Origin of the sequence: Paracoccus marcusii (genome assembly GCF_028621715.1) — a bacterium.
Lineage (GTDB): Bacteria > Pseudomonadota > Alphaproteobacteria > Rhodobacterales > Rhodobacteraceae > Paracoccus > Paracoccus marcusii.
In genome coordinates this window covers 225,749-281,678 of record NZ_CP117466.1, presented here as the reverse complement: position 1 = coordinate 281,678, position 55,930 = coordinate 225,749, and the positions used below count along the sequence as shown (strand labels likewise).

Sequence of the window (55,930 nt, the reverse complement as noted above, 5' to 3'; positions counted from 1 at the left end):
ACGCGCCCGGCACATGGTCCAACCAATAGCGGATCACCGCGGGCACCGTGCCGGCGGCGCCGTTCGTGGGTGCGGTGACGACCTGACCGCCGGCGGCGTTCTCCTCGTTCACGGCCATCGCATAGGCCGACATCCAGTCGTTGATGACATGGGGCGCGGTCATGTTCAGGCCGCGTTCCTCGACCAGCTTGGCGTGGATCGCGCGCGCGCGCCGACGCACGTGCAGCCCGCCGGGCAGGACGCCGTCCGTCGACAGGCCGCGATCCATGCAGTCGCGCATCGCGGTCCAGATGCGGTCCAGCCCCGCCAGCATGTCGGGACGGGACCGAAAGCACAGCTCGTTGGCCTCCTTCATGCGGGCGATGGACTTGCCCGAGGCCTGGGCCATCTCCAGCATCTCGGCCGCGCTGGCAAAGGGATAGGGCACGCTGGACGTGGCATCGCTGCGCACCGCGCCCGCCTTGTCGGCCAGCTCCTGGTCGGTCATCACGAAGCCGCCGCCGATCGAGTAGTAGATCTGGTGATAGATCACGTCGCCCTGCGCGTCGGTCGCCGACAGGGTCATGCCGTTGGCATGGCCGGGCAGGGTGTGGTCGTAATCGAACCGCAGGTCGCGTTCGGGGTCGAAGACCAGCGGGCCCAGCCCCTGCGGTTCCAGCAGGCGGGTCTCTCGGTTGCGGGCCAGCGCGGCCTCGGCCGCGTCCATGTCCATGCTGGCGGGGGTGAAGCCCGCAAGACCCAGGATCGTCGCGCGGTCGGTTGCGTGTCCCTTGCCGGTGAAGGCCAGGCTGCCATGCAGGCTGGCGCGCAGCCCATGCGCGCGGAACGGCTGCACCCGCAGGGAGTCGAGGAACCGCTGGCCGGCCACCATCGGCCCCATCGTGTGCGAGGAGGAGGGCCCCACCCCCAGCTTGAACAGATCGAACACCGACAGAAACATGGCACCCCCTTGCATTTCCGCGCCCATCCAAGCACGACGCAGGCCCCGCCGCCACCACCGTCCACGTCGCTTCCGGTTCCGGTTGCGACATCGGCCCGCTTGCAGCCTTGGCGCGCGGTCTGCTTAAGATGATTGCAACATGCCCGGTTTGCAGGCAACCGGGACGCGCCTGCGATTTGGGCAGGCCAGCCGCCCCCTGCCGTTCTTGCGGGCGGTCTGCCCCGGGGTGAAGGAACAGAACATGCGATTGCCCGACCCGATCATGCTTGGTGACACACCTCTTGGCCCGCCGGTCTTCCTGGCGCCGATGGCCGGGATCACCGATGTCCCCTGCCGCCGCGCGGTCGCGCGGTTCGGCGCGGGCCTGATGGTGTCCGAGATGGTCGCCTCGACCGAGATGGTGACGCCGCGCCCGTCGACCCGTGCCGCCGTGCGCGCCAAGGCGCTGACCGAAGGGGCGCTGCCCGTCAGCGTCCAGATCGCGGGCCGCGAAGCCGCACCGATGGCCGAGACCGCGCGCATCGTGGCCGGCATGGGGGCGCGTGTCATCGACATCAACATGGGCTGCCCCGCCAAGAAGGTCACCGGCGGGCTGTCCGGCGCGGCGCTGATGCGCGACCTGGATCACGCGATGACGCTGGTCGATGCGGTCGTGGGGGCGGTCGACGTGCCCGTCACGCTGAAGATGCGGCTGGGCTGGGACGACGACTGCCTGAACGCGGCCGATCTGGCGGCGCGGGCGCGCGATGCGGGGGTCGCGATGCTGACCGTGCATGGACGCACGCGGGCGCAGTTCTACAAGGGGCAGGCCGACTGGTCCGCGATCCGCGCCGTGGCCGACCTGCCGGCGCGCCCGCCGCTGGTGGCCAATGGCGACGTCGTCGATGCCGCCAGCGCCCGTGCGGCCCTGGCGGCGTCGGGGGCGGATGCGGTGATGGTCGGTCGCGGCGCCCAGGGGCGGCCCTGGATCCTGGCGCAGATCGCGCATGATCTGTGGGGCACGCCCGCGCCCGACGTGCCGCAGGGCGCGGCGCTGGCCGATCTGGTGGCCGAGCATTACGAGGACATCCTGGACTTCTATGGCACCGATCTGGGCCTGCGCGTCGCGCGCAAGCATCTGGGCTGGTATGCCGATGCGAACGGCGCCCCGCTGCGCGACCAGATGATGCGGGCCGACACGCCCCGCGCGACCCTGGACCTGATCGCCCGCGCCTTCGGCGATGCCGCGGGGGTGGCTGCATGACGCCTCGGCCGCGCGATTTCCGTGAGGCGGCCCCCGGACCGGGCTGGGCGGCGCTGCCGCTGCCCGCGCTGATCCTGGACGCCGACGGACGCGTGGCCGCGATGAACGACGCCGCCGAGATCTGGCTGAACCTGTCGCGCAACTCGACCCTGGGCCGCGCACTGGACGGGGACGAGATGTCGATGCGCCTGCGCCTACAGCCCGGCCTGGGGCCGCTGCTGGCCCGCGTGCGCGCCAGCGAGGAGGCGCTGTACCAGACCAGCGTCCAGTTCGAGATCGGCGACCGGACCGGCAACCACCAGGCGCGGCGGGCGGCCGTGCATGCGGGGCCCGCGGACGGGGCCGGCGGGTCGGTGTCGCTGCTGATCGTGCCGCAGGACGATGATGGCGCGCACCAGGCCCGCCATGTCCGCAGCGCCGCCCGCAGCGCCATCGGCATGGCCGAGATGCTGGCCCACGAGATCAAGAACCCCCTGGCGGGCATCCGTGGCGCGGCCCAGCTGATGGCCATGAACGCCACCCCCGAGGACCGCGAGATGGCCGAGATGATCGTCGCGGAATCGCGCCGTATCGTGGCGCTTCTGGACCAGGTCGAACGGTTCGGCGACACCTCGGCCCCGCGCCTGTCGGCGCTGAACGTGCACGACGTGCTGGAACAGGTGCGCCGGTCGGCCAAGGCGGGCTTTGCGCGCGACGTGCAGATCGTGACCGATTACGACCCCTCGCTGCCTGCGGCGCTGGCGGATGCGGACCAGCTGGTGCAGGTCTGCCTGAACCTGGTCAAGAACGCGTCCGAGGCGCTGGACGGCAAGGCCGGCGGCGCGATCCGCCTGCGCACCCATTACGACCACACGCTGCGCCGTCCCCCCGACGAGACCGATCCCACGGGCCGCCCGCTGCCCCTGCAGATCGAGATCGAGGACAACGGCCCCGGTTTCCCCCCGGCCATCGCCGACCAGGTGTTCGAGCCCTTTGTCTCGGGCCGCGAGAACGGCACCGGGCTGGGCCTGGCGCTGGTCAGCAAGATCATCACCGACCACGGCGCGCTGATCCGGGTGGACAGCCGCCCCGGTCGCACCGTGTTCCGCATCTCCCTGCCCAAGGCATAAGGACCTGAACCCATGGACGGCACCGTTCTGATTGCTGACGACGATCGCACCATCCGCACGGTGCTGACGCAGGCGCTGACCCGCGCTGGATGCCGCGTCCACGCCACGGGCAGCCTGGCACAGCTGCTGAAATGGGTCGAGGAGGGGCGCGGCGACCTGGTCATCACCGACGTGATGATGCCCGACGGCAACGGCATCGACCGCATCCCCGCCATCCGCGAGGCGCGGCCAGACCTGCCGGTGATCGTGATCTCGGCCCAGAACACCATCGTCACCGCGATCCGCGCGACCGAGGCCGAGGCGTTCGAATACCTGCCCAAGCCCTTCGATCTTCCGGACCTGATGTCCAAGGCGAACCAGGCCCTGTCGCGCCGCCCGCGCAAGTCCGACCCGATCCCCGAACCGCTGCCCGCCCCGCGCGAGGCGGCGGACCCGGCCATGCCGCTGATCGGCCATGCGCCGTCGATGCAGGCGCTGTTCCGCATGGTCGCGCGGGTGCTGAACGCCGACCTGCCGGTGATCATCGCCGGAGAGGCGGGGGTGGGCAAGACCACCATCGCGCGCAGCTTTCACGAGCTGTCGGACCGGCGCGATCGGGGGCTTGCGGTCCTGACCTCGTCCGACGCGACCGAGGAGGCGATCGCGCGCGCCGCCGACAAGGCCCGCGGCGGCACGATCATCATTGAGAGCCCGGCGGGGTTCGACACAGGCGCGCAGGCCCGCCTGATCGGCCTGATCGAGACGATGGAGGCCGGCCCCGACCGCGCCCATGCGCCCCGCATCGTGGCGACCACCGGGTCCGATCCGCAGGCTGACGTGGCGGCGGGCCGGTTGCGGTCGGACCTGTATTACCGCCTGGCGGGCGTCACCGTCAGCGTGCCGCCCCTGCGCGCGCGGGTGGACGACATCCTGCCGCTGGCGGCGCATCTGCTGGCCCGTGCCGCCGCGCAGGGCCTGCCGGAGCGGATGCTGTCGGACGATGCGGCCGCCATGCTGCGCGCCCATCCGTTCCCGGGCAACGTCCGCGAGCTGGAGAACATGATGCGCCGCCTGGCCCTGACCGCCAGCGGCCCCGCGATCAGCACCGCCGAGATGCGCGAGGCGCTGTCCCAGCAGTCGGGCCACCGCACCCCCGCGGCGGCGCCGGTATCGGCGCTGGCCCCCGCGCCCGAACCCGCGGGCGTCGTCAGCCTGCCCCAGGTCGGATCGCGCCTGTCGGATTCGGTCGAGGCGCATCTGCAGCGCTATTTCGACCTGCATGGCGACGCGCTGCCGCCGCCGGGCCTCTATGACCGCATCCTGCGCGAGGTGGAACGCCCGCTGCTGCAGGTGGCGCTGGATGCGACCGGGGGAAACCAGCTGCGTTGTGCCGATCTGCTGGGGATCAACCGCAATACGTTGCGCAAGAAACTGACCGAGCTGAATATCGAGGTGACACGGAGGCGCAAACTGATGTAAAACCGCCACAGGGACCAGCGCGAAGGACACGCGCGCCCGCAACAAAAGCCGCGAAAGACGGCAAGTGGGGGATATGGCAGGTTTGGCATCGGGGCTCAGCTGGGACAGGCTGGCCCGTATCCGATTGCCCCGACCGTGGCGCGGGGCGCTGACCTGGGGCATCGTGCTGTCGGGCGTGGCGCTGGCCGTGGCGACGCTGGCGGTGATGGGGCCGTTCGGGCGGGGCATGCAGGGCGCGACCCTGCGGGTGGTCCTGCTGGCGGACCTGGCCTTTCTGATCGTGCTGATCGGGTTCATCGTCGCGCGCATGGCGCGGCTGATCTCGGCCCGGCGCAGCACGGCGCCCGCATCGCGCCTGCATGCGCGGCTGGTCGCGATCTTTGGCGGGCTGGCGCTGGTGCCCACAGTGCTGGTCGCGCTGTTCGCGGGATTTCTGGTCAACATCGGGCTGGAGGGCTGGTTCTCCGACCGCGTGCAGCAGGTCGTGACCACGTCCCAGGCCGCGGCCGAGGCCTATCACGCGGAACATCGCGGCGATCTGACCGAGGATGCGCGCGCGCTGGCCAGCATCCTGACCCGTGCAGGGCGCGCCAATCCCCTGATCGAGGACGGAGAGATGCGCGAGCTGCTGGTGCAGGGCCAGGGCCTGATCCAGCGTGGCCTGCGCGAAGCCTATATCATCAATGGCGCCGGAGAGATCCGCGCCCGGGGCGAGCGGAGCTATCTGTTCTGGTACGAGGCGCCGGGTGCCGACCAGCTGGACCGCGCGCAGGCCGACGGCATCGCCCTGATCGAGGATTGGGCGAATGACGAGTTCCGGGCGCTTGTCGCGCTGCCGCCGCTGGCCGACCGATACCTGTACGTGACACGCGACGTGGATGGCGACCTGTTGGGGCTGGTGGACGACACGCGGGCGACCGCGGGCGATTACCGCCAGCTGGAGGCGATGCGCAGCCAGGTCCTGTTGGAGTTTTCGCTGGTCTATCTGGGCTTTGCGCTGCTGCTGGTGGCGGCGGCGATCTGGCTGGGGCTGTGGTTCGCTTCGCGCCTGTCGCGGCCCATCGGCCTTCTGGCGCAGGCGACCGACCGCGTGGGGCGCGGCGATCTGGACGTGCAGGTCCCCGAGGTCCGCACCGGAGACGAGATCCAGACCTTGGGTCAGGCCTTCAACCGCATGACCCGTCAGCTGAAGACGCAGCGCGAGGAGCTGGTCGAGAGCTATCGCCTGTCCGATGACCAGCGGCGGCTGTTCGACAACGTGCTGACCTCGGTCACCTCGGGGGTCATCGGGCTGGACGCGGCCGGAGAGATCGACTTCGTCAACCGCTCGGCCAGCCGGCTTCTGGGGCTGGATGCGAAACGCGACATCGACGCCCTGCTGTCCGAGGTGGTGCCGGAATTCGCGCCGCTGTTCGCGCGCCTGTCCGCCTCGGTCGCCGAGACGATCCAGGACGAGGTCCGCCTGATGCGCGAGGGCCGGGTGGAGAGCCTCTTGGTCCGCATGGCCGTGCGCCGCGGCGCGGACGGCGCGCTGGAGGGATACGTGGTGGCCTTCGACGACGTGACCGAGCTGGTCAGCGCGCAGCGGATGGCCGCCTGGGGAGACGTCGCCCGCCGCGTGGCCCACGAGATCAAGAACCCGCTGACGCCCATCCAGCTGTCCGCCGAACGCCTGCGCCGCAAGTTCGGCCCGCTGGCGGCCGAGGGCGACCGCGCCGCGCTGGACCAATACACCGAGGTGATCATCCGCCAGACGAACGACCTGCGCCGGATCGTGGACGAGTTCAGCCGCTTTGCCCGGATGCCCGAACCCGACCGGGCCGAGACCGACCTGGCCGCGCTGCTGCGCCAGGTGCTGCTGTTGCAGCAGGATGCCCTGCACGCCACCATCGTCCGCGACATCCCGGAGGAGCCGGTGATCGTCGACTGCGACGCGGGGATGATGCGCCAGGCGCTGACCAACCTGCTGAAGAACGCCGGAGAGGCCATCGACGAACAGGCCGCGCAGGCGATCCCCGGCTGGACGCCGAAGATCGCCGTCGCGCTGGAGGTGCAGCCCGAATCCGTCTGCATCCGCATCACCGATACCGGGCCGGGCCTGCCCGCCGACCGGTCGCGGCTGTTCGAACCCTATGTGACGCTGAAAAGCCACGGCACCGGGCTGGGCCTGCCCATCGTCAAGAAGATCGTCGAGGAACATGGCGGCAGCCTGTCCCTGACCGATGCGCCCGATCCGCCGGGCGCCATGGCCGAGATCCGGCTGCCCCGCGAACGCCATCCCGTGCGGGGGCCCAAGACCAAGAGCAGACAAGAAAAAGACGAGGCGACACCATGAACGACATCCTGATCGTCGATGATGAACGCGACATCCGCGAACTGATCGCCGACATCCTGCGCGACGAGGGCTTTGACACCCGCATGGCCGCGAATTCGGACGAGGCCGTGGCGGCCCTGAACGACCGCGAGCCATCGCTGATGATCCTGGACATCTGGCTGAAGGACAGCCGCATGGACGGGATCGACATCCTGAAACAGGTCAAGCGCAACAATCCCGACGTGCCGGTCATCATCATCTCGGGGCATGGCAACATCGAGATCGCGGTCGCCGCGATCAAGCAGGGGGCGTACGATTTCATCGAGAAGCCCTTCAACATCGACCAGCTGATGGTCGTCATCAACCGCGCGATGGAGACCGCCCGCCTGCGCCGCGAAAACAGCAGCCTGCGGCGCGGCGGCGACCGCGTGGCCGACATGCTGGGCCAGTCCGCGGCCTTCAAGCGGCTGCGCGACGCGCTGGACAAGGTGGCGCGGTCCAACGGCCGGGTGATGCTGGCGGGCGAACCCGGCACCGGCAAGGAGAGCGCCGCGCGCTATATCCACGCGCACAGCCCGCGCGCGTCGGCGCCCTTCGTCACCGTCCCCTGTGCCACGATCGAGCCCGAGCGCATGGAGGAGGTGCTGTTCGGCCGCGAATCCCCCGAACGCGGGATCGAGCCGGGCCTGTTGGAGCAGGCGCATGGCGGCATCATCTATTTCGACGAGGTGGGCGACATGCCCATGGGCACCCAGCCCAAGATCCTGCGCGTGCTGACCGAACAGCAGTTCGTGCGCGCGGGCGGCGCGGACAAGGTACGGGTCGACCTGCGGGTGCTGTCGTCGACGAACCGCGACCTGGTGGCGGAAATCGCCGCCGGCCGGTTCCGGCAGGAGCTGTTCGACCGGCTGAACGTGGTGCCCATCGCGGTGCCGTCCCTGGCCGACCGGCGCGACGACATCGCGGCCCTGGCGCGCCATTTCATCGAGCAGTTCCACAAGAACCAGGGCCTGACGCCGCGCGATCTGCCCGAGGAGACCGTGGCCGCGCTGCAATCGATGCGCTGGCCCGGCAACATCCGCCAGCTGCGCAACGTGATCGAACGCGTGCTGATCCTGGCGGAAAGCCACGGGCCGATCCTGCCGTCCGAGCTGGAGCCGCAGGGGGCCACCCCGGACAACAGCGACACGCTGAGCCTGGGGCCGTCGGTCACCGCGATGGCGCTGCGCGAGGCGCGCGAGCTGTTCGAGCGCGAATACCTGGTCGCCCAGATCAATCGGTTCGGCGGCAACATCAGCCGCACCGCGCAGTTCGTCGGCATGGAGCGCAGCGCGCTGCACCGCAAGCTGAAGTCGCTTGGGGTCGTCGGCGGGATGCGCGGCGAGGACGAGTTGATGATGGGCAAATAGCCTGCCGCTTGCGCGGACCGCGCGCCCGGCTTAGGCAAGGGGGCGCGGGACAGGAAGGGTGACGCATGAAGATCATCATCTGCGGGGCAGGGCAGGTCGGCTGGCAGATCGCACGCCACCTGTCGGGCGAGCGCAACGATGTCACCGTCATCGACAACAATCCCGACCTGGTGCGCCGGGCCACGGAATCGCTGGACGTGCAGGGGGTGACGGGTTTTGCCAGCCATCCCGACATCCTGGACAGCGCCGGCGCGCGCGACGCCGACCTGATCATCGCCGCGACCCATTCGGACGAGGTGAACATGGTCACCTGCCAGGTCGCGCATTCGATCTTCCAGGTGCCGCGCAAGATCGCCCGCCTGCGGTCGGGCGCCTATCTGGACGCGATCTATTCCGATCTGTACCGCACCGAGCACTTGCCCATCGACGTGGTCATCAGTCCCGAACGCGAGGTCGCGCTGGCTGCCCTGCAGCGCTTGTCGGCCCCGTCGACCTTCGACGTCGAGACCTTCATGGACGGCAAGATCCAGCTGCTGGGGATCGACCTGGAACCGGACTGCCCGGCGCTGAACACGCCGTTGCGCCAGCTGACCGAGCTGTTCTCCAGCCTGCGTGCCATCGTGGCGGGGGTGCGCCGCAAGGGGCGGCTGTTCGCGCCAGAACCGGGCGATCAGCTGTTCGCCGAAGACCAGATCTATGTCTTCTGCCACATCGACGACGTGGCGCGCACGCTGGACATCTTTGGCAAGCCCGCCCGCAAGCAGGAGCGTGTGACCATCATCGGGGCAGGGAACGTGGGCCTGGCCGTGGCGCAGGCGCTGGAGGCGCGGCCGGACCGCATCCGCGCCAAGCTGATCGAGCGCGACCGGGGGCGTGCCGAATTCGCGGCCGACCGTCTGGAACGGACCATCGTGCTGAACGGCGACGGCCTGTCGGCCGAGATCCTGGACGAGGCCGCCGTCCCCCAGGCCGACGCCGTCCTGGCGGTCACCGACGACGACAAGACCAACATCCTGGCCTCGGTGCGCGCCAAGCAGGCGGGGGCGAAAATGGCCATCGCACTGATCAACGACCCCACGCTGGTGCCGCTGATGGGGGCGCTGGACATCGACGCCTATATCAACCCGCGATCGACGACCGTGTCCACGATCCTGCGCCACATCCGCCACGGGCGCGTACGCGACATCTATTCCGTCGGCGATGCCGAGGCCGAGGTGATGGAGGCGCAGGTTTTGTCCACCAGCCCCATGGCGGGCCGCGCGATCCGCGACATCGACTTCCCCGAAGGCGCGCTGCTGGGTGCGGTCCGCAAGGGCGATCGGGTGGTCAAGCCGCTGGCCGACACCCGCATCGACGAGGGCGACATCGTGCTGATCTTTGCCCTGACCAAGGACGTCCCCGAAGTCGAGCGCCTGTTGCAGGTCTCGATCGACTTCTTCTGAGGGTCGGGGGATGACGGGCTTTCTTCTGCGGATGCCGCTGCTGGTGCTGCTGGTCGGGCTGGCGGCGGTGCTGATGCTGGCGCCCGCGGGTTTTGCCTCGGTCACGGGATACGCCGCAATCGCGCGCAACTTCTTCTATGCGGCGCTGCTGACGCTGACCTTCTGCGGGCTGATCGGGCTTGCGGCGCAGGCCAACCCCCGCGGCCAGACCGCGCGAGAGATGCTGCTGCTGATGCTGGGGGTCTATGGGCTGCTGCCGCTGCTGCTGGCCGTGCCCTTTGCGGAAAGTCAGCCCGACACGGGGTTCTTCAACGCCTGGTGGGAGATGGTGTCGTCGCTGACCACCACCGGGGCGTCGCTCTATTCGGCCGACCTGCTGCCGCTGCCGCTGCATCTGTGGCGGTCGATGGTGGGCTGGATGGGGGGCTTTTTCGTGCTGGTGGCGGCGGTCGCGATCCTGGCGCCGCTGCGCGTCGGCGGGTTCGAGATCATGTCGAACCCCTATGGCCGCGAGGAATACCGCGAGCACCTGCCGCCGTCGGACCAGCCGCGCCGCCCGGTCCTGCACCTGTCCGATCCCAGCTTCGACACGCAGCTGGCCGATCCTGCCAGCCGGCTGGGCCGCGCCGCGCTGCAGGTGGGCCCGCTCTATCTGGGCTTCACCCTGGTGTTGTGGGTGGGGCTGCTGATGCTGGGCGATCCGTCCTTCGTGGCGCTGACGCGGGCGATGGGGACGCTGTCGACGTCGGGCATCTCTCCGGTGATCGGGCCGTCGGGCGAGGCTTCGGGCATTCCCGGAGAAATGCTGGTCTTTATCTTCCTGATCCCCGCCCTGTCACGGCGCTTCTGGCCCGGGGGCGCGGAACTGCGCGCGACCGAGCGGCTGATCGAGGACCCCGAACTGCGCATGGCGCTGGGCTTGGTCCTGGGGGTGGGCGTCATGCTGTTCCTGCGCCATTTCCTGGGCGCGATCGAGGTCGACCGCGCGGCGCCCCCCGATCCGACCGGCATGGCCGAGGTCGGGCGCGCCCTGTCGGCCATGTGGGGCAGCATGTTCAGCGCGCTGAGCTATCTGACCACGACCGGCTGGACCTCTGTCGCCTGGGCGGGGGCGCGGTCCTGGTCGGGGCTGGACGCGCCGGGGTTGGTCCTGGCGGGGCTGGCACTGATGGGGGGCGGGATCGCCACGACCGCGGGGGGCGTCAAGCTGCTGCGCGTCTATGCGCTGGCCACCCACGGCCAGCGCGAGATGGAGCGGATCATCCACCCCCATTCCGTGTCAGGCGGCGGGCGAATCGCCCGCAGGTTGCGACGCGAAGGCGCCTATCTGGCCTTCATCTTCTTCATGCTGTTCGCGATTTCGATCGCGCTGGTGGTCAGTTTGGTGTCCATCCACGCCATCGAGTTCGAGACCGCGACCATCCTGTCCATCGCCGCGCTGACCAATGCCGGCCCGCTGGCCAGCGCCATTCCCCTGACGCCCGCCTTTGAAGGTACTGCCGGCATCGCCTCCGCGCCGTGGGAGGGTTGGTCGGGCCTGCCCGATTTCACCAAGGCGGTGCTGGCCTGCGCGATGGTGCTGGGCCGGATCGAGACGCTGGCGGTGCTGGCGCTGTTCTCTCCGGAGTTCTGGCGCCGCTAGGTGTGGCCCAAATGTTGCCTTCGCGTTTTCGCGAAATCCGCCATGCTTGCATGGGGTGGGGCATCGGCTTAGATGTTGAACGGACAGGGACAGTGAAAAACGGACGATAAACAAATGGCTGGCGACAAGCAGAACCTGCAGGATGCGTTCCTGAACCATGTCCGCAAGGCCAAGGTGCCCGTCACCATCTTTTTGATCAACGGTGTCAAGCTGCAAGGCGTCATCACCTGGTTCGACAACTTCTGCGTCCTGCTGCGCCGCGACGGACAGTCGCAACTGGTCTATAAGCATGCGATCAGCACGATCATGCCGGGCCAACCCATCACCCTGTACGAAGGCGAGGATTGATTGGCCGAACTGACGGAAACCGCAGCCAAGCCGACACGCGCCTATGTGATCCACCCCGATCTGGGCCGCGCCCGTACTCAACGGCGCGAGCCCGAGCATGCGTTGGCCGAGGCCGTGTCGCTGGCCCTGGCCCTGCCGGGCATCGAGATGGTCGGATCCGAGGTCGCCAACCTGCGTGAGCCCAATGCCGGCAAGCTGTTCGGCAAGGGCAAGCTGGCCGAGATCAAGGAGCGCCTTGGCGCGTTGGAGGTCGAACTGGTGCTGATCGACGGGCCGGTGACCCCGGTCCAGCAGCGCAACCTGGAAAAGGACTGGGGCGTCAAGCTTCTGGACCGGACCGGGCTGATCCTGGAGATCTTTGCCGACCGTGCCCGCACCCGCGAGGGCGTCCTGCAGGTCGAGCTGGCGGCGCTGTCCTATCAGCGCACGCGGCTGGTTCGTGCCTGGACCCACCTGGAGCGTCAGCGCGGCGGGTTGGGCTTCGTGGGCGGTCCCGGCGAGACGCAGATCGAGGCCGACCGTCGCGCCATCGACGACCAGATGACGCGCCTGCGCCGGCAGCTGGACCGCGTGGTCAAGACCCGCAGCCTGCACCGCGCATCGCGTGCGAAGGTGCCCTATCCGATCGTCGCGCTGGTGGGATACACCAACGCCGGGAAATCGACGCTGTTCAACCGGCTGACCGGGGCAGACGTCTTCGTCAAGGACATGCTGTTCGCGACGCTGGACCCCACCATGCGGGCGATCCGCCTGCCTGACGCGCAGGGCGCGAATTCGGGGCGCAAGGTGATCCTGTCGGACACGGTGGGCTTCATCAGCGATCTTCCGACCGAACTGGTCGCGGCCTTCCGCGCCACGCTGGAGGAAGTGCTGGAGGCCGACCTGATCCTGCATGTGCGCGACATCAGCCACCCCGAGACCGAGGAGCAGGCCCACGACGTGGCCGCGATCCTGGACAGCCTGGGCGTGGACGAGGACGTGGCCGCGATCGAGGTCTGGAACAAGATCGACGCCCTGGGCGACGACACCCGCGCGGCCCTGCGCCGCACCGATGCCCGCACCGAGGGCGTGCAGGCGGTCAGTGCCCTGTCGGGCGAGGGGCTGGACGACCTGATCGCCGCCATCGACCGTCAGCTGGGCGAGGTTCTGGACGAGCCGCGCGTGGAGGGGCAGGTGGTGCTGGATTTTGCCGATGGGCGCAGCCGTGCCTGGCTGCACGAGGCCGGCGTGGTCGAGCGCGAGGAGGCAGGCGAGGACGGGCTGCATCTGGATCTGCGCTGGACCGCACGGCAGAAGGGCGCGTTCGAGGCGTTCACCGGCACGGCCACCGAGGCCGACGAGGATGACGAACCCGAAGAGCCGCGCAGCGGCGGGTGGCACCCGGCGGACTGAGCCCCTTGCGTCCCGCGACGGAAGGGCGGGGGGCCAGCCCCCCGCCCCCCCCCGCCGGGATGGGGCTGCGCCCCTCCCGGACCCTCCCCCAGATCAGGCAGGCATTTCATGTGACCAGGGCGGGTTTGCGCCGGGGCGCGAGACGGTGACGGCGGCAGCCTGCGCGCCGAGCGTCAGCGCCGCGTGGATCTGGGCGGGGGTGATCGCCGCGATGGCGTCCTTGGTCAGCAGGCCCTGACGGTCCAGCGAGGCCAGCACGCCCGCGTTGAACGTGTCGCCCGCGCCGATCGTGTCGGCCACGGTGGCGCGCACGGCGGGGGCGTGGACTGTCTCTCCGGCCCAGATCGCCTTGGCGCCGGCCTCTCCTCCGGTCTGCAGGACCAGCTTGGGGCCGGTGGCCAGCACCGCGCGGGCGGCGTCTTCGGGCGACAGGTCGGGGTGCAGCCATTCCAGGTCGTCGGCCGACAGCTTGACGATATCGGCCATGGGCAACAGCCGGGCCAGCCGCGCACGATAGGCTCCCGCATCGGTGATGAAGAACGGCCGGATGTTGGGATCGATCATCACGGGCAGGCGGTCGTGATGCTGCGCGATCAACGCCTCGATGGTGCCGCCGCAGGGGTCGGGCACCAGGCTGATGCCGCCGGCGAAGAGCGCGGTCACGGTATCAGGCAGCGGCCCGATATCCTCGGGCAGCAGCATCCGCCCGGCGGAGCCCTCGTCGTAGAAGGAGTAGCGCGCCTCGCCGTTCGTCAGCGTCACCAGCGCCAGCGTGGTCAGCCGGTCGGTGCGGGGGCACAGGTCGGTGTTCACCCCGGCCTCGGCCAGCGGCCGCAGGATCTGGTCGCCGAAGGGGTCGCGGCTGATCGGCCACAGATAGCCCGTGTCCTGGCCAAGCCGCCCAAGCGCGATGGCGGTATTGTAGACTGCGCCGCCGGCCAGCGGGCGGAAGGTGCCGTCGGACGGCACCATGTCGATCAGCGATTCGCCTGCGCACAGGATCATGGTCGGTCCCCCTTGGTTCGGCCCTATTGGGTCAGATACAGGATGGCTGCTAACGCTACCAGTGCCACGGCGACGGCCCCGGCGATTTTCCATGCCGAATACGGGCGTTCGCCCATGACCTTGCCGGTCTGGCCATTGACCACGAAGCGGTAGCTTGCGCCGTTGTAGCGATAGGCCGCCGCCCAGATCGGCAGCAGCACGTGCTTGAAGGTCTCGTTCACGAAGCGGCTGTCGACGCGATCGACGCGCTGTTCCGCGCCGCCGATGCTGCGGCGGGCGTCCTGGTGGATGACCTGCGCCATTTGCTGGCGCGCGGCCCCGTGCCCGTCCGCCAGGGGGACGGTGTACCCCTCGGCCTCGAACCCCGACAGGAAGCGAGGGTCGTATTCCGCCACGGCCGACAGATCCCAGGGCTTCATCGCCTCGGAGAAGCGCGGCGGCAGCGCGGTCGATGCGGGGATCAGCACGTCGTTGAACTGGCGCGCGACCTGACCCGACACCGGGGTCCAGCGGATGCGGCGTTCCTGGCGGCTGACCGTCTGCGTCCGGCCGTTCACGGTCTGGGTTCCTTGAACCATGACGTAATATGCATCGCCCCGCTGGCCGCGATAGCGCGACGTCGTGTCGGCGTCGAAGGTCCAGAAGGGGGAATAGATCCCGCTCAGCCGCCGATCCTTGCGCGCATAGGCCGTCAGGCCGGACGGGGCGAACCACAGGCTGCCCAGCCACGCCTTCATCGCGGCGCGGGCCTGCGCCTCGGTCAGGGTAAAGGGCATCACCCCCTGCGGTTTGATGCGGCGGGTGGGGCCGGTGTCGGTGACGACCGGCGTTGCACAGAAGGGGCAGGCGCTGGCGTGATGGTCGGCGTCCAGATCGACCTGTGCCCCGCAGTTCGGACAGGACAGGGTGCGGACGGTCTGCACGATGTCCGCGGCACCCTGAGACAGATCCAGCCCCTCGGCCAGGGGGATCTCGCGAAGCGCGGGGCCCGGCGCGCGCGGGCCCTCGGACCATTGCAGGGCGGGGTCGGCGCTGCTGTCATCGGCCTTGCGCCCGGGCGCGCGGGCGGGGCCGGGGCCGATGGTTTGCCGGTGGCCGCACCAGTCGCAGACAAGCTCCTGCTGGCCGGGGCGAAAGGTCAGGCTGGCCCCGCATTGTCCGCAGGGAAAGCGGTGTTCGGCCGGGATCATCCGGTCCTCAGCGCGGCAGGGGCGGCGGCGTCGCACCAAGGATGGCGGCCAAGGCCGGAACCTGACCGGCCTCCAGCCAGCCATCCTGCCCTTCGGTCCAGACCAGCGTAGCAGGGGTCAGGCGCCCCTCGGCCACAAGCCGCGGCAGATCGGATTGCGCAAAGGGCCCCGAGGCCGCGCCGTCGATGGCCACATGCCAGCGTGGTGCCCTGCCGCCGGGCAGGGGCGGCGGGGACGCAGGCGGCGCTGCGGGCTGCGGGGCGGCCGAGGGCATGGCGCCCCAGGGTCCGCGCATCGTGGCGCCCATGGCGGCCCCCATTGCGGCGCCCAGGCCGGCACCGGCGCCCCCCTCGTTCCGCGCGGCCGCCAGCATGGCCTCGGAAGCGGCATACTGGCCGAAACGATCCAGATCGCCGATGATCCCCATGCTGGTGCGCTTGTCCAGCATCGCCTCGACCTCGGCGGGCAGGCTGATGTTCTCGATGTAGAATTCCGGCAGGACCAGGCCATAGGCCTCGATCACCGGGGCGATGGCCTTGGCGACCAGCGCACCCAGCTGGTCGGTGTTTGCGGCCATGTCCAGAACGGGAATGTTCGACGCGGCGATGGCGCGGGAAAACTCCTGCACGATCACGTTGCGGATCTGGAAGGTGATCTCGTCGCGGGTGAAGTCGCCATCCGTGCCGACGATCTCGGACATGAACCGGGCGGGGTCGCCCACGCGCATCGCATAGGTGCCGAAGGCCCGCAGGCGGACCGGGCCGAATTCGGGGTCGCGTGCGATGATGGGGTTGCGGGTGCCCCATTTCAGATCGTTGAAGCGGGTCGTGCTGACGAAATAGACCTCGGACTTGAAGGGGCTGCGAAAGCCGTGGTCCCAGTGCTGCAGGCGCGTCAGCACCGGCAGGTTGTTCGTCTCCAGCAGGTACAGACCGGGGCCGAACACGTCGGCCAGCTGGCCCTCATGGACGAAGACGGCGGCCTGACCCTCGCGGACGGTCAGCTTGGCGCCATACTTGATCGCGCGCCCGACGGTGTCGAAGCGCCAGACCATCGTGTCGCGGTCGTCGGCCGTCCATTCGATGATCTCGATGAATTCGCCGCCCAGGATGTCGAAGATGGACATAGGTGCCTCCCGCTGACCTCGCCCCTTTCTAGGGGCGGGCCGGGGACGGGATCAAGCGTTCTCGCCCAGCAGCTCGGTCGCGATGCGGCGGACGATGGGCGCGGCCTCCGCCTCGGACATGCCGGGACGCAGGCGGGGATCATAGAGGATCCGCAGCAGCAGTTCGTCATGGCGCGTCAGCAGCGCGAACTCCTCGTCGTCGTTGAAGATCGACGGACGCGCGCCGGGGCTGTCATTGGCCAGCCCCATTCCCTGCGCCAGCTCCTCGTGGATGCAGGACGTGCGCAGCAGCGGCGGCAGTTCGGCCCGGATCACCGCCACGGCGCGGGCATAGTCGGCGGCCGCCCCCTGCGAATAGGCGAAGACCGCGCAGCTGATCGCGGCGGGCAGGTCGGTCATGATCGACACGTCCTGCGCCGGGATGCCCGGCACAAGCTGGGCCAGGCGCGGGCCGATGGCCCGGCGCTCATCCTCGGTCAGGACCAGGATGGTAAAGTTGCCGCCCTCGGCCGTCAGCGATACGGGATGGCGCGTGGCGTCCGACAGGCGGCCCGCGAAATCCGCGACCTCCGACCGCCAGGCGGGGCGGGCGGCCATGTCGGTCGAGGCGCCGAACTCCAGCTGCATCCGCACCGGACCCTGCCAGCGGCGCAGGGGTGCTGCGCGGGACTGCGACACCAGCCCGCCGTCGGTCTGGCTGTATTCGTCGCGCAACGCGATGTCGATGAAGTTGCGGGTCAGGATCTCGGCGTCGATCGGTGCGTCCAGCGGGGTCCGGTCGCGGCGCAGGCGACCCTGCGCCACCAGCCGCCGTTCCGCCGCGGCATAATAGTCGCGCTGCGACTGGCTGGCTTGGCTGGGCGAGGCAGAGGCCTGGCGCGCGACGGCATTCGCGGCGCGGTTGCGCTCGGCCCGCGCGCGGCGCAACTCGGCTTGGCTTTGCGCGGCCGAGGCGGCCTCGGGGCGTGCCTGCGGGCGCGGAGAGCCGGGCGTGTCCGTGAACGGGTCTGGGGCGCAGCCGCCCAGCAGCAGCGCCAATCCCAGGGCGGGGGCAGCCAGGCGCCGCATCAGCGCCGCCCGCCGGGGCCGGTGACGGCCGCAGGCGGCCGCGAGGATGCCGCCGCCAGCGCATCGCGCAGTTCGGCCTCCATGCGCACCAGTTCGGTCTCGGCCGAGGCGCGCCGCGAGCGACCTTCGTCGGCGATGCGCAGGCTGTCCTCGATCGTGGCGATCAGTTGGGCATTGGCGGTCTGAACCGCCTTGATGTCAAAGACGCCGCGTTCCGTCTCGGCCCGGATCTGGGCGTTCGCCTGACGCAGGTTGTCGGCGTTGCGCGTCAGCAGCTCGTTGGTCAGGTCGTTGGCCTCCTTGACCGCGCGGGCGGCCTCGGCGCTGCGCTGGATGGTGACGGCCTGGGCCAGCTGCGTCTCCCACAGGGGCACCGTGTTCACCAGGGTCGAGTTGATCTTGGTGACCAGCGACTTGTCGTTCTCCTGCACCAGCCGGATCGAGGGCAGCGACTGCATCGTCACCTGGCGCGTCAGCTTCAGGTCGTGGACGCGGCGTTCCAGGTCGTCGCGCAGGGTGCGCAGGTCGCGCAGCTCCTGCGCCTCGATCACCTGGTCGGGCTGCGCCTTTGCGGCCAGCTCGGCCTCCTTGGCGGGGATCGTCTCGCGGTCCAGCTCGGCCAGCTTTTCGGTGCCGGCGGCGATGTACAGGGCCAGCTCGTCATAGAAGGTCAACGTGCGGTCATATAGGATGTCCAGCGACTTGATGTCCTTGAGCAGCTTCTGCTCGTGCCCCTCCAGCTCGGCCGTGATGCGGTCGATCTGGGTCTGGACCTGTTCGTAATTCGCCACGAACTTGGCAAAGGGCGCCGACCGGCCCAAAAGCTTTTCCCACCAACTGCGGCTGCGGCGCATGTCCAGCTCGCTGGTCGAGAATCCGCGGATCGTGGTCACGACCTCGCGCAGGCTGTCGCCGGCCGGGCCGACCTCTTTGGCCTTGACATCGGCCAGCATGGACTGGCTGATCTGCTGCAGATCGGCCTGCGCACGGGTACCGAAGCGGAGGATGGAATTGCTGTCCTTCAGGTCGATCTCGGCCATGCGGGCGCGGATCTGGGCCTGAACGGCGGGGTCGGCATCGGACAGGGACTGCGCCGCAGGAGCAGGCTCGGGCAGCGGGGCCGAGGCGATCGCCTCGATCTGGGCCTGAGCAGCTTCGGCGCGGCGTTTCGTCTCGTCACTCATCGGCATGTCCCCTTGTCGGCCATCCGCCCGTCGGGCGGTTCCGTTGTCGCAGCATATGACTAATTTCCGCGGCTTCAACGACGGCCAGACCGGAAAGTTTCGTCACATGGCAGGGCGGACACAGCGGGTGGTGCGGATGGGCCACAAGCGCGGCCCATCCGGGGGTGTCAGGCCGCGGCCTTGCGCCCATAGAAGCTGTCGCCCTTGGCGGCCATGTCGCGCAGCATCTGCGGCGCCTTGAAGCGGGCACCGTGCGCGGCCTCCAGCCGGTCGCAGATCTCGACCGCCTTCTGCGCGCCCAGAATGTCCAGCCAGCCGAAGGGACCGCCCGACCAGGGCGCAAAGCCCCAGCCCAGGATGGCGCCCACATCGCCTTCGCGGATGTCCTCCAGCACGCCGTCCTCCAGCGCGCGAACGGCCTCCAGGCTTTGGGCGAACATCAGGCGGTGCTGGATCTCGTGCAGGTCGGGCTGGTCGGGGCTGCGCGGGTACTGCGCGTCCAGACCCTCCCACAGGCCCTGCCGCTTGCCGTCCTCATAGGCATAGAAGCCCGCGCCGCCCTTGCGGCCCATCCGCCCCTGGTCGGCCATCCAGAACAGCACGTCGTCGACCGCGCCGTCGGGATAGGCGTCGCCCATCGCGGCCTTGGTCGCCTTGGCGATCTTGACGCCCAGGTCGATCGAGGTCTCGTCGACCAGCTGCAGCGGACCCAGGGGCATGCCCATCATCTTGGCGGCGTTTTCCACCAGGGTGGGGTTCACGCCCTCGGCCACCATGCGGATGCCTTCGTTGATATAGGGGATGATGCAGCGGTTGGCATAGAAGAACCGTTCATCGTTCACGACGATGGGGGTCTTGCGGATCTGGCGCACGAAATCCAGCGCCTTGGCGACCGCCACGGGACCGGTTTCCTTGCCCTTGATGATCTCGACCAGCAGCATCTTGTCGACCGGGCTGAAGAAGTGGATGCCGATGAACTGCTGGGGGCGCGCGCTGGCCTTCGCCAGATCGCTGATCGGCAGGGTCGAGGTGTTGGTGGCGAAGATCGCGTCCTGCGGGATCACGGCCTCGGCCTTCTTTGTCACCTCGGCCTTGACCGACGGGTCCTCGAAGACCGCCTCGACGATCAGGTCGCAGCCCTGCAGGGCGGCGTAATCCGTGGTGGCGGTGATGCGGTCCAGCACCTGGGCCTTCTTCTCCTCGGTCGCCTTCTTGCGGCTGATGGCCTTGTCCAGAAGGCCCGTGGAATAGGCCTTGCCGCGGTCGGCGCTGTCCTGCGCCGCGTCGATCAGCACGACCTCGATCCCCGCCATGGCGCTGACATAGGCGATGCCCGCGCCCATCATGCCTGCGCCCAGGATGCCGACCTTGCGCACGGTCTGGTCCGGTGCGTCGGGACGGTTCGCGCCCTTTTCCAGCGCTTCCTTGTTGATGAACAGGCTGCGGATCATCGCCGTGCTGCTGGGGTTCATCAGCACATTGGTGAACCAGCGCGCCTCGATCTTCAACGCCTGATCAAAGGGCACCATCGACCCCTCATAGACCGCCGACAGCAGCGCCTTGGCCGCCGGATAGACGCCCATCGTCTTGCCGTGCACCATCGCCGAGGCGCCGACGAAGGTCATGAAGCCCGCCGGATGGAACGGCTCTCCTCCAGGCATCTTGTAGCCCTTGGCGTCCCACGGCTTGACGATGTCGGCATCCGTCGCCGACAGCACCCAGGCCCTGGCGGCGGCCAGCGGGTCCTCAACGACCTCGTCGATCAGGCCGGCGGCCTTGGCCTTCTTCGGGTCCGACAGCTTGCCCTCCAGCAGGAAGGGCGCGGCCATCATGGCCCCCAGCTTGCGGGCCAGACGGGTCGTGCCGCCCGCGCCGGGGAAGATTCCGACCATGATCTCGGGCAGGCCGATCTTGGCCTTGGGATTGTCCGCGGCAAAGATGCGGTGCGTCGCCAGCGGCAGCTCCAGCCCGATGCCGAGCGCGGTGCCGGGCAGGGCGCTGGCGATCGGCTTGCCGCCCTTCTTGGTCTTGGGGTCCATCCCCGCCAGCTCGATCCTGCGCAGCAGGTGATGCAGTGTCATCACGCCGTCGAACACGCCCTGCGCGCCATTCGCGTCCTTCATGCCCGCGATGACCTTCAGGTCCATCCCGGCGGCAAAGTCCTTCTTGCCGCTGGTGATGACGATGCCCTTGACGGCATCGTCGGCCAGCGCGTCGTCGATCAGCCCGCCCAGGGCGGCGGCGCCGTCCATCGACAGCACGTTCATCGACTTGCCCGGCACGTCCCAGGTGATGATCGCGACGCCGTCGGCGCCCTTCTCCATCGTGAAATCGGTCATGTCCGGGCTCCTCACACGCGTTCGATGATGGTGGCCGCGCCCATGCCGGACGCGATGCACAGGGTCGCCAGACCCATGGTCTTGTCCTGCCGCTCAAGCTCGTCCAGCAGGGTGCCGATGATGATCGCGCCGGTCGCGCCCAGGGGGTGGCCCATGGCGATGGCGCCACCGTTCACGTTGACCCTGGAATGGTCGACGTCGAAGGCCTGCATGAAGCGCAGCACCACGGATGCGAAGGCCTCGTTTACCTCGAACAGGTCGATGTCGCCGATGGAAAGGCCGCTGTCCTGCAGGATCTTCTCGGTCACGGGAACCGGGCCGGTCAGCATGATCGTGGGGTCGGTGCCGATCTTGGCGGTGGCGCGGATGCGCGCGCGGGGCTTCAGGCCATGCGCCTGCCCGAATTCCGCGTTGCCGATCAGCACGGCCGCGGCGCCGTCGACGATGCCGCTGCTGTTGCCGGCATGGTGGATGTGATCGACATGGGTCAGGTGCGGGTATTTCAGCATCGCGACCTTGTCAAAGCCGGGCATCATCTCGCCCATCTCCTTGAAGGCCGGGCGCAGCTTGGCCAGATCGTCCGCCGTGGTGCCGGGGCGCATGTATTCGTCGCGGTCCAGGATGGTCAGGCCGTTCTGGTCCAGCACGGGGACGATGGATTTGGCAAAGCGGTTGTCGGCCCAGGCCTGCGCCGCGCGGCGCTGGCTTTCCAGCGCCAGCGCATCGGCATCCGCGCGGCTGAAGCCGTATTCGGTGGCGATGATGTCGGCGCTGATCCCCTGCGGTACGAAGTACGACCGCATGGCCAGTCCCGGATCGACCGCGATGGCCGCCCCGTCGCTGCCCATGGCAACGCGGCCCATCATCTCTACCCCGCCGGCGATATAGGCCTGGCCCGCGCCGCCCTTGATCTGGTTGGCGGCCAGGTTCACGGCCTCCATGCCAGACGCGCAGAAGCGGTTGATCGACAGGCCGGGAATGCTCTGGTCCAGGTCCGATGCCAGCACGGCGCTGCGCGCCAGGCAGCCGCCCTGTTCCTTGACCTGGGTCACATTGCCCCAAATGACATCCTCGACCGCGTGGCCTTCCAGCCCGTTGCGGTCCTTGACGGCGTTCAGCAGGCGCGCCGACAGCGCCAGCGAGGTGACCTCGTGCAGGCTGCCATCGGGGCGGCCCTTGCCGCGCGGCGTGCGGGCGGCGTCATAGATGAATGCGTTGGTCATGTGTCCTCCTTGGGCGCCCGGTCGGATGGGTTGCCGGGCATCAGATCATAGGGGTGTTTCCAGCCGGGCAGGGCGGCGATGCCGTCCAGCCAGCGATCGATATGGGGCCAATCCTTGCGGTCAAAGCCGAAGGGCTCGGGATAGTACAGGTAACCGCACAGCGCGAAATCGGCGATGGTCGGGCCGCCGGGTGCGACCCAGTCGCGGTCAGCCAGATGCGCTTCCAGCACCTGATAGGCCCCTTTCAGCCGTCCCTGCAGGTATTCCGCGGCCCCTGCCGGCCGCTTGTCCGCGGGCAGGAAGTTCAACAGGAACCGCGCCGGCCCCGCCTGGCCCGAGACCTTGTGGTTGTCGAACATCAGCCAGCGCAGCGTCTCGTTGCGGTCGCTGCCCAGGAACCGGCCGGTGCGTTCCGCGACGTGCAGCTGGATGACGGCCGATTGGGTCAGGGTTACATCGCCCTCACGGAACACCGGGACCTCGCCCATCGGGTTCAGCGCCCTAAATGCGGGGCTGCGCCCCTCTCCGTTAAAGAAATCGACATAGACGGGCTGCCAGTCATAACCCGCCACTTGCATCGTCAGGGCCGGTTTGTAGGCGTTCCCGGATTCGCCAAAGCACCAGAGTTGCGCGGTCATCTTTCCTCCTCGACGCCGGGGGGCTGCGCGCCCCCCGGACCCCCCCCGCGGGGTATTTGGACAAAGAAGAAGCGGCGTTAACCGCGTCTTCACCTGAGCGGCATTAGTCTGGTCCTGCGGTACAGGCTGGGGAGCCGATGACCGCCAAAGGAGAAGTCGCCCCGGCCTGTGGGCCGACAACGCCTGACCCGACAACAATCGGGAGAGGTCGGGGCGCATCCTGCTTCTTCTTTGCAAAAATACCCAATGCGACCTCTCCGCCCTTGATGTCGGATCAGAAGGCTTCTGCCTCCAGCTCCATCACCGTGGCGGCTCCGGATTGGATGCGGGCCAGATGCGTGGCGGTCATCGGCAGCTGCCGCTTCATGTAGTAGCGGCCGGTTGCCAGCTTGGTCTTGTGGAACGCCGGGTCCGCGGTGCCCGCATCCAGCGCCGCCTGTGCGGCGACCGCCATCCGGGCCCACATGTACCCAAGGGTCACGTGACCAAACAGGTGCATGAAGTCGTAGCTGCCCGACAGCGCATCGTTCGGGTTCTTCATGCCGCGTTCCATGAAGAACATGGACGCCGCCTGCAGGTCCTTGGACGCGGCCTTCAGCGGTTCGATGAAGTCGGCCGCCAGTGCCTGATTGCCGGACTGTTCCTTGCAGAACGATTTGACCATGTCGAAGAAGGCCATCACATGCTTGCCGCCATCCTGGGCCAGCTTGCGGCCGACCAGGTCCAGCGCCTGCACGCCATTCGCACCTTCGTAGATCATGGTGATGCGGGCATCGCGGACGAACTGGCTCATGCCCCATTCCTCGACATAGCCGTGGCCACCGAAGACCTGCTGGGCCAGCACTGTCGCCTCGAAGCCCTTGTCGGTCAGGAAGCCCTTGATGACCGGGGTCATCAGCGACACCAGCCCCTCGGCGTCCTTGTCGCCGGCCAGGTGGCCGCGGTCGATCAGATGCGCGCCCCACAGCGCCAGCGCGCGAGCACCCTCGATAAAGCTCTTCTGGTCCAGCAGGCTGCGGCGGATGTCGGGGTGCACGATCAGCGGATCGGCGGCGCCCTGCGGATTCTGCGCGCCGGTCACCGCACGGCCCTGCAGGCGGTCCTTGGCATAGGCCAGAGCGTTCTGATAGGCGGGTACCGCCGCGGCATAGCCCTGCAGGCCCACGCCCAGACGAGCCTCGTTCATCATGGTGAACATGGCGCGCATGCCCTTGTGCAGATCGCCCAGCAGCCAGCCTTTCGCGCCGTCATAGTTCATCACGCAGGTCGCGTTGCCGTGGATGCCCATCTTGTGCTCCAGCGCGCCCACCGACACGCCGTTGCGATCGCCCAGAGAGCCGTCCGCGTTCACCAGGAACTTCGGCACGATGAACAGGCTGATGCCCTTGGTGCCCTCGCCGCCGCCGGGCGCCTTGGCCAGGACCAGGTGGACGACGTTCTCGGCCATGTCGTGATCACCGGCCGAAATGAAGATCTTCTGGCCCGTGATCAGATAGCTGCCGTCATCCTGCGGTTCCGCCTTGGTGCGCAGCAGGCCCAGATCGGTGCCGCAATGCGGTTCCGTCAGGTTCATCGTGCCGGTCCAGTCACAGCTGACCATCTTGGGCAGATAGGTCTGCTTCTGGTCGTCGGTGCCGTGGGCATGGATCGCGGAATAGGCGCCGTGGGTCAGGCCCTGGTACATGTTGAAGGCCATGTTGGCCGACACGAACATCTCTCCGGTGGCCACGCCCATGGTGTAGGGCATGCCCTGGCCACCGTATTCGGGGTCGCAGTCCAGCGCGGTCCAGCCGCCCTCCTTGACCTGCTCGAACGCCTCGCGGAAGCCCTTGGGCGTGCGGACGACGCCATTCTCCAGAACGCAGCCCTCCTGGTCGCCGGACAGGTTCAGGGGCGCCAGCACCTCGGCGGACAGCTTGCCGGCGGCTTCCAGCACGGCCTCGGTAAAGTCGGGGGCCAGTTCGTCATGGCCGGGCAGGTCGGATTGCGACAGCTTCAGAACGTCGTGCAGGACGAACTGCAGGTCGCGGATCGGGGGCGTGTACGAAGGCATGTCGGGATCCTTTACGGCTGTTCTGTGGGGGCTGCGGAAAGCCGGCCCTCGGCATCCGAGATCTGCTGGCGAAGGTCGGCGATCGCCTCGCTCAGTTCGGCATATTGCCGTTCCATGTCCGCCAGGCGGTCGCGGCCGACATCGATCGTGGCCGCGATCTGCGCGCGGTTCGTGCCGCCGGGTTCGTACAGCTGCAGCAGCTGGCGGATCTGTTCCAGGCTGAACCCGAAGCGCTTGCCGCGCAGGATCAGGATCAGCCGGGCCCGGTCGCGCCGGTCATACAACCGGTGCTGGCCACGGCGCTGGGGAAAGATCAGCTCTCGTGCCTCGTAGAACCGCAGCGTGCGCGGGGTCACGTCAAAGGCGTCGCACATCTGGCGGATGGTCATCAGATCTTCGGACATGGGTGCGGCTCCTCCTCAAACCGGCTTTCCGTCCTTCCCTGAACATAGCCCCAAGTTGACGCGAACGTAAGCAGGACGCGGCGTCACAAGTGCGCGTGCCGCCGCGTCAGCCCATCTTGGCCAGTTCGGCCACGGTGGTCTGGCGCAGCTGGTCCAGGTCCGTCCGCGCCGCCGTCAGGTCGGCGATCTGCCCGTCCAGCACGGCCAGCTGGCGGTCGGCCATGTCGATCCAGACCTGGTACTGCTCGCGAGAGCCCTTCTTGTCATAGATCTGCAGCCACTGGCGGATCTCCTCCAGGCTGAAGCCGAAGCGCCGCCCGCGCAGGATCAGGGTCATGCGGGCGACCTCGCGCGGGCCATAGAACCGGGCGCGGCCTTCCTTTCGGGGCTGCAGCAGTTCGATGTATTCGTAATAGCGCAGCGTGCGGGGCGTCACCTCGAACCGTGCGCACATGTCCTTGAAGCTGATGCGGTCTTCGGTCACCCGGCACCTCCCTGGAAGATTTCCCTTGGCGTCAACCTAAGCGCAGCCGCATCCTTTCTCAACCGAATCGCGCGCCGGGGCTTGATCCGGGTCCCGACCGGACGCTACCCCTCGCGCAAAGAAGGACGCCCCATGACCGATCCCGACGATCACGCCCGCATCGCCCAGCAGTTCATCGAGGCGATCCCCCATGCGCGCGCCCTGGGCATGCGGATCGAGGAGATCGGCGCGGGCCGCGCCACGATCAGCATGCCCTGGGCCGAACATCTGGTGGGCGATCCGCGCACCGGGGTGATCCACGGCGGCGTGGTGTCGGCGCTGATGGACACCTGCTGCGGGGCGGCGGTGATGGCGCATCCGACGAACCCGCGATCGACCGCGACGATCGACCTGCGCATCGACTACATGCGGGCCGCGACGCCGGGGCAACGCATCACCGCACGGGCCGAATGCTATCACATGACCCGCAGTGTGGCCTTCCTGCGCGCCGTGGCCCTGGACGAGGACGAGGCCAATCCCGTCGCCGCCGCCACCGGCGCCTTCACGGCGGAGCGGTGATCATGGGCGACCGCAACGAACCCCTGCACCAGATCAAGTCGCGCCGCGATTCGGCCCTGGCGGCGATGGTCACCGGCGTGCCCTACATGACCTGGCTGGGCATCCGCTTCGACCGGCGCGGGGACGAACTGACCGCGATCCTGCCCTATGACGACAAGCTGATCGGCAACCCGATGCTGCCTGCGATCCATGGCGGGGTCACCGCTGCCTTCCTGGAGGTCACGGCGATCATTGAGCTGGGCTGGGCCGCGATGTGGGAGGACCTGGAATCAGGCCGCATCGCCCCCGACGCGGCTGTTCCCGACAGCCTGCCACGGCTGCCCAAGACCATCGATTTCACTGTCGACTACCTGCGCTCGGGCCTGCCGCGCGATGCCTATGCCCGCGCCCGCGTCGTGCGGTCGGGGCGCCGCTATGCGTCCGTCCATGTCGAGGCGTGGCAGGACAACCGCGCCCGCCTGATCGCCCAGGCCACCGGTCACTTCCTGATGCCGCAGCCTTGAGCCTGCTGACCCACCGCCGGGTGCTGCAGATCGCGGTGCCCATCGTGCTGTCCAACCTGACGGTGCCACTGCTGGGGCTGGTCGATACCGGCGTGGTGGGCCAGCTGGGCCAGCCGCAGGCCATCGGCGCGGTGGGGATCGGCGCGATCATCCTGACGTCCATCTACTGGGTGTTCGGGTTCCTGCGCATGGGCACGTCCGGTCTGGTGGCGCAGGCGCATGGCGCGGGCGACGCGCCCGAGGTCGGCGCCCATCTGCTGCGCGCGCTGGCCATCGCCGCCGCCGCGGGGCTGGTCTTCATCGCGCTGCAGGCGCCGATCTTCTGGGCGGCCTTCCGGCTGGCCCCCGCCTCGGATGCGGTCGAGGCGCTGGCGCGCGACTATCTGGCGATCCGCATCTGGGGGGCGCCTGCGACCATCGGATTGTACGCGATCACCGGCTGGCTGATCGCGGTCGAACGCACCCGTGCGGTGCTGGGGCTGCAGCTGTTGCAGAACGGGCTGAACGTCGCGCTGGATGTGTGGTTCGTGCTGGGCCTGGGGCTGGGCGTGGCGGGCGTCGCCTGGGCCACCCTGATCGCCGAACTGTCCGGCGTGGCGCTGGGCCTGTGGCTGGCCCGGCACGTGCTGGGACAGGCGCGCCGCGCGGCGGGGCTGTGGGCGCGCGACCGGCTGACGCGGCTGGCGCGGGTGAACGGCGACATCATGATCCGGTCGGTCCTGCTGCAGGGCTGCATGACCAGCTTCCTGTTCCTGGGGGCGGGGCAGGGCGACGTGCCCCTGGCCGCGAACCAGGTGCTGCTGCAGTTCGTGGCGCTGACCGCCTATGCGCTGGACGGGTTCGCCTTTGCCGCCGAAAGCCTGGTGGGACAGGCCGTGGGCGCGCGCCGGCCGGACCGGGTGCGGCGGGCGTCGCTGCTGACCTCGGCCTGGGGGCTGGGGGGTGCGGTCGTGATGGGGCTGGTCTTCATCGTCGCGGGGGGCGCGATCATCGATCTGCTGACCACCTCGGACGCGGTGCGGCACGCGGCGCGCATCTATCTGCCCTGGCTGGCGCTGGCGCCCCTGATCGGGGTGGCGGGCTGGATGCTGGACGGCATCTTCATCGGGGCCACGCTGACGCGGGACATGCGCAACGCGATGATCCGGTCGGTGGCGGTCTTCGCGGCCTGCGTGCTGATCCTGCCGCCCTTCTGGGGTAACCACGGCCTGTGGGCGGCTCTGATGGCGCTGAACCTGGCCCGCGCGGTGACGATGCTGCGCCGCTATCCCAATGCCGAGGCCGCCGCCGCCTAGCATGCCATGCGGCGCAGCAGGCGGTCACGCAGCACGATCTGGTGGAACAGCGCCATCGCGATATGGCCCAGGATCAGCACGCCCATCACCCAAGCCAGCTCTCCATGAATGTTCGACCCGATGTCGGTGGCGGTCTTGACGACCTGGTCCGGGGCGCGCGGCGCGAAGATCTGGAACCCGAAGGGCGCAAAGCCCCGTACCCCGCCCCAGGCCCGCAGCAGCGCCGCCGAGGGAACCGCCAGCATCAGCGCATAAAGCGCGACATGCCCCAGCCTTGCCGCATAGCCCAGCAGGTCCGCCCGGCGGGGCGGGCGACGATCACGGTTCAGGGCGGCCCAGACCACGCGCAGGACGATCAGCACGAACAGGATGGTTCCGACCTGGGTGTGGTTGGCGGTCAGTGCGACGGCCAGAGGCGCCTCGTCGCCCAGCAGGCTTTCGGACAGCATGCCGCCGAACTGCCACGCCATCAGGGCGGCGATTCCCCAGTGAAGCGTCCGGGTCACGGCTCCATAGCGGTCCTGATTGTCCCAAAGCATGTTCCGGCATCCTGTCGTTGATAGGGCAGACCCTTTCATCCCACGGTTCGATAGGAACGCGACGGCGAAAATGCCGGGTCACCAAAGCTTGACCCCGGCTGCCTTGCGCGCGTGCAGGAATGGAAAAGGGGGGCGCAATGCCCCCTGATCCGGCCTGCTGACGATGGCGGCTCAGGTCTCGTCGATGACCTGGCGGCGGGCCTCGTCCATCAGGCGGGCCATCTGCGCGCGGATCGTTTCGGCATCGGCGACGCCGGTCAGGTCGGCCTCGACCTTGCGGAAGACGTCCTCCTCTCCGGGCTCGGCGAAATCGGCGCTGACGACGGTCATGGCATAGGCGCGGGCGTCGTCGCCGGTCTTGCCCAGCTGTCCGGCCGCCCATTCGCCCAGCAGGCGGTTCCGGCGCGCCTCGGCCTTGAAGCGCAGGTCGGCGTCATGGGCGAACTTGGATTCGTAGGCGCGCTCTCGATCGTTGAACGTGGTCATCGGGCCCTCCTGTGCGGCGTCTGGGACAAGATATGCCCATCGGCATGCCTTGTCGCAAGGCTCGTATTGCCCCCGACCGGCAATCCGGGGTAAGCGGCATCTTCAGGGACATGCGAAAGGACGGTGGGCCCATGGCACCGCGGCGCAAGAAAGTTTACGAAGGCAAGGCCAAGATCCTCTACGAGGGCACGGAACCCGGCACGCTGATCCAGTACTTCAAGGATGACGCGACCGCCTTCAACGCGCAGAAGCGCGCCACCATCGAAGGCAAGGGCGTGCTGAACAACCGCCTGTCCGAGTTCTTCATGAACGGGCTGACGAACATCGGCGTCCCGAACCACTTCATCCGCCGCATCAACATGCGCGAGCAGCTGATCCGCCAGGTCGAGATCATCCCGCTGGAAGTGATCGTGCGCAATTTCGCGGCCGGGTCGCTGTCCAAGCGCCTTGGGCTGGAGGAGGGCACGGCCCTGCCGCGGCCCATCGTCGAATACAGCTACAAGAACGACGAGTTGGGCGACCCGATGGTGTCCGAGGAATACATCATCGCCTTCGGCTGGGCGACCCAGCAGGACCTGGACGACATCGTCAGCCTGGCGCTGCGGGTGAACGACTTCCTCTCGGGGGTGTTCTACGGCGCCGGCATCAAGCTGATCGATTTCAAGATCGAGGTCGGACGGGTCTGGGACAACGACTTCATGCGCCTGATCGTGGCCGACGAGATCAGCCCCGACAGCTGCCGGCTGTGGGACGTCAAGACCGGACAGAAGCTGGACAAGGACGTGTTCCGCCGCGACCTGGGCAACCTGACCGACGCCTATACCGAGGTGGCGCGCAGGCTGGGCCTGATGCCCGCCAACACGACCAGCCTGAAACCGACCGCGATCAACTGAGAGGGACTGCCGCCATGAAAGCACGTGTCACCATCATGCTGAAGGACGGCGTCCTGGACCCCCAGGGCGAGGCGATCCGCCATGCCCTGGGCGGGCTTGGCCACCAGGACGTCACCGGCGTCCGCCAGGGCAAGCTGATCGAGCTGGACCTGGCCGCCACCGACGCCGAGGCAGCCCGCGCCGAGGTCGCCAGGATGTGCGAGGGCCTGCTGGCCAACACCGTGATCGAGAAATACTCGATCGAGATTGCGTAAGCGTTCGGCTGACGCTGCGGCAGCCTGCCCTTATCGGCAGGTTGCCCCCTGCACCCCGTTGCAAAACGCGCGCGTTTGACGCCCAATGTGCGGATGATGAACCAGACCCCGACCCCTCACAGCGCCGCCCCGGTCATTTCGATCAACGGGTTGCACAAGTCCTATGGTCCGCTTGACGTCCTCAAGGGTGTGTCCATGACCGCCCCGCGCGGCCATGTGGTCAGCCTGATCGGGTCGTCCGGGTCGGGCAAGTCCACGCTGCTGCGCTGCTGCAACCTGCTGGAGAACAGCCAGGCCGGAGAGATCCTGTTCGAGGGCGAACCGGTCCGCTGGAAGGGGCAGGGGCAGGCCCGTCACCCCGCCGACCGCGCCCAGGTCACGCGGATGCGCACCAACCTGTCCATGGTGTTCCAGCAGTTCAACCTGTGGGCCCACATGACGATCCTGCAGAACGTGATGGAGGCCCCGGTCACCGTGCTGGGCGAGGATCGCGCCGCAGTCGAGTCCCGCGCCCGCGACCTTCTGGCCAAGGTCGGCATCGGCGACAAGGCGGACGCCTGGCCCGCACAGCTGTCGGGCGGCCAGCAGCAGCGTGCCGCCATCGCCCGCGCGCTGTGCATGCAGCCCAAGGCGCTGCTGTTCGACGAACCCACCAGCGCGCTGGACCCCGAGCTGCAGCAGGAGGTCGTCCGCGTCATCAAGGATCTGGCCGGAGAGCATCGCACGATGATCCTGGTCACCCATGACATGCGGCTGGCCGCCGATGTCAGCGATCACGTCGTGTTCCTGCATCAGGGCGTGGTCTGCGAAGAAGGCCCGCCGGATCGCCTGTTCGGGAACCCGCAGACCGACCGTCTGCGCCAGTTCCTGTCCGCGACCATGGCGACATAAGAAACCAACAGGAGAGACCCCGAATGAAATCCCTGACGATCGCGGCCGCCGCGCTGATGCTGACCGCGGGCCTGGCCCAGGCCCAGACCATCCGCATGGGCACGGAAGGCGCCTATGCCCCCTACAACTTCATCGACGACGCCACCGGCGAGGTCACCGGCTTCGAGATCGAGCTGGGCAACGAGCTGTGCAAGCGCGCCGAGCTGGACTGCACCTGGGTGCGCAACGATTGGGATTCGATCATCCCGAACCTGGTCTCGTCGAACTATGACACGATCATGGCCGGCATGAACATCAACGCCGAACGCCAGGCGGTCATCGCCTTCACCCAGCCCTACACCCCGCCGACGCCGTCGGCCTATGCGGCGCTGGCGGCTGACGTCGACGTCGAGGGCGGCATCGTCGCGGCCCAGACCAGCACCATCCAGGCCGGCTATGTCGCCGAGAGCGGCGCGACGCTGATCGAGTTCCCGAACCCCGACCAGGCCGTCGCCGCCGTCCGCAACGGCGAGGCCGACGCGATCCTGGCCGACCGCGACTTCCTGGCCCCCATCGTCGAGGAATCCGGCGGAGAGCTGGTCTGGGTCGAGGGCATGGACCGCGTCGCCCTGGGCGAGGGCATCGGCATGGGCCTGCGCCAGTCCGACACCGAGCTGCTGGAGAAGTTCGACGCGCAGATCACCGCGATGAAGGAAGACGGCAGCCTGAACGACATGATCAAGAAGTGGTTCGGCGACGACGCGCTGCTGTTCGAATGATCTGACCCGCCGCCGCGGACCCGTGCCGCGGCGGCCCTTCGGGAAGTCCCATGTTCGCATATTGCACCGATCCGTCCCTGTTGCAGGGGTTTGCCTGGCTGTCGTGCTACCTGACATCGGGCACGCATCTGCTGTTCTATGCCAGCTTCGGGACGGTGCTTCTACTGTTGGCGATCACCGCGCCCATCGCGCTGCTGTTCGGCTTTGGCGGCGCCATGGCCAGCCGCTCGCGCATCGCGCCGCTGCGGTGGTTCGGGGGGATCTACACCTCGATGGTGCGGGGCGTGCCGGACATCATCTTCTTCCTGTTCGTGCCGATCGCGCTGGACCAGGGCTTCGAATGGGTGCGCCATCAGGTCCTGTGCGACAGCGATGCGCCCGTCCGGCAGGGCAACGATTTCGTCGTCTGCGCCGCGGCCAAGCTGCCGCTGAACGATGCCGCGCCCTGGGTGCATGACGTCTATGGCATCTTCCTGGCGGTCATCGCCTTCTCGATCGTCTTCGGTGCCTTTGCCGCGAACGTGCTGTCCGGCGCCATGGCGGCCGTGCCCCGCGCCCAGCTGGAGACGGCCGAGGCCTATGGCATGTCGCCCGCGCAGGTGAACCGCCGCGTGCTGATACCGCAGATGTGGACCTATGCCCTGCCGGGCCTGTCGAACCTGTGGATGATCCTGATCAAGGCCACGCCGCTTCTGTTCCTGCTGGGGGTCGAGGACATCGTCTATTGGGCGCGCGAGCTGGGCGGGTCCAAGACCAGCGCCTTCACCTATCCGCATCCGGACTGGCGGCTGTATTACTTCCTGGCGATCCTGGTGTTCTATCTGTGCATGACCTGGATCTCGGAACGCGTGCTGGGCCGCGTCACGCGGCGGCTGTCGCGCGGCCAGGCCACGCTTGGCGGCGAGGCCGAGCGCAAGGGAGCCCCGGCATGAGCTGCGTGCAGACCATCCAGGACTATGCCCTGCGCTCGATCGGCTATGGCGAACGGCTGTTGCCGCGCGAGGGATATGACCTGTGCCAGCAGGCGGTGCTGATCGGGTCGGGCCTGATCTGGAACCTGTACTTTGCAGTGCTGGCGTTGTCGGTCGGCTTCTTCATCGCGACGGGGTTGGCGCTGGCCAAGGCCAGTGCCAACCCCTGGCTGCGCAAGCCCGCGAACGCCTTCATCTTCGTCTTCCGCGGCAGTCCCTTGTTCATCCAGTTCTTCATCGCCTATGAATCGCTGGTGCTGCTGCCGCGGGCGGGCATCGACGTCCTGGGGATGACCATCCAGACCAGCTGGCTGACGCGGGCCTGGGCCGGGGCGCTGATCGTGCTGATCCTGAACACCGCGGCCTACAGCGCGCAGATCTTTCACGGCGCGCTGATGTCGGTCCCCAAGGGAGAGGTCGAGGCCGCCGACGCCTATGGCCTGACCGGGTGGAAGCGGTTCCGGCGGATCGTCTGGCCCACCATGCTGCGCCTGGCCTGGCCCAGCTACACGAACGAGGCGATCTTCCTGTTCCACGCCACGACGCTGGTCTATTTCAGCGGCTTTCCGGCGTTCCAGCAAAAGGGCGACGCGCTGTACTATGCCAGCTACTTCGCGGACCGGACATTCAACCCTTTCGTCGCCTATCCCATTGCCGCCGCATATTTCATCGCTGCCACCTTGGCATTGATCTGGCTTTTCGGCAGGGTGAACAGGCGGCTGAACCGGCATCTGCCGGGTGCGACCAGCCGCGTCCGGTACCGTCCCCAGTTGATGAGATAATCCCATGGAATGGCTGCGCGAACACCCCGAGGTCAAGACGATCCGCGTCGCGGCAGCAGACCTGAACGGTGTCGCGCGGGGCAAGCGCGTGCCCGCCCGCTATGCCGGCAAGCTGCTGGAGGAGGGGACCAAGTTTCCCTATTCGGTCCTGAACCTGGACATCTGGGGCGAGGATGTCGAGGACAGCCCGCTGGTCTTCGAATCCGGCGACCCTGACGGGCTGCTGCTGCCCACCGAACGGGGGTTCCTGCCCATGCCGTGGCTGGACGCGCCCACGGGGCTGCTGCCCTTGTGGATGTTCCATCCCGACGGCACCCCCTATGACGGCGATCCGCGCCAGGCGCTGGCCCGCGTGGCCGAACGCTATGTCGCGGCCGGGCTGGTGCCGGTGGTGGCGACCGAGCTGGAATTCTTTCTGATCGACGACAGCGGCAAGACGCTGCGCGTGCCGCCCAGCCCGAAATCCGGCAAGCGGCGCACCGGCGGCGAGGTCTTGTCGCTGCGCGCGCTGGACGCGTTCGACCAGTTCTTCACGACGCTCTATGACGCCTGCGAGGCGATGGACATTCCCGCCGATACCGCCATCTCGGAGGCGGGGCCGGGACAGTTCGAGATCAACCTGATGCATCAGGCCGATCCGCTGAAGGCCGCCGACGACACCTGGCTGTTCAAGATGCTGGTCAAGGGCATCGCCCGGACCTACGGCTTTGCCGCCAGCTTCATGGCCAAGCCCTACGAGATGTTCGCGGGCAACGGGATGCACATGCATTTTTCGATCCTGGACCGGGCCGGGCGAAACATCTTCGACAATGGCGGAGAGGAGGGGACCGAGGCGCTGCGCCAGGCTGTCGCCGGCTGCCTGCGCGCCATGCCCGGATCGACCCTGCTCTTTGCCCCGCACGAGAACAGCTTTGACCGCCTGGTTCCCAACGCCCATGCCCCGACCGGCATCGGCTGGGCCTATGAGAACCGCACCGCCGCGATCCGCATCCCCTCCTCGGGCCCCAAGGCCCGGCGGATCGAGCATCGCGTGGCCGGCGGCGACGTGAACCCCTATCTAACCATCGCCGCCATCTTGGGGGCCGCGCTGAACGGGATCGAGGACCAGCTGGTCGCCCCCGCGCCCTTCAAGGGCAACGCCTATGACCAGAAGCTGGCGCAGCTGCCCGGCGACTGGGGCGCCGCGATCGAGGCGTTCGACAGCTGTCCCGAGATCCGCCGCATCCTGCCCGCGCATCTGGTCGACAACTATCTGATGACCAAGCGCCAGGAACTGCATTACATGGCCGAGCTGTCCGACGAGGAGACGGTCGAGCTGTACCTGGACACGGTCTGATCGCGACGATGGGCCGCCCGCCTGTTTCCGGGCAGCAGGGCCGTGGGCAATGTTCGCCGTCCGTGACGGCAAGTGAGGCGGTGGATGAGCAGGCCAGGCCTTGATGCGACCGACATCCGCATCCTTGCGGCCGTGCAGCAGCACGGGCAGCTGAGCAAGGCGCGACTGGCCGAGCTGGTGAACCTGTCGCCCACACCCTGCTGGGCGCGGCTGACGCGGCTGCGCGAGGCCGGGCTGATCCGGGGATACCGGGCCGACATCGCGCTGGAGCGCATTGCCAATGTCACCCAGGTCGTCGTCACCGTATCGCTGGCGCAGCACCGCAAGGTCGATTTCGACCGGTTCGAAGGCCATATCGGCGCCCTGCCGGAGATCACCGAATGCATCGCGACCGGCGGCGGGATGGATTATGTCCTCAAGGTCGTCACCCAAAGCCTGACGGCGTTCCAGACCCTGATGGAATCGCTGCTGGAGGCCGATCTGGGGATCCAGCGCTATATGACCTATATCGTCACGCGACAGGTCAAGGCGGCACAGCCCGACCTCAAGGCGCTGACGCGCGCGCCCGCGCACCCCGCCTGACCCGGCGCGGGATTCTCCGGCCAAAACCGTCCGGTCTGCAGTCCACCCCAAGAACAGCCCGACCGGCCTGTTTGCGCGTCGGATTTGGCCCGTGCGTCGTCCGCATCCGCGCTTAGATGGCAGATGTCCCGCCCCGGCCACCGGCCCATTTTCGTGGAAGAAGACGTCAGATGACCCAGATCCAAGATTTCGGTTTCGGAACCCAGATCCGCAAGTCCCCCTATTTCAACGCGACCGTCCGATGGGGCGCCACGGGGTTCTCGGTCTATAACCACATGTACATCCCGCGCGACTTCGGCGATCCGGTGCAAAACTTCTGGAACCTGATCAACGACGCGATCCTATGCGACGTCGCCGTCGAGCGTCAGGTCGAGATCACCGGCCCCGACGCGGCGCGGTTCGTCCAGATGCTGACTCCGCGCGACCTGTCCAAGATGGCGGTCGGACAGTGCAAATACGTGCTGATCACGAATGCCCAGGGGGGCATCCTGAACGACCCGGTCCTGCTGCGGCTGGCGGAAAACCATTTCTGGATATCGCTGGCCGACAGTGACATCCTGCTGTGGGCGCAGGGGGTCGCGGTGCATTCGGGAATGGACGTCACGATCAGGGAACCGGACGTGTCGCCCCTGCAGCTGCAGGGGCCGAAATCGGGTGCGGTGATGCGGGCGCTGTTCGGCGACGCGATCATGGACCTTCGCTATTACTGGTTGCGCCGGGTCGATCTGGACGGCATCCCGCTGATCGTGTCGCGCACCGGCTGGTCCAGCGAGTTGGGATACGAGCTGTATCTGCAGGACGGCAGTCGTGGCGACGCGCTGTGGGAGCGGATCATGGCCGCGGGTGCGCCCCTGGGGCTGAAGGCGGGCCACACCTCGTCGATCCGCCGGATCGAGGGGGCGATGCTGTCCTATCACGCCGATGCCGACATCGATACCAATCCCTATGAGCTGGGTCTGGACCGGCTGGTGGACCTGGACATCGAGGCCGATTTCATCGGCAAGGATGCGCTGCGCCGGATCAAGGCCGACGGCCCCGCCCGCTGCCAGGTCGGCCTGGTGATCGACGGCGCGCCGCTGAAGGGGCCGAACATGACCTTCTGGCCCGTCACCCGTGACGGCCAGGTCGTGGGCAAGGTCACCTCGGCGATCCATTCGCCACGGCTGGATCGCAACATCGCGCTGGCGATGCTGTCGGCCGGATCGGCACAGATGGGCGCCCAGGTTCAGGTCCGGACCCCGGACGGCACGCGGTCCGCGACCATCGTCGAACGGCCCTTTCACGACCCCAAGAAGACCATCGCCGTCGCCTGACCCTGCCCCCGGATCACGGAGCTTCAGACATGTCCGATCTGTCCTGCCCCCCGACGCGGATGGTGCCTCTGTCCGGGGACCGCCGCGTGCTGATGCCTGGGGATGCAGATGCCCGGTAAGGCGATGTCGTTCCAGCCCCCCGGGGCAGGGCGCACCTTTCCGGCGACGCGTGGTGCATTGTCGCCCTGCGCCCGCAAGGGGCTGGTCGCATGCGGGCGGGTGATCAGGGTTGATCCGGTGCGTCGCCCGTCTGGCACCCGCCGAGCATGCCCCACCTGTTCAATCTCCTCGCCCGATCGGGACGGGCGTGCTGCGCGATCGGGTCGGGCGTCTGAACGCGGCGACATGATGGGCAACCGGCCTTCCCTGCGGCGGGGCGGATAGCATGTACCGCCTTCGCCGTCTTGCCGTCCGTCATGCCCGCGCCTTCGAATGGGTCTATGTCCGGTTCGAGGCCGCTCTGGTCGCCCTGGACCCGCTGTTCCGGCGCATCGGGTATCACCGGCTGGAACGCCCCGTCGCCGCGGTCGAGCGGTTGACCAAGGGCCTGCTGTTCGACTGCCGGATGTGCGGGCAATGCGTGCTGTCCTCGACCGGCATGTCCTGCCCGATGAACTGCCCCAAGACATTGCGCAACGGTCCCTGCGGCGGCGTGCGCCCCGGCGGCTTCTGCGAGGTCGATCCGCAGATGCGCTGTGTCTGGGTGATGGCCTGGGAGGGGGCCGCCCGGATGCGCGACGGCGCGCGGATCGGCGACGTCCAGCCGCCCGTGGACCGCAGCCTGCAGGGGTCGTCGTCCTGGCTGCGCGTTGCGCGCGAAAAGGCGGCGCACCCGGCCGGGCCGCCCGACGCCCCCCGCGCCACCATCGCCTGCGCCTTTCCGCAGGCCCGCGCCCATGAACCGGCGGCCGCGCCCCTGGCGGTCGAGCCGCGTCCGGCCGACCGGGGGCCGCGCCGATGACCGACATTCCGCCCGTCGATTTCGACCGCTGGCAGCCGTCCTATGACCCGCCGCCCCCCGGCCACGTGTCGGGCAGCCGGTTGGAGCGCGTGCTGCGCCAGGGTCATTTCGCGGTCACCGCCGAACTGAACCCGCCCGACAGCGCAGACCCCGCGGATGTCTTTGCCGCCGCGCGCCCGCTGGCCCGGGTCGCCGACGCGATCAACGCGACGGATGCGTCGGGGGCCAACTGCCACATGTCCTCGATCGGCATCTCGGCCCTGCTGACGCGGGCGGGGATCGGGACGGTCTATCAGATATCCTGCCGCGACCGGAACCGCATCGCGATCCAGGGGGACGTGCTGGGGGCGGCGGCGATGGGGGTGCGCAACGTGCTGTGCCTGACCGGCGACGGGGTGGGGGTGGGCGATCAGCCCGGCGCGCGACCGGTCTTCGATCTGGATTCGATCTCGCTGCTGCGCACCATCCGGACGATGCGCGACGATGGCATGTTTTTGTCGGGCCGCCGCATCACCAGCCCGCCGCGCATGTTCCTGGGCGCGGCCGAGAACCCCTGCATCGCGCCGTTGGACTGGCGTCCCGACCGCCTGGCCAAGAAGGTCGAGGCTGGCGCGGATTTCATCCAGACGAACTATATCTTCGACGTCCCGACCTTCGCGCGCTTCATGGCGCGGGTCCGCGACCTGGGCCTAGACCGGCGGGTGTTCATCCTGGCCGGGGTCGGCCCGCTGGCCTCGGCCAAGGCCGCGCGCTGGATGCGCAGCAACGTTCCCGGCGTCCATATCCCGGACGCGGTGATCGCCCGGATGGAGCGGGCCGCCGATCCCGGCGAGGAGGGCAAACGCCTGTGCATCGAGCTGATCCAGCAGATCCGCGCGATTGCGGGCGTCAGCGGCGTGCATGTCATGGCCTATCGCCGGGAACACCTGGTGTCCGAGATCATCGCCCAGTCCGGCGTGCGCGAGGGGCGCCCGGCGGACTGACCGCCGTCAGCGATGCGCCAGGTATTCTGCCGCCACATAGCCCGAGACGCTGGGCCGGTCGGCAAGCATCACCCTGCACCAGACCTTGCCGTCGGTGGTCACGCAGTTCTGGCGCGTCAGGCGCGTGCCGTCGGGCAGGCCGATGATGATCCTGTGGTTCAGCCCCGGCCCCTCGCGCAGCTTGAGAAGGTCGTCGGGGCCGGCACCCTGCACCACCGCGCCGGAGCCGACCGCGCAGGCCGTGACCGTCATGAGCGCAAGAAAGGCGGCAAGATATGGTCGCATTGTAGGTCCCTGATCGCTTCGCCGCCGATACGACACCATCGCGCCCATGACGGCAATCGGGTTCGCACCGGTCGCGGTCGATTGACGCTGCTTTGGATGCCGGGAAGGTGGCGTTGCTCAAAGCATCGGGCCACCGGTCAAGGGACGAACCCTTGACGGAAATTGTGTGCAAGGCGAGTTGGGCGGCCGATACTATTATTCGTCGATGCCCTTTCTGCACGTTGAACGGCGATACCAGATCGTCTGCGCCGCTTTACAGCAAAAATATTGTATGCATTATCTAAAGGGGCCGGCGCTCGGGGAGGAGCGGCCGGATCACGGCGAGGGGCCGGGAATATCAGGGAGGAAGTGATGAAACACGCGATAGCGGCGGCCGTCATGAGCGGCGCGATGTGCCTGATGGCCGGGGATGCATCGGCCGAGCGGACCTTGCGCATGACCGTCCAGGTCGGTGCTAACCACCCCGTCGGCGCGAACACCCATTATTTCGCCGAACAGCTGAACGAGATTTCCGGCGGCGAGATGACCGTGCGCGTCTTTGACAGCGCGTCGCTGTTCAAGGGGCAGGAGGTGCCGCAGGCGATCTCCAGCGGCGCGATCGACATGGGCATCGTGCTGGCCGACGAATATGCGGGGTCCGTCCCGGCAGCCGGCATCTTTTCGGTCGCGTTCATGTTCCCGGACTATCAGATCCTGGCGCGCGCCGCCGACCGTAAGGGCGCGTTCCGCACGACCTTTGACAACCTGCTGCTGGAGGCCGGGTCCAAGGTGCTGTGGTGGCAGGACTACGGTCCCGTGCAGATGCTGTCCAAGGGCGCGCCGGTCGTCTCTCCGGAGGACATGCGCGGCAAGATGGTGCGTGCGACCGGCAAGCCGACCGGCGATCTGATCGAGGCCGTGGGCGGGTCGGCGGTGGTTGTCGGCGGCGCCGAGCAGTTCGTGGCCTATCAGCGCGGCCTGGTCGATATCGGGATGAGCGGGACCACCGCGGTCAAGTCGCGCGCGCTTTATGAGGTGATGGATCATGTCACAATGACCAGCCACGGCCTGGCCGAATTCATCGCGGTCATCAACCCGGCCCTGTGGGACAGCATGTCTGAACAGGAGCAGGCCTGGATGACCGAGGCCGCCATCCGCGCCGAGGAGAAGATGCGCGCCGAGACCGAGGCCGAGAATGTCGAGGCCGCGCAGTGGCTGGCCGAGAACGGCCATGCGACCGTCACCGAACTGACGCCCGAGCAGATCGCCGTCTGGCAGGAGGCCACCCGCCCCGCGGTCGAGCAGTTCCGCCAGGAGGCAGGCGAGGCGGGAGACCAGCTTCTGACGGCGCTGGACGCGCTGCGCTGAGGGCAGGGGCATGACTGCATCCCGTGGCGCGCTGCGCCTGGCGGACGGGCTGTCGCTGATCGCGGCGCGCCTGTCCGAGGTGGGCATCGTCGCCATGACGATGCTGCTGACCTATGAGGTGGTGGCGCGCTATGTCTTTCGCGCCCCCACGCATTGGACATCGGACGTCGCGACCACAGTGATGATCTGGCTGACCTTCCTGGCGATGGGCTATTGCCTGCGCGACGGGCACATGATCCGCATCACCGCCGTCATCGGGCAACTGCCCCCCGCAGGCCGCAAGGCGGCCGAGGCGCTGAGCCTTGTGGCGATCCTGGGGTTCTCGATCTTTGTTCTGTGGGTCGCCACGGGGTCGATGCTGGATTCGATCGCCTTCGGACGGCGCCAGCCCTCGATGCTGCGGATGCCGACCTGGATCGCCGAACTGCCGATCATCCTTGGCTTTGCGATCCTGGCCTTGCAGGCGCTGGCGGACCTGATCCGGCTGCCGGGCCGTCCCGCCCCCGATTTCGCCAGCAGCGCCGAACAGGAGCTGTCGCACAACGCCCCTGGGGAGGCCGGACGATGACCCCGTTCCTGATCTTCGGCGCGCTTCTGGCGCTGCTGATGACCGGCATTCCGGTGGCCTTCACGCTGGGCATCCTGGGTGCGGGCCTGCTGGCCATCGACGGGTTGCCGCTGTCGATGGTCGCCAGCACGCTGTTCGGCGGCATCAACGATTTCGTGCTGCTGGCCATCCCGCTGTTCCTGCTGATGTCGAACCTGCTGCTGCGCGGGGGGATCGGGCGCGACCTGTTCGTCGCGATGCAGAGCTGGGTCGGGCATTGGCCCGGCGGCCTGGGCATCGCGGCGCTGCTGTCCTGCGGGGTCTTCTCGGCCATTTCGGGAAGCTCGATCACCACGGCCGCGACCGTCGGCACCGTCGCCATCCCCGAGATGGTCAAGCGCGGCTATTCGCGCAGTCTGACATTGGGCCTGATGGCCGCGGGCGGCACGCTGGGGATCATCATCCCGCCCTCGGTCCCGCTGATCATCTATGGCGCGATCACCGAACAAAGCATCGGTCAGCTGTTTCTGGCCGGCGTCGGTCCGGGCATCCTGCTGATCGTGCTGTTCGGCGTCTATGTGGTCATCGCATCGGCGATTCAGGGCACCCATCAGGCGATGCCGCGCGCGACCTGGCCCGAACGCCTGGCCGCGACGCGGCGCGCCCTGCCGACGCTGCTGCTGGCGGGCACGATCCTGGGCGGCATCTATGGCGGGATCTTCACCCCGACCGAGGCCTCGGGCATCGGCGCGTCCGTCGCGTTGCTGATCCTGGCGGCGGGCGGGCGGCTTAGCCGTGCGGTGTTCCTGGGCGCGGTGCGCGACACGGTCAAGACGACGACGGTCATCTTCCTGATCGTCATCGGCGCCAAGATCTTCGGCCAGGCGATCACCCTCTATCAGCTGCCCGCGCAACTGGCCTGGCTGTTCGAGGACTACTTCAACACGGCGACGCTGGCGCTGCTGCTGATCGCGGTCATGCTGATCTTCATCGGCTTCTTCCTGGAGAGCATGTCGATGCTGCTGATCATGGTGCCGGTGCTGATGCCGACGGTGATCGCGCTTGGCATCGATCCGATCTGGTTCGGCATCTTCTTCGTGCTGCTGATCGAGGTCGCGCTGATCACCCCGCCGGTCGGGCTGAACCTGTTCGTGATCCAGTCGCTGGACCGTGCGCCATTGTCGGTGGTGGCCAAGGGCGCGCTGCCCTTCGTCGCGATCATGCTGGGGTCGGTGTTCCTGATCGCGCTGTTCCCGCAGATCGTCCTGGCGATACCGGGGCTGTAGTGATCGGCGCCCGGCCGGACGGCCGGGCGCCGATGCAGGCTACGCGCCGAACCAGCCTGCGCGGGCCAGCTGGCCGGTGATCTTGTCCGGCACGCGTTCGGCCAGCCACTCCACCAGCAGGGCCAGCCGGTCGTGATCCAGGCCGGTGTCGATCCCCTCGCGGTGCAGCAGGTAATGCACGTCCTCGGTCGCGATGTTGCCGGTGGCGCGGGGCGCAAAAGGACAGCCGCCAAGCCCCCCGATGGACGCATCGATGATGCCGGCGCCGCGTTCCAGCGCCGTCATCAGGTTGGCATAGCCGGTGTTGCGCGTGTTGTGCAGGTGCACGCCCCAGGCAATGCCGTCCAGCGCGTCGCGGCAGGCGTCATGGACCCGCGCGATGTCGCGGGGGGCGGCGACGCCGATCGTGTCGGCCAGCACGATCCGGTCGGCGCCCGCCGCGCGCAGCGCCTCTGCCATCTGCGCGATCCGCGCGGGCGCGATCTCTCCCTCGAACGGGCAGCCATAGGCGGTGGCGATCACGCCGGTCAGCTGCCGCCCGGCCTGGCCGACCATCGGGGCCACGGCGGCAAAGGCCGCGAGGCTGTCGTCGCTGCCCATGTTCTGGTTGCGCCGGCAGAACGTGTCCGACGCGACGACCGCAAAGCGCAGTTCGCGCACCCCGGTCGCCAGCGCCCGTTCGGCCCCCCTGCGGTTCAGGACCAGGGCCGACAGCTGGACCGCCGGCAGGGGCGGCAGCGCGTCCAGCACCGCCTCGGCATCCGCCATCTGCGGGACGCGGGCCGGGTTCACCATGCTGACGGCTTCGATCTGGCGCAGCCCCGCGGCCGCCAGTTCGGCGATCAGATGCGCCCGTTCCTGGACCGAGAACAGGCGCGGCAGGTTCTGCAGCCCGTCGCGCGGGCCGACCTCGCAGATCGTGACGCTCATATCACGCCCCGCGCCTTGAGATCCTCGATCTTCTCTTCGCCAAGGCCGATCCGGGCATAGATCTCGGCGTTGTGCGCGCCCACCTCCTGTGGGCCCAGCCAGGCGATGTCGCCGGGCGTCTCGGACAGGACCGGGAAGACGCCGGGGACGGTGATCGTGCCGAAGTCATCGTCGTGATGGTCACGCACCATGCCGCGTTCGCGGAAATGCGGGTCCTGGACCACCTCGGCGATCGAGTTGATCGGGCCGAAGACCACGCCGAACTGCTCCAGCCGCGCGGTCAGGTCGGCCACGTCCAGCGACGCGGACCAGTTCGCAATCATCGAATCCAGCAGCTCCGCGTTCTCGCCCCGCGCGATATGGGTCACGAAGCGCGGATCGTCCGCCAAATGCGGCTGGCCCATCGCCTGCGTCAGACGGCGGAACATCGCATCCACATTGGCCGCGATCACCACATAGGTGCCGTCCCTGGCCGGATAGATGTTCGACGGCGCGATCTTGGCAAGCCCGGTGCCGGACGGCTGGCGGACCTCTCCGGCCTTGGAATATTCCGTGACCGTGCTTTCCAGCATCGCAAAGCAGCTTTCGGTGATGGCCGCGTCCACCACCTGGCCGCGCCCGCCGTTCCGGTCGCGGTGATACAGCGCCATCATCATCCCCTCGAACGCGAACAGCGCCGTCAGCGTGTCGCCAAGCGAGATGCCATAGCGCGGCGGCGGCATGTCCGGATAACCGTTGATATAGCGCAGCCCCGACATCGCCTCGCCCACCGACGCAAAGCCGGGTCGCGCCGCATAGGGGCCGGTCTGGCCAAAGCCCGAGACCCGCACGATCACCAGCCCGGGGTTCAGGGCGTGCAGCTGCTCCGGGCTCATGCCCCACCGTTCCAGGGTGCCGGGCTTGAAGTTCTCGATCAGGACATCGGCCTGCGCGATCAGCGACCGCGCCAGCTCCTGCCCCTCGGCGGCACGCAGGTTGATCGAGACGGATTTCTTGTTGCGTGCCATGATCGGCCACCACAGCGTCTTGCCCTCGTGCTGCAGGCGGCCCCAGCTGCGGATCGGATCGCCGCTGCCCGGCGCCTCCACCTTGATGACATCGGCCCCGAAATCGGCGCAGCGGCTGCCGACGAACGGTCCCGCCAAAAGCTGCCCCATCTCGACGACCCGCAGACCCTGCAGCGGCCCGAACGGTGCTTTCCCTGTCATCGCCATCCCTCCCTGATGCGTTCATGACGGTTTTAATCCGCGCGGCCTGAAATTTGTATCCATTTTTGTGGCTGAAGATCGATTTTCTATGGTTCCAGTAAAGCATGCCGGCTTTCCTGCACTCATTGCCGGGGATTGTAATGCCCCCGACCAGATGATGAACTGCGCCCCAGCAGCACGTGGCGGAAGGGTTCGAGATGCAGCCGGAATCAGCGGAAAGTGCGTCCAGGCGGGCCTATCGCGAACTGCGCCAGGCGATCCTGGAGCGACGCCTGCCGTCCGACCGCAAGGTGACCGAGGTCGGGCTGGCCGAGGACCTGGGCATCTCGCGCACGCCCATCCGCGAGGCGATCAAGCGCCTGCTGCTGGAGGGACTGCTGGAGCGTCGCAAGGGGCAGGGGCTGTGGTGCGTGGTCCCCGACGCCGACGAGGTCCGCGAGATCTTCGAACTGCGGTTGCGGCTGGAATCCTATGCCGCCGCCAAGGCCGCCGAACGCGCGACGCCCGCCCAGATCGAGGCGCTGACCGCCTCCGCCCACCGCATGCAGGCGCTGGCGCAGGTCGCCGAGGACAGCGAGGCCCTGATCGCCGGCATCGACCAGGAAAACGCCCGGTTCCACGCGCTGATCGCCGAGGCGACGCAGTCCCCCAGGCTGATGCACCTGATCCGCGCGACGGTCGACGTGGCGCTGGTCACGCGCACCTTCCGCCGCTTCACGCCCCAGCAGCGGCGCCGTTCGGCCCAACATCACCTGGAGATCGCCGCCGCCATCGCCGCCCGCAAGCCGCACTGGGCCGAACGCATGATGCAGGTCCACATCCTGTCCGCCGAGGATACGATGGACAGCGATCCCGCCCCGGACGCGCCCGCCGAAAGCCTGTTCCAGGCTGGCGGCCATGACTGATCGCACCCGACCAACCATCGGAACGCGGCCATCTGCGGTGCCGGTATCCTGCCGGATTTGCGGCGTATGAACTGGTTGCCGGTGGGCCCGCACGCAACGTCCCGATCAAAGGCGATGGCATGAGATTTCGCCTTGCCGAACCTTCCGATGCCCCGATGCTTGCCGCCATCTCGATCGAGGTCTAGCTGGGCACATACATCCGTCGCGGCGTCAGCGACGCTTTTGCCACCTACGCCCTGACACAGTTCACCCCCGCAAGGCTGGCCGCGGTGATCGGCGACCCGGACGAACATGTCATCGTCTCTCAGAACGACGACGGGCCGGACGCGTTCATCCGCATCAGCAGCGGAAAGACGGCGCCCGTCGCTGGCTGCTCCACGACCGAGATATCAACCCTCTATGTCCAGCCGCGTCACCAAGGCCGCGGTCTGGGTCGGGCGCTTCTCCACCAGGGATTGGATCATGCGGCGGGCAAGGGTGCCGGTTCGGTCTGGCTGACCACGAATGCCGAGAACGCCCCGGCGATCGCCTTCTATCAAGGGAACGGGTTCGACAGGGTCGGCACCACGGCGTTCCGGATCGCCGATGAGGCCTATCCGAACGACGTGTTCAGCCGGGCCACCGCCCGATAGGGCCACGACACCGCGGCGTGCCGGACGGGAATGCCGCCGGGGTGGATTGCGGCGGTCATCCCGTCCGTCCGAACGGCATTTGCTGCATTTGAGCGTGGCCGGGGCGCGTAGCGGCTGGACCGGATCGTTGCGGTCCTGTACCGTTCTCTCCTAAGTTGAAGCACCATGTACCATTTCATCCCGAAGATTTGCAGCCATCGGAGCGTTTGACGATGTTCGACCTCGAAGCCCCCGACGATCTGGTTCTTGTTCAGGACGCGATCCTGGTGCCACCGCCCGTTGACGGGCGGGGCCGCCAGCAGGCGTCGGGCGTTCTGACACCCGACGGGCGGATGGTCGAAAACTCGATCAGCTGGTCGAACAGCCGGGAGCCCGTGAATGCCGCCCCCGCCATGCCCGACACGGTCGAAACCCTGTCCGGCTGCTGGATGTTCGGGGGGACGCTGTACGGTCATTTCGGCCATTTCATCACCGAAAGCTTTGCCCGTGCATGGGCGCTGGACGCGCTGCGGGGCCAGATCGACGGCGTGCTGTTCACGCCCAAGCAAAGCTCGGCCAACCTGGAACCGATGCTCAGGGCCCTGCGGCCGCTGATGGATTCGCTGGGACTGGATGTGCCGGTCCGCTGCATCACCACGCCTACCCGGGTCGAGCGTCTGCACGTGCCGCGCCAAGGCGTCGGCATGGGCGATCTGACCGTCGGCAGCGCCAAGTTCCGCGACTTTGTCGGCGCGCATGCCGGCGCGGGGATCGACCCGGCGGGGCCCGAACGGATCTATGTCTCGCGCAGCCTGCTGCCCGCGCAGCGCGGCGGCCTGATCGCCGAAAGCTTGCTGGAAGGGTATCTGGCCCAGGAAGGCTATCAGATGTTCCATCCGCAAAAGCACCCGGCGGCGGTCCAGATCGCGCACTACAAGGCCGCGCGGGACATCATCACGGTCGACTGCTCTCCGCTGCACATGATGGCCTATGTCGGCAACGCCGCGCAGCGGGTGGCGATCCTGACGCGGCGCAGCATGGACTTTGCACCCGGCTTCGTGCGCCAGCTGCAGACCTTCACCGGCATGACCGCGTTCGAGATCAACACCTTGGAACGCGACTGGGTTCAGGGCGGCGCGCTGCGCCCCGGACGTGGGTCGTTCGGCGAGATGGACTTTCCCCGGACCTGGCGGATGCTGCGCGACCGGGGCATGATCAGCGGCGACACGCCATGGCCCGCGCTGACCGACAGCCAGCGCGACGCGGATCTGCAGCGAATCGCCGACCTGCACGGTCAGGCCTTCAACCCGTTGGACGAAAATCTGGAACGTCACGCCAGAAGAACGGCCAAGGCCTCGGCATGAGGGGCCATGATCTCTCGGCATCGGGCAGGTCCGGCCGGTTGTCGCTGCCCCGATGACCGGCAGCAACGCGTCCGACGGCTCGACCCCGGGGTCGGATGGCGCATCGGTGCCCGCGCCCATGGTCCTGACGCTGCCTGACACCCCGGACAGTCAGGTCGCCGCAATCACGCTGCGGGGCCAGCGCGACCTTTCGCTCAGGGCGCATCCGCCCGGCACGGTTCTGTCCGCCGGGCCGGATGGGATCGATGTTGTCCGGGGCACCAGCCTGCGATGCGTCCTGCCTGCGACGGCGTTGCTGCAGGCAGAGGCCATTCTGGTCGAAATATGCTTTTCACAGAAAGAGCCATCTCCGCACGGCACCCTGCTGTCATTGATCGATCAGAGCGGGCTGAGTTTGTCGTTCCGCGATATGGGAACCCATTGGGTTGCGAGGGTTGGAACCGCCCGGGTTGATTTCGCAAGTAAGCTGAACACGCGGCGGACGGTCTGCTTTGTATTGACGGCGTCCGGCCATCTGCTGACCTGTCATGAAGATGGCCTGATCGAAGAGGCCGCAGCCTTCGATGCAATGCCGCTGTTGCAGATTCGACAGATTCACGCCGGTACCAAGGCCGCCGTGACACTTCATGATCTGACGCTTCAGGTTCTGAACGAAACCGATATCGGTGCACTGCGCGACTGGCTTTCGTCCCGCCGGGGCGGTGCAGACGAAGCGGTGAGCGGATCACCGTTGCTGATTCATTTCAATGGCCAATCCTTGGCCCTTGGTCCCGATGTCCCGGCTGTCGACAAGCTTGCGCTGGCTGACATCGCCCGTCTGAATGTGCAAATGCTGAGCGGAATCCACACCGGGCCCGAGCGTCGCATCATTGAGCTGCAGGGCTTGCAGAAGCGCAGCGGTCCTGTTGCGCTGTCTGAGGCCGAGTTCACGCGTGTCAGGATATCCAAGCCGGTTCCGCCGGCTCTGCCAATGGCGCAGGCCCTGGTTGGACACGGGGATGAGGCAGAGGACGTGCAGCGTTTCGCGCCGATCAGCATCTCCGGAAATCCTGTCGCCGGTCAGTCGATCGCGCTGTTGGAGGACCCCGACGGGTTGGTCCGCCACAACATGGACATGATCATCAACGGCACGCATCTTGCATATCTGCGGGAGGGGAGCGCGCCAGAGACGGTCGTCTATTTCTGGATCCAGGGAGAAGCCGACCGCCAGGCCGCGCCGGGTGTGTATCTGAACGCCTTGCAGGCGCACTGGAACCGCATCCGGGCCCGGCTGGACGATCTTTACCCCGCCGCGCGCAAGATGATCCTGTTGATGCAGACCGCGGGGTCGGACCAGTCGCATCACGGCAGCGACACGAACCATGCCGCCGCCGATCAGCTGGCCTTCGTGGCCGGGCGCGACGATGCCGTGATGGTGGGGCCGATCTATCCCTCGGCCCTGTCCGACCGCGTGCACCCGGACCTGCAGCATTCCCGCATCATGGGAGAGCTGGCGGCATGGGCCCTGCGAGAAACCATGGCAGGGCGCGGCTGGACGATCCCGCGCCCGACCGCACGGCGTCAGGGCGACCGGATCACGTTGCGCTTTGCCCTGCGCCCGGACGAAGCCCTGGCGGACCATCAGGCCTCGCCTTATGGCGGCCGGGGCATCGACGCGTTTCTGGGCGTCGAGGTCACCGGCGGCGGCACGATCACCGCGCTGGCCCTTGACGGCCATGATCTGCACCTGACCATCGACGGGCCGGTTACCGGCGTGCGCTATGCGATGCAGCGCCAGAACATGCGGGTCGAGGGGAATGCCCATCCGGCCCGCCGCGGCCTGTTGCGCACGACGCTGTCGCGTCCGGCCGTTCACCTGCCGGGGACAATGCTGCACCGCTGGCTGCCAGGCTTCGAGATCGACGTCTAGACAGGTCGGCCTTGCGGGTCGGATCAGCTGTCTGGAATGTCATGGAAAGTCTAATGGTGGAGCCAAGGGGAATCGAACCCCTGACCTCTTGAATGCCATTCAAGCGCTCTACCAACTGAGCTATGGCCCCACCGTGAGGTCCGCGAAGCGCGTCTGCGCCGCCGCGTGTGGGGTCTATAGGAGGGGGCGCGGCGGGGTGCAAGCGGAAAATCGGCGGCGCCGTGCAGTTTCCGGAAATTCCCCCGGCAGGCCTGCGCGGCGCTCCGCATCGATGCGCCGCAACGAAGAAGGCCGCGCCATTTCGGGCGCGGCCTTGGGTCTTATTCCTCTTCGTCGCCCGCGACATCGGCGATGTCGTCCAGCGACACGTCGCCGTCGTCGTCGTCCTCTTCCAGCAGGTCGTCGTCGATCTCGCCCGCGTCGTCGGCGATATCCTCTTCGTCGTCGACCAGTTCGTCGTCATCGTTCGCCGCGGCCGTCTTCTCGGTCACCAGCGTCTTGCCACGACCGTCGGTCAGGCTGGTCACCGTGAATGTGTTCCCGCAGGCCGGGCAGGTCATCGGATCTGCCTTCAGGTCGTAAAAGCGGGTGGCGCAATGCGGGCACAGGCGTTTGGTGCCCCATTCCTCTTTGGGCATGGTATTCTCCTTCAGCCGCGATTAGGGGAAATCGGGTGATCCCCTGCCACAGAGGCCAAGGGGTGTCAAAGGCTTTATCTGGCAGGCCAAGGCGGGCATGGCAAGCGGCGATCAGCGGATCATCATCGAAGAGGGGCTGGCGGTGCGTCTGCGACGGTCGTCGCGCGCACGGCGGATGACCCTGCGCGTGCCCCGCGACGGGTCGGGCGCGGTGCTGACCCTGCCCGTGGGGGTACCCCTGGCCGAGGGGCAGGATTTCGCGCGGTCGCGCCGCGACTGGCTGCGCGCGGCGGTGGGCCGACTGCCCCTGCGACAGGCGGCGGTGCCCGGCGCGGCCCTGCCGGTCGAGGGGCGGGCGCTGATCCTGACACCGGCGCCGGTGCGGCGCGCCCAGGTTCAGGACGACCGCCTGCTGATCCCCGAAGGACGCCCGGCGGGCGCCGTTGCGGCCGCTTGGCTGAAGCATCTGGCGATGCTGCGCCTGCGGGTGGCCTGCGACCGATTTGCGGAGGCACTGGGGCGCCCCTATGCCGCCATCGCCCTGCGCGACACGCGGTCCCGGTGGGGCAGCTGCACCCATGACGGGCGGCTGATGTTCTCGTGGCGCCTGGCGATGGCGCCGCCGGTCGTGCTGGACTATGTCGCGGCGCACGAGGTCGCGCATCTGGCGCATATGGATCATTCGACTCGGTTCTGGGCCCAGGTCGAGGCGCTGATGCCCGGTCATGCCCCGCATCGGGCGTGGCTGCGCGCGCAGGGGGGCGATCTGATGCTGTGGCGGTTCCGCGATTGACGCAGCCCGGATTTGTGATCACATCATGGCCATGAGCCCGACCGACCCCACCGCCCATGAACGCCTGTATCGCAGCCTGCGCAGCCAGATCATGCTGGGGGAACTGCCGCCGGGCAAGGCGCTGACGCTGCGCGGCATCGCGCGCGATCACAACCTGTCGATGACCCCCGCGCGCGAGGCCGTGCGCCGCCTGGTCGCCGAAGGCGCGCTGACGCTGTCGGGATCGGGACGCGTGGCCACACCGGCCCTGTCCGACGACCGGATCGAGGAACTGGCCGCCCTGCGCGCGCTGATCGAGCCCGAACTGGCGGCCCGCGCCCTGCCGCGGGCGCATTTCGCGCTGATCGACCGTCTGGCGGTGATGAACGGGCGGATCGCGGATGCCGTCGAGCGCCACGATGCCGTGGGTTATATCCGCTGTAACCTCGATTTTCACCGCATGCTGTATCTGCGGGCGCAGGCTCCCGCGATGCTGGCCATGCTGGAGACGATCTGGCTGCAGCTGGGACCGACGATGCGCGCGCTTTATGGTCGTGTGCGTCGCAACGAACCGCCGCGCCATCACCGCATGATCCTGGCCGCGCTGCGCGCCGGTGACGAGCCCGCGCTGCGCCTGGCGGTGCGGGCCGACGTGACGCACGGCCTGCGGCACCTGACCTCGACCGAGGGCGCCTGACGGCAATGTGACTTTGCCCGCGCGCCCTGCCGGGCATCATGGCATCCCGACCACAGGAGATGCACGATGATCGACCGCCGTCAGCTGTTGCGAAGCCTGGCCATCGCCGCGCCGTCCGTCCTGGGCATCGGGGCGGTGGGGCAGGCGCTGGCCCAGGATGCCCGTGCCGCCCGGCTGATCGCCGCGAACGTCTGCCAGGTGACCCCGGCGACGGCGCAGGGGCCGTTCTACTTCGATCCGCGCCTGATGCGCGGCGACATCCGCGACGGGCGCGCGGGCTATCCGCTGGCGCTGCGGTTGCAGGTGGTGGATGCGGCCTGTCGGCCCATCCAGGGCGCGCGGGTGGATGTCTGGCATTGCGACGCGCAGGGCAATTACAGCGGCTATCCCGGCCAGCAGCAGGGCGACCTGAGCGGAGAGACCTTCCTGCGCGGCGCGCAGGTGACCAACCAGGCCGGGCGGGCGGCGTTCCGCACGATCTGGCCTGGATGGTATCAGGGCCGCACGGCGCATGTGCATTTCAAGGTGCTGCTGGGGGAACGCGACCTGCTGACCGGTCAGATCTTCTTTCCCGACCGCTTCAGCCGTGCGGTCTTCGACCAGCTGCCCGATTACGCCCGCGACAGCACGCGGGGGCGGATCTTCAACGATCAGGACGGCATCGCGCGCCGCGCGGGGCAGGGCGCCTATGCCGAGGTCACGCAGGTCGAGGGCGGGTTCGAGGCCGCGATGGTCATCGGGCTGGCCGATGACCGCGGGGCGCTGTTGTCGCGGTCCTAGCCCTGCACGCCCATCGGCGGCAGGCCCAGATTGCCGAACTGGACGTTGGGCAGGGCCGAGGGGATGACGCGGGTGTATTTCGTCCCCTCGATCGCCGCACCGGCGATCAGGCCCGACTGGCCGAAGATCATCGCCACGACCGGGAACTGGGCGCTGAACGTATCGGCACCCACCGCCATGCCGCCCGACGGCAGCGCGTAATAGGCCCCGGCACCCGCGGTCCAGCCCGGTGCCGCGCGGAACGCGGTCAGCGCCTGTTCGTCCTGGAAGATCAGCACATGCGCGTATTGCTGCGCGCCCGCCTGAAGCCCGACGGTGGCGCGGGTGGCCGAGTAATAGTCGACGGTCTGCCCGCCGATCCGCAGCGCGCCTTGGCCATAGGCGCCGCCGAAGCCAAGCGCGGCCTCGGTCATCAGGGGCATGTACAGCACGCCGCGGGCGTTCTGCAGCAGGGGTTGGGATGCGGGATAGGTGGTCACCAGATACTGGTGCGTCTGGTCGACGCGCGCATCCAGCTGGGCGGCCGCGTCGCTGCCGACCGCGTTGCTGCAGCCGGCGGCCAGCAGGGCCGCGCCCCCGGTCAGCAGCAGGTTGCGACGGGACAGGTGGATCGGGTGGGTCATGTGTCGCCTCGTGTCGGGGTGCGGGGCTCGTCTCGGCCCGTTGGCGCGCAAGATACGCCAGCCACCGGCGTCATGCCAGCATTTCGGCCACCGTCGGCGCAAAGTAGCTAAGCACCCCGTCGCAGCCCGCGCGGCGGAAGCCCAGCAGGCTTTCCACCATCGCGTCGCGCGACAGCCAGCCGTTGCGGATCGCCCCCTCGATCATCGCGTATTCGCCGCTGACCTGATAGGCGAAGGTGGGCGCGCCGAATTCGTCCTTCACGGCCCGGCAGATGTCCAGATAGGGCATGCCGGGTTTCACCATGACCATGTCCGCGCCCTCGGCCAGGTCGCGCGCGACGCAGCGGATCGCCTCGCCGCGGTTGGCGGGGTTGATCTGATAGGTCTTCTTGTCGCCCACCAGCCTGCCCGACGCACCCACCGCGTCGCGGAACGGCCCGTAGAACGCGCTGGCGAATTTCGCGGCATAGGACAGGATCGCGACGTTCTTGTGGTCATGGCGTTCCAGGGCGGCGCGCAGGGCGGCGATGCGCCCGTCCATCATGTCGCTTGGCCCCAGGATGTCCGCGCCGCAATCGGCCTGGACCAGCGCCATGCGCACCAGCGCCTCGATGGTCTCGTCGTTCAGGATCTCTCCGTCCCGGACCAGCCCGTCATGGCCGTTGGCGTTATAGGGGTCCAGCGCGATGTCGGTCATCACGACCAGGTCGGGGACCTCGTCCTTGACCGCGCGGATGGCCAGGTTGCCGATATTGTCGGGATCCCATGCGCGGGCGCAGTCGTCGGTGCGGCTGGCCTGGTCGGAATGGGGAAAGATGCAGATCGCGGGGATGTTCAGCCGCGCCGCCCGTTCCGCCGCCCGCCGCGCGCCGTCCAGGGTCAGGCGTTCGACCCCGGGCATCGAGGCGATCTCGCCCTCGGCGCCGGCGACCTCGGTCACGAAGATCGGCCAGATCAGGTTGGCGGGGGTCAGGTTCCGTTCCGACACCATCGCGCGGATGTTGGCGTTGCGGCGCAGCCGGCGCAGGCGGCCGGCGGGGAAGGGGGCGATGATGGGACTGGCCATGGGGGCCTCCTGTCTGGGGTGGGGCAACCGTGCCGCTTTTCCTTGGTTGAAACCCGTTCTAAGGTCGCGCGCAGACAAGGACAAGGAACTGCCCGTGCCGCAATTCGACAACCTGATCGGGCTTCTGGGCAGCCGGTCCTTTTCGACGATCTGGTTCTGGCTTGTGCTGATCGGCATGTGGTCGGTCGCCGGCCGCAGCGTGCTGGGCATCCCGACCGAGGTCCTGGCCCGCGCCCGGGCGTCGCTGGCGGGCGACGATGCGCAGGGACCGGCGGTCATCACGCTGCTGGACTGGCTGTCGCTGATCCTGCCCCGCTGGCAGCTGCGCCCGCGCGAGGGGGCGGCCTTTCTGGGCGTCACCAGCTTCCTGATGACCTCGCTGGCGGTGCTGGGGTTCGTCTTCTGGCTGGAGATGGCGCAGGCGCTGACGCTGCTGCTGCTGCCGTTCTGGGTGCTGTTCTGGATGCGCGTGCGCCTGGCGCGGCGTCTGGTGCCGCTGGTCCATGCCGCGCAGGAGGGGCGCGCCCCCGTGTCGCAGGCGGCGGGCGATGCGGCCCGCGCGATGGTCTGGCACAAGCGCTTCGTGACGATCCTGTCGATGATCGCGGTCGCGGTGACGGCGTTGTGGGGGGCATTGTGGACGGTCCTGCATCCCGTTGGCTTCTAGCCCGCTTGACTTCCCCGCGCAGCCGCTTAGGTCAGCATCCATGTCCGACAAGCTGATCCTGTCCGGTGCGCCCGAAGGCTATGACGCCGCGCTGATCGCGCGCGAGGCGGCGCGACCCGAGAACCGTGGCGCGCCCGTGATCCACGTGGCCCGCGACGACCGCCGCATGGAGGCGATGCGTCAGGCGCTGGCCTTCATGGCACCGCATCTGCCGGTGCTGGATTTCCCGGCCTGGGACACGACGCCCTATGACCGCATCTCTCCGGCGCCCGAGGTTCAGGCCGCGCGCATGGCGACGCTGGCGGGTCTGGCGCAGGGGCGCATCAAGGGACCGTTCGTCCTGCTGACCACGCTGAACGCCGTGCTGCAGCGGGTGCCGGCCCGCGATCTGGTCCGCGGCACGGCCTTCATCGCGCGCGTGGGCGACCGCATCGACGAGGCCGCCCTGCGCGAGTTCCTGGTGCGCATGGGGTTCGCGCAGACCGCGACCGTGACCGACCCGGGCGATTACGCGATCCGCGGCGGCATCATCGACATCTATCCCCCCGGCACCACCGGGCCGATCCGCATGGACCTGTTCGGCGACGTGCTGGACGGCGCGCGGCGGTTCGATCCCGACACGCAGCGCACCACCGAAAAGCTGGACCGGATCGAGCTGGCGCCGATGTCCGAGGTCATCCTGGACGAACCCTCGATCACCCGGTTCCGGCAAAGCTATCGCACCGAATACGGCGGCGGGACCAGCGATCCGCTGTACGAAAGCGTCAGCGCGGGCCGCAAGATGGCCGGCATGGAACATTGGCTGCCGTGGTTTCACGACCGGATGGAGAGCCTTTTCGACTATGCCCCCGGCGCGTCGGTGGTGCTGGACGATCATATCGGCCAGGTGATCGACGCCCGCCGCACGATGGTCCGCGAACAGTTCGAGGCGCGTCGCGCCGCGATGGCCGCCAAGGGGCGGGCCGACACGGTCTACAAACCCGTGCCACCCGACGCGATGTTTCCGACCGATGTCGAATGGGACGCCTGGCTGGCCCCGCACCGGGTGCTGCGCCTGTCGGTCCTGCAGCAGCCGCCCGGGCCGGGCGTGCTGGACGCGGGCGGCCGGCAGGGGCGCAACTTTGCCCCCGAACGCCAGGCCGAGCAGATCAACCTGTTCGGCGCGCTGGCCGATCACGT

Annotated in this window: 55 protein-coding genes and 1 tRNA gene (2 of these 56 cut by a window edge); 35 read left to right on the top strand and 21 right to left on the bottom strand. The window is 68.2% G+C overall.

The window, feature by feature from the left end:
* Positions 1–940, bottom strand: the 5' portion of a protein-coding gene (locus tag PRL19_RS01340) for an L-serine ammonia-lyase (RefSeq protein WP_046001118.1). 443 nt of this gene lie to the left of the window's left edge; 940 of the gene's 1,383 nt are visible here — the first part of the coding sequence; the start codon lies at positions 938–940; its stop codon lies off the left edge, out of view.
* Between the two features lie 241 nt (positions 941–1,181).
* Between PRL19_RS01340 and dusB the strand changes: the two genes are divergently transcribed.
* From dusB to hflX, 9 genes are all read left to right on the top strand, one after another.
* Positions 1,182–2,183, top strand: coding sequence for a tRNA dihydrouridine synthase DusB (dusB, locus tag PRL19_RS01335; protein ID WP_273743653.1), 1,002 nt, complete (start codon positions 1,182–1,184; stop codon positions 2,181–2,183).
* A complete protein-coding gene (locus PRL19_RS01330; RefSeq protein WP_045982013.1) occupies positions 2,180–3,292 on the top strand; it encodes a two-component system sensor histidine kinase NtrB in 1,113 nt (370 codons plus the stop codon). Before dusB ends, PRL19_RS01330 begins: the two co-directional genes overlap by 4 nt.
* A 12-nt stretch (positions 3,293–3,304) precedes the next feature.
* Positions 3,305–4,750 carry a response regulator gene (locus PRL19_RS01325; protein ID WP_273743652.1) on the top strand — a complete coding sequence of 482 codons (1,446 nt, stop codon included), beginning with the start codon at positions 3,305–3,307 and terminating at the stop codon, positions 4,748–4,750.
* 73 nt (positions 4,751–4,823) lie between these two features.
* Entirely contained in the window at positions 4,824–7,085 is a 2,262-nt protein-coding gene (locus PRL19_RS01320) for a sensor histidine kinase NtrY-like (RefSeq protein WP_148911917.1), read from the top strand.
* Positions 7,082–8,473: a nitrogen assimilation response regulator NtrX gene (gene ntrX, locus PRL19_RS01315; protein ID WP_045982010.1), complete on the top strand. Its 1,392-nt coding sequence runs from the start codon at positions 7,082–7,084 to the stop codon at positions 8,471–8,473. Before PRL19_RS01320 ends, ntrX begins: the two co-directional genes overlap by 4 nt.
* Positions 8,474–8,538: 65 nt before the next feature.
* Positions 8,539–9,915 carry a Trk system potassium transporter TrkA gene (gene trkA / locus PRL19_RS01310; protein WP_045982009.1) on the top strand — a complete coding sequence of 459 codons (1,377 nt, stop codon included), beginning with the start codon at positions 8,539–8,541 and terminating at the stop codon, positions 9,913–9,915.
* 10 nt (positions 9,916–9,925) lie between these two features.
* Entirely contained in the window at positions 9,926–11,557 is a 1,632-nt protein-coding gene (locus PRL19_RS01305; protein WP_045982008.1) for a TrkH family potassium uptake protein, read from the top strand.
* Positions 11,558–11,671: 114 nt separating this feature from the next.
* Positions 11,672–11,905, top strand: coding sequence for an RNA chaperone Hfq (gene hfq, locus PRL19_RS01300; protein WP_042250201.1), 234 nt, complete (start codon positions 11,672–11,674; stop codon positions 11,903–11,905).
* Positions 11,906–13,297 (top strand): GTPase HflX, encoded by a 1,392-nt coding sequence (hflX, locus tag PRL19_RS01295; RefSeq protein WP_252926879.1) that lies wholly within the window; start codon positions 11,906–11,908, stop codon positions 13,295–13,297. It abuts the gene before it with no gap.
* 93 nt (positions 13,298–13,390) lie between these two features.
* Here the strand turns inward: hflX and PRL19_RS01290 are convergent, their stop codons facing one another.
* The 11 genes from PRL19_RS01290 to PRL19_RS01240 form a co-directional block, all read right to left on the bottom strand.
* Positions 13,391–14,302: a carbohydrate kinase family protein gene (locus tag PRL19_RS01290; protein ID WP_127899046.1), complete on the bottom strand. Its 912-nt coding sequence runs from the start codon at positions 14,300–14,302 to the stop codon at positions 13,391–13,393.
* Positions 14,303–14,325: 23 nt separating this feature from the next.
* On the bottom strand, positions 14,326–15,492 hold the full coding sequence (locus PRL19_RS01285; RefSeq protein WP_273743651.1) for a TFIIB-type zinc ribbon-containing protein: 1,167 nt from the start codon (positions 15,490–15,492) through the stop codon (positions 14,326–14,328).
* 7 nt (positions 15,493–15,499) lie between these two features.
* Positions 15,500–16,618, bottom strand: a complete 1,119-nt coding sequence (locus PRL19_RS01280) for an SPFH domain-containing protein (RefSeq protein WP_273743650.1) — start codon at positions 16,616–16,618, stop codon at positions 15,500–15,502.
* A 51-nt stretch (positions 16,619–16,669) separates the two neighbouring features.
* Positions 16,670–17,686: a DUF2927 domain-containing protein gene (locus tag PRL19_RS01275; protein WP_046001108.1), complete on the bottom strand. Its 1,017-nt coding sequence runs from the start codon at positions 17,684–17,686 to the stop codon at positions 16,670–16,672.
* Entirely contained in the window at positions 17,686–18,870 is a 1,185-nt protein-coding gene (locus PRL19_RS01270) for a toxic anion resistance protein (RefSeq protein WP_273743649.1), read from the bottom strand. The genes PRL19_RS01275 and PRL19_RS01270 overlap by 1 nt, the downstream gene beginning before the upstream one ends.
* Before the next feature lie 167 nt (positions 18,871–19,037).
* On the bottom strand, positions 19,038–21,209 hold the full coding sequence (locus PRL19_RS01265; RefSeq protein ID WP_273743648.1) for a 3-hydroxyacyl-CoA dehydrogenase NAD-binding domain-containing protein: 2,172 nt from the start codon (positions 21,207–21,209) through the stop codon (positions 19,038–19,040).
* Positions 21,210–21,220: 11 nt separating this feature from the next.
* Complete coding sequence (locus tag PRL19_RS01260) at positions 21,221–22,432, bottom strand: acetyl-CoA C-acetyltransferase (RefSeq protein WP_273743647.1); 1,212 nt, start codon at positions 22,430–22,432, stop codon at positions 21,221–21,223.
* Complete coding sequence (locus PRL19_RS01255) at positions 22,429–23,070, bottom strand: glutathione S-transferase family protein (protein ID WP_046001104.1); 642 nt, start codon at positions 23,068–23,070, stop codon at positions 22,429–22,431. The genes PRL19_RS01260 and PRL19_RS01255 overlap by 4 nt, the downstream gene beginning before the upstream one ends.
* 274 nt (positions 23,071–23,344) lie before the next feature.
* Positions 23,345–25,123, bottom strand: a complete 1,779-nt coding sequence (locus PRL19_RS01250; RefSeq protein WP_273743646.1) for an acyl-CoA dehydrogenase C-terminal domain-containing protein — start codon at positions 25,121–25,123, stop codon at positions 23,345–23,347.
* 11 nt (positions 25,124–25,134) lie between these two features.
* On the bottom strand, positions 25,135–25,527 hold the full coding sequence (locus PRL19_RS01245) for a MerR family transcriptional regulator (protein ID WP_045981991.1): 393 nt from the start codon (positions 25,525–25,527) through the stop codon (positions 25,135–25,137).
* A gap of 106 nt (positions 25,528–25,633) precedes the next feature.
* Positions 25,634–25,981: a MerR family transcriptional regulator gene (locus tag PRL19_RS01240; protein WP_420704433.1), complete on the bottom strand. Its 348-nt coding sequence runs from the start codon at positions 25,979–25,981 to the stop codon at positions 25,634–25,636.
* Positions 25,982–26,143: 162 nt separating this feature from the next.
* Between PRL19_RS01240 and PRL19_RS01235 the strand changes: the two genes are divergently transcribed.
* From PRL19_RS01235 to PRL19_RS01225, 3 genes are read left to right on the top strand one after another with little or no spacing between them, the layout of a single operon-like run.
* On the top strand, positions 26,144–26,569 hold the full coding sequence (locus PRL19_RS01235) for a PaaI family thioesterase (RefSeq protein ID WP_273743644.1): 426 nt from the start codon (positions 26,144–26,146) through the stop codon (positions 26,567–26,569).
* Between the two features lie 2 nt (positions 26,570–26,571).
* Complete coding sequence (locus PRL19_RS01230; RefSeq protein WP_042247551.1) at positions 26,572–27,072, top strand: PaaI family thioesterase; 501 nt, start codon at positions 26,572–26,574, stop codon at positions 27,070–27,072.
* Positions 27,069–28,367, top strand: a complete 1,299-nt coding sequence (locus PRL19_RS01225; protein ID WP_273743643.1) for an MATE family efflux transporter — start codon at positions 27,069–27,071, stop codon at positions 28,365–28,367. Before PRL19_RS01230 ends, PRL19_RS01225 begins: the two co-directional genes overlap by 4 nt.
* Here the strand turns inward: PRL19_RS01225 and PRL19_RS01220 are convergent.
* Both PRL19_RS01220 and PRL19_RS01215 read right to left on the bottom strand, forming a co-directional pair.
* Positions 28,364–28,906, bottom strand: coding sequence for a cytochrome b (locus PRL19_RS01220; protein WP_273743642.1), 543 nt, complete (start codon positions 28,904–28,906; stop codon positions 28,364–28,366). The genes PRL19_RS01225 and PRL19_RS01220 overlap by 4 nt on opposite strands.
* A 171-nt stretch (positions 28,907–29,077) precedes the next feature.
* On the bottom strand, positions 29,078–29,392 hold the full coding sequence (locus PRL19_RS01215) for a DUF1476 domain-containing protein (protein WP_046001099.1): 315 nt from the start codon (positions 29,390–29,392) through the stop codon (positions 29,078–29,080).
* Positions 29,393–29,523: 131 nt separating this feature from the next.
* On the opposite strand from PRL19_RS01215, the gene purC reads away from it, so the two are divergent.
* The 11 genes from purC (at position 29,524) to PRL19_RS01160 (ending at position 39,116) form a co-directional block, all read left to right on the top strand.
* The gene (purC, locus tag PRL19_RS01210) at positions 29,524–30,285 is read left to right on the top strand and encodes a phosphoribosylaminoimidazolesuccinocarboxamide synthase (RefSeq protein WP_045981986.1); all 762 of its coding nucleotides are present in this window, start codon (positions 29,524–29,526) and stop codon (positions 30,283–30,285) included.
* A 14-nt stretch (positions 30,286–30,299) separates the two neighbouring features.
* Positions 30,300–30,539 carry a phosphoribosylformylglycinamidine synthase subunit PurS gene (gene purS / locus PRL19_RS01205; RefSeq protein WP_045981985.1) on the top strand — a complete coding sequence of 80 codons (240 nt, stop codon included), beginning with the start codon at positions 30,300–30,302 and terminating at the stop codon, positions 30,537–30,539.
* A gap of 93 nt (positions 30,540–30,632) precedes the next feature.
* Positions 30,633–31,430: an ABC transporter ATP-binding protein gene (locus PRL19_RS01200; protein WP_273743641.1), complete on the top strand. Its 798-nt coding sequence runs from the start codon at positions 30,633–30,635 to the stop codon at positions 31,428–31,430.
* A gap of 23 nt (positions 31,431–31,453) precedes the next feature.
* Positions 31,454–32,188, top strand: a complete 735-nt coding sequence (locus tag PRL19_RS01195; RefSeq protein ID WP_045981983.1) for a transporter substrate-binding domain-containing protein — start codon at positions 31,454–31,456, stop codon at positions 32,186–32,188.
* Between the two features lie 50 nt (positions 32,189–32,238).
* Entirely contained in the window at positions 32,239–33,120 is an 882-nt protein-coding gene (locus tag PRL19_RS01190; RefSeq protein WP_273743640.1) for an ABC transporter permease, read from the top strand.
* Positions 33,117–33,941, top strand: a complete 825-nt coding sequence (locus PRL19_RS01185; protein ID WP_127899032.1) for an ABC transporter permease — start codon at positions 33,117–33,119, stop codon at positions 33,939–33,941. Before PRL19_RS01190 ends, PRL19_RS01185 begins: the two co-directional genes overlap by 4 nt.
* 4 nt (positions 33,942–33,945) lie before the next feature.
* Positions 33,946–35,277: a glutamine synthetase family protein gene (locus tag PRL19_RS01180; RefSeq protein ID WP_046001093.1), complete on the top strand. Its 1,332-nt coding sequence runs from the start codon at positions 33,946–33,948 to the stop codon at positions 35,275–35,277.
* 84 nt (positions 35,278–35,361) lie between these two features.
* Positions 35,362–35,859, top strand: a complete 498-nt coding sequence (locus tag PRL19_RS01175; protein WP_127899031.1) for an Lrp/AsnC family transcriptional regulator — start codon at positions 35,362–35,364, stop codon at positions 35,857–35,859.
* 170 nt (positions 35,860–36,029) lie between these two features.
* Complete coding sequence (locus tag PRL19_RS01170; protein ID WP_273743639.1) at positions 36,030–37,172, top strand: glycine cleavage T C-terminal barrel domain-containing protein; 1,143 nt, start codon at positions 36,030–36,032, stop codon at positions 37,170–37,172.
* Positions 37,173–37,557: 385 nt separating this feature from the next.
* On the top strand, positions 37,558–38,133 hold the full coding sequence (locus tag PRL19_RS01165) for a methylenetetrahydrofolate reductase C-terminal domain-containing protein (RefSeq protein ID WP_273743638.1): 576 nt from the start codon (positions 37,558–37,560) through the stop codon (positions 38,131–38,133).
* Positions 38,130–39,116 (top strand): methylenetetrahydrofolate reductase, encoded by a 987-nt coding sequence (locus tag PRL19_RS01160; RefSeq protein WP_252926833.1) that lies wholly within the window; start codon positions 38,130–38,132, stop codon positions 39,114–39,116. The genes PRL19_RS01165 and PRL19_RS01160 overlap by 4 nt, the downstream gene beginning before the upstream one ends.
* 6 nt (positions 39,117–39,122) lie before the next feature.
* Here PRL19_RS01160 and PRL19_RS01155 read toward each other — a convergent pair whose 3' ends face one another.
* Positions 39,123–39,401, bottom strand: coding sequence for an SH3 domain-containing protein (locus tag PRL19_RS01155; RefSeq protein ID WP_045982978.1), 279 nt, complete (start codon positions 39,399–39,401; stop codon positions 39,123–39,125).
* A 351-nt stretch (positions 39,402–39,752) separates the two neighbouring features.
* On the opposite strand from PRL19_RS01155, the gene dctP reads away from it, so the two are divergent.
* From dctP to PRL19_RS01140, 3 genes are read left to right on the top strand one after another with little or no spacing between them, the layout of a single operon-like run.
* Positions 39,753–40,748, top strand: a complete 996-nt coding sequence (gene dctP / locus PRL19_RS01150) for a TRAP transporter substrate-binding protein DctP (RefSeq protein ID WP_273743637.1) — start codon at positions 39,753–39,755, stop codon at positions 40,746–40,748.
* 10 nt (positions 40,749–40,758) lie between these two features.
* Positions 40,759–41,316: a TRAP transporter small permease gene (locus PRL19_RS01145; RefSeq protein ID WP_045982976.1), complete on the top strand. Its 558-nt coding sequence runs from the start codon at positions 40,759–40,761 to the stop codon at positions 41,314–41,316.
* Positions 41,313–42,581, top strand: a complete 1,269-nt coding sequence (locus PRL19_RS01140; RefSeq protein ID WP_045982975.1) for a TRAP transporter large permease — start codon at positions 41,313–41,315, stop codon at positions 42,579–42,581. The genes PRL19_RS01145 and PRL19_RS01140 overlap by 4 nt, the downstream gene beginning before the upstream one ends.
* A 39-nt stretch (positions 42,582–42,620) precedes the next feature.
* On the opposite strand, the gene PRL19_RS01135 is transcribed toward PRL19_RS01140, so the two are convergent.
* Both PRL19_RS01135 and PRL19_RS01130 read right to left on the bottom strand, forming a co-directional pair.
* On the bottom strand, positions 42,621–43,511 hold the full coding sequence (locus tag PRL19_RS01135) for a hydroxymethylglutaryl-CoA lyase (RefSeq protein WP_148911940.1): 891 nt from the start codon (positions 43,509–43,511) through the stop codon (positions 42,621–42,623).
* Positions 43,508–44,719 carry a CaiB/BaiF CoA transferase family protein gene (locus PRL19_RS01130; RefSeq protein WP_273743636.1) on the bottom strand — a complete coding sequence of 404 codons (1,212 nt, stop codon included), beginning with the start codon at positions 44,717–44,719 and terminating at the stop codon, positions 43,508–43,510. Before PRL19_RS01130 ends, PRL19_RS01135 begins: the two co-directional genes overlap by 4 nt.
* Before the next feature lie 197 nt (positions 44,720–44,916).
* Here PRL19_RS01130 and PRL19_RS01125 point away from each other — a divergent pair, with 197 nt between their 5' ends.
* The 4 genes from PRL19_RS01125 (at position 44,917) to PRL19_RS01110 (ending at position 49,508) form a co-directional block, all read left to right on the top strand.
* The gene (locus tag PRL19_RS01125; protein WP_273743635.1) at positions 44,917–45,624 is read left to right on the top strand and encodes a GntR family transcriptional regulator; all 708 of its coding nucleotides are present in this window, start codon (positions 44,917–44,919) and stop codon (positions 45,622–45,624) included.
* A 185-nt stretch (positions 45,625–45,809) separates the two neighbouring features.
* Positions 45,810–46,256 (top strand): GNAT family N-acetyltransferase, encoded by a 447-nt coding sequence (locus PRL19_RS01120; RefSeq protein ID WP_420704432.1) that lies wholly within the window; start codon positions 45,810–45,812, stop codon positions 46,254–46,256.
* 212 nt (positions 46,257–46,468) lie between these two features.
* Positions 46,469–47,599 (top strand): glycosyltransferase 61 family protein, encoded by a 1,131-nt coding sequence (locus tag PRL19_RS01115; RefSeq protein WP_273743634.1) that lies wholly within the window; start codon positions 46,469–46,471, stop codon positions 47,597–47,599.
* 52 nt (positions 47,600–47,651) lie between these two features.
* Positions 47,652–49,508: a hypothetical protein gene (locus tag PRL19_RS01110; protein ID WP_273743633.1), complete on the top strand. Its 1,857-nt coding sequence runs from the start codon at positions 47,652–47,654 to the stop codon at positions 49,506–49,508.
* Positions 49,509–49,562: 54 nt separating this feature from the next.
* On the opposite strand, the gene PRL19_RS01105 is transcribed toward PRL19_RS01110, so the two are convergent.
* A tRNA-Ala gene (locus tag PRL19_RS01105) sits at positions 49,563–49,638 on the bottom strand.
* Between the two features lie 190 nt (positions 49,639–49,828).
* A complete protein-coding gene (locus PRL19_RS01100; protein ID WP_045982970.1) occupies positions 49,829–50,146 on the bottom strand; it encodes an FYDLN acid domain-containing protein in 318 nt (105 codons plus the stop codon).
* 97 nt (positions 50,147–50,243) lie between these two features.
* Between PRL19_RS01100 and PRL19_RS01095 the strand changes: the two genes are divergently transcribed.
* The 3 genes from PRL19_RS01095 to PRL19_RS01085 all read left to right on the top strand — a co-directional run bounded on the left by PRL19_RS01095 (position 50,244) and on the right by PRL19_RS01085 (position 52,395).
* Positions 50,244–50,939, top strand: a complete 696-nt coding sequence (locus PRL19_RS01095; RefSeq protein ID WP_273743632.1) for a M48 family metallopeptidase — start codon at positions 50,244–50,246, stop codon at positions 50,937–50,939.
* 25 nt (positions 50,940–50,964) lie between these two features.
* Positions 50,965–51,615, top strand: a complete 651-nt coding sequence (locus PRL19_RS01090) for a GntR family transcriptional regulator (protein WP_045982968.1) — start codon at positions 50,965–50,967, stop codon at positions 51,613–51,615.
* 66 nt (positions 51,616–51,681) lie between these two features.
* The gene (locus PRL19_RS01085; RefSeq protein ID WP_273743631.1) at positions 51,682–52,395 is read left to right on the top strand and encodes an intradiol ring-cleavage dioxygenase; all 714 of its coding nucleotides are present in this window, start codon (positions 51,682–51,684) and stop codon (positions 52,393–52,395) included.
* On the opposite strand, the gene PRL19_RS01080 is transcribed toward PRL19_RS01085, so the two are convergent.
* Both PRL19_RS01080 and hemB read right to left on the bottom strand, forming a co-directional pair.
* Complete coding sequence (locus PRL19_RS01080) at positions 52,392–53,018, bottom strand: lipid-binding SYLF domain-containing protein (RefSeq protein ID WP_045982966.1); 627 nt, start codon at positions 53,016–53,018, stop codon at positions 52,392–52,394. The two genes, PRL19_RS01085 and PRL19_RS01080, sit on opposite strands and share 4 nt — an antisense overlap.
* A gap of 70 nt (positions 53,019–53,088) precedes the next feature.
* The gene (gene hemB, locus PRL19_RS01075) at positions 53,089–54,084 is read right to left on the bottom strand and encodes a porphobilinogen synthase (protein WP_046001079.1); all 996 of its coding nucleotides are present in this window, start codon (positions 54,082–54,084) and stop codon (positions 53,089–53,091) included.
* A gap of 94 nt (positions 54,085–54,178) precedes the next feature.
* Here hemB and PRL19_RS01070 point away from each other — a divergent pair, with 94 nt between their 5' ends.
* Positions 54,179–54,751: a hypothetical protein gene (locus PRL19_RS01070; protein ID WP_046001078.1), complete on the top strand. Its 573-nt coding sequence runs from the start codon at positions 54,179–54,181 to the stop codon at positions 54,749–54,751.
* A gap of 40 nt (positions 54,752–54,791) precedes the next feature.
* On the top strand, positions 54,792–55,930 hold the 5' portion of the coding sequence (gene mfd, locus PRL19_RS01065) for a transcription-repair coupling factor (protein ID WP_273743630.1). 2,344 nt of this gene lie beyond the right edge of the window; 1,139 of the gene's 3,483 nt are visible here — the first part of the coding sequence; it begins with the start codon at positions 54,792–54,794; its stop codon lies off the right edge, out of view.

Coding starts and splice junctions, on each gene's coding strand:
- dusB (WP_273743653.1), top strand. CDS start 1,182: ATGCGATTGCCCGACCCGATCATGCTTGGTGACACACCTCTTGGCCCG.
- PRL19_RS01330 (WP_045982013.1), top strand. CDS start 2,180: ATGACGCCTCGGCCGCGCGATTTCCGTGAGGCGGCCCCCGGACCGGGC.
- PRL19_RS01325 (WP_273743652.1), top strand. CDS start 3,305: ATGGACGGCACCGTTCTGATTGCTGACGACGATCGCACCATCCGCACG.
- PRL19_RS01320 (WP_148911917.1), top strand. CDS start 4,824: ATGGCAGGTTTGGCATCGGGGCTCAGCTGGGACAGGCTGGCCCGTATC.
- ntrX (WP_045982010.1), top strand. CDS start 7,082: ATGAACGACATCCTGATCGTCGATGATGAACGCGACATCCGCGAACTG.
- trkA (WP_045982009.1), top strand. CDS start 8,539: ATGAAGATCATCATCTGCGGGGCAGGGCAGGTCGGCTGGCAGATCGCA.
- PRL19_RS01305 (WP_045982008.1), top strand. CDS start 9,926: ATGACGGGCTTTCTTCTGCGGATGCCGCTGCTGGTGCTGCTGGTCGGG.
- hfq (WP_042250201.1), top strand. CDS start 11,672: ATGGCTGGCGACAAGCAGAACCTGCAGGATGCGTTCCTGAACCATGTC.
- PRL19_RS01290 (WP_127899046.1), bottom strand. CDS start 14,302: ATGATCCTGTGCGCAGGCGAATCGCTGATCGACATGGTGCCGTCCGAC.
- PRL19_RS01285 (WP_273743651.1), bottom strand. CDS start 15,492: ATGATCCCGGCCGAACACCGCTTTCCCTGCGGACAATGCGGGGCCAGC.
- PRL19_RS01280 (WP_273743650.1), bottom strand. CDS start 16,618: ATGTCCATCTTCGACATCCTGGGCGGCGAATTCATCGAGATCATCGAA.
- PRL19_RS01275 (WP_046001108.1), bottom strand. CDS start 17,686: ATGCGGCGCCTGGCTGCCCCCGCCCTGGGATTGGCGCTGCTGCTGGGC.
- PRL19_RS01270 (WP_273743649.1), bottom strand. CDS start 18,870: ATGAGTGACGAGACGAAACGCCGCGCCGAAGCTGCTCAGGCCCAGATC.
- PRL19_RS01265 (WP_273743648.1), bottom strand. CDS start 21,209: ATGACCGATTTCACGATGGAGAAGGGCGCCGACGGCGTCGCGATCATC.
- PRL19_RS01260 (WP_273743647.1), bottom strand. CDS start 22,432: ATGACCAACGCATTCATCTATGACGCCGCCCGCACGCCGCGCGGCAAG.
- PRL19_RS01255 (WP_046001104.1), bottom strand. CDS start 23,070: ATGACCGCGCAACTCTGGTGCTTTGGCGAATCCGGGAACGCCTACAAA.
- PRL19_RS01250 (WP_273743646.1), bottom strand. CDS start 25,123: ATGCCTTCGTACACGCCCCCGATCCGCGACCTGCAGTTCGTCCTGCAC.
- PRL19_RS01245 (WP_045981991.1), bottom strand. CDS start 25,527: ATGTCCGAAGATCTGATGACCATCCGCCAGATGTGCGACGCCTTTGAC.
- PRL19_RS01240 (WP_420704433.1), bottom strand. CDS start 25,981: ATGTGCGCACGGTTCGAGGTGACGCCCCGCACGCTGCGCTATTACGAA.
- PRL19_RS01235 (WP_273743644.1), top strand. CDS start 26,144: ATGACCGATCCCGACGATCACGCCCGCATCGCCCAGCAGTTCATCGAG.
- PRL19_RS01230 (WP_042247551.1), top strand. CDS start 26,572: ATGGGCGACCGCAACGAACCCCTGCACCAGATCAAGTCGCGCCGCGAT.
- PRL19_RS01220 (WP_273743642.1), bottom strand. CDS start 28,906: ATGCTTTGGGACAATCAGGACCGCTATGGAGCCGTGACCCGGACGCTT.
- PRL19_RS01215 (WP_046001099.1), bottom strand. CDS start 29,392: ATGACCACGTTCAACGATCGAGAGCGCGCCTACGAATCCAAGTTCGCC.
- purC (WP_045981986.1), top strand. CDS start 29,524: ATGGCACCGCGGCGCAAGAAAGTTTACGAAGGCAAGGCCAAGATCCTC.
- purS (WP_045981985.1), top strand. CDS start 30,300: ATGAAAGCACGTGTCACCATCATGCTGAAGGACGGCGTCCTGGACCCC.
- PRL19_RS01200 (WP_273743641.1), top strand. CDS start 30,633: ATGATGAACCAGACCCCGACCCCTCACAGCGCCGCCCCGGTCATTTCG.
- PRL19_RS01195 (WP_045981983.1), top strand. CDS start 31,454: ATGAAATCCCTGACGATCGCGGCCGCCGCGCTGATGCTGACCGCGGGC.
- PRL19_RS01190 (WP_273743640.1), top strand. CDS start 32,239: ATGTTCGCATATTGCACCGATCCGTCCCTGTTGCAGGGGTTTGCCTGG.
- PRL19_RS01185 (WP_127899032.1), top strand. CDS start 33,117: ATGAGCTGCGTGCAGACCATCCAGGACTATGCCCTGCGCTCGATCGGC.
- PRL19_RS01180 (WP_046001093.1), top strand. CDS start 33,946: ATGGAATGGCTGCGCGAACACCCCGAGGTCAAGACGATCCGCGTCGCG.
- PRL19_RS01175 (WP_127899031.1), top strand. CDS start 35,362: ATGAGCAGGCCAGGCCTTGATGCGACCGACATCCGCATCCTTGCGGCC.
- PRL19_RS01170 (WP_273743639.1), top strand. CDS start 36,030: ATGACCCAGATCCAAGATTTCGGTTTCGGAACCCAGATCCGCAAGTCC.
- PRL19_RS01165 (WP_273743638.1), top strand. CDS start 37,558: ATGTACCGCCTTCGCCGTCTTGCCGTCCGTCATGCCCGCGCCTTCGAA.
- PRL19_RS01160 (WP_252926833.1), top strand. CDS start 38,130: ATGACCGACATTCCGCCCGTCGATTTCGACCGCTGGCAGCCGTCCTAT.
- PRL19_RS01155 (WP_045982978.1), bottom strand. CDS start 39,401: ATGCGACCATATCTTGCCGCCTTTCTTGCGCTCATGACGGTCACGGCC.
- dctP (WP_273743637.1), top strand. CDS start 39,753: ATGAAACACGCGATAGCGGCGGCCGTCATGAGCGGCGCGATGTGCCTG.
- PRL19_RS01145 (WP_045982976.1), top strand. CDS start 40,759: ATGACTGCATCCCGTGGCGCGCTGCGCCTGGCGGACGGGCTGTCGCTG.
- PRL19_RS01140 (WP_045982975.1), top strand. CDS start 41,313: ATGACCCCGTTCCTGATCTTCGGCGCGCTTCTGGCGCTGCTGATGACC.
- PRL19_RS01135 (WP_148911940.1), bottom strand. CDS start 43,511: ATGAGCGTCACGATCTGCGAGGTCGGCCCGCGCGACGGGCTGCAGAAC.
- PRL19_RS01130 (WP_273743636.1), bottom strand. CDS start 44,719: ATGACAGGGAAAGCACCGTTCGGGCCGCTGCAGGGTCTGCGGGTCGTC.
- PRL19_RS01125 (WP_273743635.1), top strand. CDS start 44,917: ATGCAGCCGGAATCAGCGGAAAGTGCGTCCAGGCGGGCCTATCGCGAA.
- PRL19_RS01115 (WP_273743634.1), top strand. CDS start 46,469: ATGTTCGACCTCGAAGCCCCCGACGATCTGGTTCTTGTTCAGGACGCG.
- PRL19_RS01110 (WP_273743633.1), top strand. CDS start 47,652: ATGACCGGCAGCAACGCGTCCGACGGCTCGACCCCGGGGTCGGATGGC.
- PRL19_RS01100 (WP_045982970.1), bottom strand. CDS start 50,146: ATGCCCAAAGAGGAATGGGGCACCAAACGCCTGTGCCCGCATTGCGCC.
- PRL19_RS01095 (WP_273743632.1), top strand. CDS start 50,244: ATGGCAAGCGGCGATCAGCGGATCATCATCGAAGAGGGGCTGGCGGTG.
- PRL19_RS01090 (WP_045982968.1), top strand. CDS start 50,965: ATGGCCATGAGCCCGACCGACCCCACCGCCCATGAACGCCTGTATCGC.
- PRL19_RS01085 (WP_273743631.1), top strand. CDS start 51,682: ATGATCGACCGCCGTCAGCTGTTGCGAAGCCTGGCCATCGCCGCGCCG.
- PRL19_RS01080 (WP_045982966.1), bottom strand. CDS start 53,018: ATGACCCACCCGATCCACCTGTCCCGTCGCAACCTGCTGCTGACCGGG.
- hemB (WP_046001079.1), bottom strand. CDS start 54,084: ATGGCCAGTCCCATCATCGCCCCCTTCCCCGCCGGCCGCCTGCGCCGG.